This is a genomic window from Rhodanobacter sp. FW106-PBR-R2A-1-15, from assembly GCF_058789735.1.
The window spans coordinates 31,860-86,992 of the sequence record NZ_JBYTEM010000012.1; the positions used below are offsets into that span (position 1 = coordinate 31,860).

The window sequence follows — 55,133 nt, forward strand, 5'->3', positions numbered from 1 at the left end:
TCTCCCTCTGCGCAGCAGGGGGAGGTCGGGAGGGGGTGCTTTTGATCTCGCGATGAAGAGCGACCCCACCCCGGCCCTCCCCTGCAAGCAGGGGAGGGAGCAGAACACCGCGGCGGAATCACGCCGCGCGGCTGACCTGGGCGTGGGCCAGCGCACGCCGCTCGCGGCGCTCGGCCAGCCAGTCGGAGAAACGCTCCATATACAGGTAGATCACCGGCGTGGTGTACAGCGTGACCAGCTGCGACAGCAGCAGGCCGCCGACGATCGACACGCCCAGCGGTCGGCGCAGCTCGGCGCCGATGCCGTTGCCCAGCGCCAGCGGCAGCGCGCCGAGCATGGCCGCGGCGGTGGTCATCATGATCGGGCGGAAGCGCAGCAGGCAGGCGCGGCGGATCGCGTCGCGCGCATCGAGCCCAGTGCGGCGCGCCTCGATCGCGAAGTCGATCATCATGATCGCGTTCTTCTTCACGATGCCGATCAAGAGCACGATGCCGACGATGCCGTCCACCGACAGGCTCATGCCGCACAGGATCAGCGCGAGCAGCGCGCCGACGCCGGCCGGCGGCAGCGTGGAAATGATCGTCAGCGGGTGGATATAGCTCTCGTACAGCACGCCCAGCACGATGTAGATCACGATGATCGCGGCCAGCAGCAACAGCACCTCGTCGCCCAGCGAGGAGGCGAACTCGGCGGCCTTGCCGACGAACTCGCCGCGGATCTGCGGCGGAAAGTTCAGCTGCGCCTCGACCTGATGGATCGCCGCCACCGCGTCGGACAACGAGTAGCCCGGCGCCACGTTGAACGCCAGCGTCACCGCCGGCAGCTGCTGCTGGTGGCTGACCACCAGCGGCGCGCTGGTCATCTGCGCACTGACCAGCGAGGACAGCGGGATGCTGCCGCCGGCGCCGATCTCGAAGCCGATGTTGCCGGTGTTGCCGATGCCCGAGGGCGTGGCCGAGTTGCTCGACTTCAGCTGGCCGAAGCTGGTCGCGGTGCTGCCGGTGAGCGCGCCATTGCCGTTGCCGCGCACGGTGAGCTTGGTCAGCAGGTCGTCGCTGGTGCGGAACTCCGGCGCCACCTCCAGCACTACGCGGTACTGGTTGAGCTGGGTGAAGATGGTGGAGATCTGGCGCTGGCCGAAGGCGTCGTACAGGGTGTCGTCGATGGTCTGCACCGGCACGCCTAGGCGGCTGGCCTTCTCGCGGTCGATGGTGAGCTTGAGCGCGTTGCCGTTGTCGGCCAGGTTGTTGTCCACGTCGGCCAGCTCCGGCCGCTGGCGCATCGCCTGGGTCATCTGGTTGGCGTAGCCGGCCAGCTCCGACGACTTCACCGCGGACAGCGAGTACTGGTATTCGGTGGCGGCCACGCGGCTGTCCAGGGTCACGTCCTGCACCGGCTTCAGGTACAGCGCCACGCCGGGAATGCCGGCCACCGCGTGCTGCAGCCGCGGCAGCAGTTCGTCCAGGCCGTCGCGGTCGCCGCGGTCCTTCAGCACGATCGAGAGCTGGCCCTGGTTGAGCGTGGGGTTGATGGTGCCGGCGCCGATGAAGGCGGCCACGCCAGCCACCGCGGGATCCTTGCGCAGCGCCTCGGCAACTGCCTTGGTGCGGTCTTCCATCTGCGGAAAGGCGATATTGTCGTCGGCCTGCACCACGCCGGTGATCAGACCGGTGTCCTGCTCGGGCAGCAGGCCCTTGGGGATCACGATGTACAGGAACACGGTGAGTACCACCGCCGCGCCGGCGACCAGCATGGTCAGCCGCTGGTGATCGAGCACCCAGTCCAGCGAGCGCTCATACAGGCTGACCGTGCGCGACCACACCGTGCGCTTGCCGGCCGCGGCGTGGCGTTCGTGCGCGTCGTCGCCCTCCGGCAACTGGTCGGGCTTGAGCAGGTAGGCGCACATCATCGGCGTCAGCGTCAGCGACACCAGCATCGAGATGGTCACCGCGATGGTCAGCACCCAGGCGAACTCGTGGAACAGCCGACCGGTGACGCCGGGCATCAACAGCAGCGGCAGGAACACCGCCACCAGCGACACGGTCAGCGACAGCACGGTGAAGCCGATCTCCTTCGCGCCGACCTCGGCCGCCTCCTTGCCGTCCTTGCCCTGCTCGATGTAGCGCACGATGTTCTCGATCATCACGATCGCGTCGTCCACCACGAAGCCAGTGGCCACGGTCAGCGCCATCAGCGAGAGGTTGTCCAGCGACATGCCGGTGAACGCCATCACGCCGAACGTGCCCATCAGCGACAGCGGCACCGCCACCGACGGGATGATGGTGGCCCACAGCCGGCGCAGGAACACGAAGATCACGCCGATCACCAGGAACACGGTGAGGATCAGGGTGAACTCGACGTCGCGCACCGAGGCGCGGATGGTCACCGTGCGGTCGGCGAACACGTCCAGGTGCACGTCGGCCGGCAGCGCGCTGCGCAGCTCGGGCAGCACGCGGCGGATCTGCTCCACCGTCTGCACGATGTTGGCGCCGGGCTGGCGGCGCACGTCCAGCAGCACCGCCGGCTGGCCGTTGGCCCATGCGGCAAGCTGGTCGTTCTCCACGCCATCGACCACGTTCGCCACGTCGGACAGCCGCACCGGCGAGTTGTTCTTGTAGCTGATGATGGTGTTCTTGTACTCGGCCGCGTCGCTCAGCTGGTCGTTGGTGCCGATCGAGTAGCTCTGCGTCTTGCCGTTCAGCGTGCCCTTGGGTGCGTTGACGTTGGCCTGGGTCAGCGCGCTGCGCACGTCCTCCATGGTCAGGCCGAGGTTGGACAGCTGCGCCGGGTTCACCTGCACGCGCACCGCCGGGCGCACGTTGCCGGCGATCGAGACCAGGCCCACGCCCTGCACCTGCGACAGCTTCTGCGCGATGATCGAGTCGGCCAGGTCGTTCACCTCGCGCAGCTGGCGGCTGTCGGAGGTGAGCTTCAAGGTGAGGATCGGCGCGTCGGCCGGGTTCACCCGGTTGTACACCGGCGGGTACGGCAGATTGCCCGGCAGCGTGCCCTTGGCCTGGTTGATCGCCGCCTGCACGTCCTGCGCGGCGATGTCGATGTCGCGGTCCATCGAGAACTGCAGGATGATCGTGGACAGCCCGGCGGAGGAGTCCGAGCTCATCATGGTGAGCCCGGAGATCTGCCCCAGGTTGCGCTCCAGCGGGGTGGTGATCAGCGCCGCCATGGTGCTGGCGCTGGCGCCTGGGTACTGCGTGCTGACCACCAGGCTGGGCGCCTCGATCTCCGGCAAGGCGGACACCGGCAGCTGGCGGTAGCCGAGGATGCCGAGCAGCAGCACCGCCACCATCAGCAGCGAGGTGGCGATCGGGCGGCGAATGAAGAGGGTCGAGAATCCCATGGCTATCCGTGACGTGTTGGTGCGGTTTCAGCCGCGATCATGGCCGGGCACCGCCAGCCGTTCGCGGCCGCGGTGCATGCTGCCGGCCGGCGCACGGCCGCTCAGAGCTTGTGAAGAAAACCACATCCCGTGGTTTTCTTCGATCGCGAGTCCGGTACACGCCCGGACTCGCTCATATGAAACAGTCACTTGCGTGACTGTTTCATATCCGGCCATCGGGCAACCGCTCCTGCGTTGCCTCAACTCGGGTATCCATGCCCCCGCCATGCCCTCGCCGTGGCCGGCCTGAGCGGTTGAAAAAATCACAACCGCTCAGCCGCGGCGGCGACCGCCCCCCTTGGCGTTCTGCTTGGCCTTCTCCAGTTCGGCGGCGGTCGGTGCCGCCGGCACTTCACCCGGTTTCAGCGCATTGACCTTGCTGCCCGGCTTCAGCCGGAACTGGCCCTCGGTGACCACGCGGTCGCCGGCCTTGAGGCCGCTGCCGACCATCACGTGGCTGTCGCCCACCTCGCCGGCCACCGTCACCGCCTGCATCTTCACCGTGCTGTCGGCCTGTACCTGGTAGACGTAGTCGCCGTCCGGCCCACGCTGCACCGCCTGCGCGGGAATCACCAGGCCGCCGTCGACGGTGTTCACCAGCAGGCGCACGTTGACGAACTGGCCGGGCCACAATTCGTTGTTCGCATTCGGGAACTCCGACTTCAGGCGGAACGTGCCGGTGCTGGTGTCGATCTGGTTGTCGACCACCTTGAGCACGCCGCCATCGGCGATCGGGTGCGCGTCGGTGCGGTCCAGTGCGGTCACCTGCAGCGCGGCGCCGTCTTTCGCGGCGGCGCGGCGCACCATGTCGAGGTTCTGCTCAGGCAGGGTGAACATCACATTGATCGGGTGCAGCTGGGTCAGCGTGACGATCGCGCTGGAGGTGGTGACCACGTTGCCCGGGTCGACCGCGCGGATACCGGCGAGGCTGTCGATCGGCGACAGCACGCGGGTGTAGTTCAGCTGTACCTGGGTGTCGCGCACGTTGGCCGCATCGGCGGCGACGGCGGCTTCGTACTGGGCGGCGGTGTTGCGCAGGGTGTCCAGGTCCTGCTTGGAGATGTAGCCCTTGGCGGCCAGGTCCCGGCTGCGCGTCAGGTTGCTTTTCGCGGTGGCCGCCAGGGCCTGGTCCTGGCGCTGGCGCGCCACCGCCTGGTCGTAGGCGGCCTGGTAGATGCGCGGGTCGATCTGCGCCAGCAGCTGGCCCTTCTTCACCGGCTGGCCCTCGCTGAAATGCAGGCTGAGCAGCTGGCCGCCCACCTGCGGGTTCACGGTTACCGTGTTGAGCGCCTGCACCGTGCCCAGGGCGGTCAGGTAGACTGGCACGTTCTGCTTGACCACCGGCACCACGGTGACCGGCACCGGCGGCGTTTCGTCCTTGCCGTCCTTGCCGCCCTTGTTCTTGCTCGCCGCCTGCGTCGAGGCGGCGCCGGCGGGAGCGGGCTTGTGCAGCAGCCGGAAGCCCACCGCCGCCACCACGACCACCGCAACGACGATCAACGCGATCTTCCAAAAACGCGACATGTAAAACTCCTGGACTGGACGGTGCGGCCCACCGGCGCACGGCTGTGCAGCAAGCGATGGCGAAACGACGGATGCGCGCCGGGCCCTGCCGGCACGCATCAGGGTGAGCGAAGCATAGGGGCAGTTCAACGACCTTGGACAATGCCGGTTGACATGGGTGCGGCATGACCGATGGCAGGGGCAACGCCCGCCGCGCGGCCATCCGCAGGCCCCAGGGCGCCGCCGGCGGGGGCGCCACGGCCACCTGAAACTTGTCGCGCGCTTCGTTTATAATCGCTGCTTGTTGCCTGCCCGACCCCTATCGTGTCGGGCGGCAAGCGTGATTCGCGCCGCGGACCCACTCGCGGCGAGCCGCACCGGGGCGCACTTCCCGGCCGGCACGACAGCAACAGCCTATTCAGGCAGGCCGGGCAGCCATCGCGGCGTTCCGTCCTGCCCTCTGACAGGAGTACGTGCGTGAGCGGTTCCATGAGCAAATCCGACCAGAGCGTGTTGCGTCAGTTTTCGATCATGATCGGCGGCCTGGTCGTGCTGACCGTGGTGCTGATCCTCGCGGCGCTGGCGATCCACGACCACGAGCCGAAGGAAACCAACCCGAAACAGCCGGCCCGCGTCAGCGCGCGGCTCGCGCCGGACGGCGCCGTCTACGCCGGCAACACCGGTCGCGCCGCCATGCAGGTGGCCGCGGATGCCGCCGCCAAGGCCGCGGCTTCGCAGGTTGCCTATGGCGGCACCACCGACGGCAAGGCGATCTACGACCACCTGTGCACCAGCTGCCACGCCACCGGCGTCGCCGGCGCGCCGAAGACCGGCGACAAGGGCATGTGGGGTCCGCGTCTGGCGCAAGGCATCGACACCCTGGTCAAGCACGCGACCGACGGCTACCACGGCCCGGACGGCAACTTCATGCCACCCAAGGGCGGCAACCCGGCGCTCACCACCGAACAGGTGACCAACGCCGTGCACTGGCTGGCCGATCAGGCGAAGTAATTGGCCTGATCCAACAAGCTTTCTTCAAACGCCGCCTTCGGGCGGCGTTTTCGTTGGCCCCCTCTCCCCTCGGGAGAGGGCTGGGGAGAGGGTACGTGGCTCCGCCCGCGCTCCACCAAAGCAAAAACCAAAGCCGCCTCCGGGCGGCATTCTCGTTTTCCTCCCGCTTCGCAGGGAAGGGAGGCCAAGCTCACTCCAGGTGCGCCTCGACCCACTCCCGCGCGAACTCCCGCAATTCCGGGAAGAATGCTTCGAAGCGCTGCTGCAGTTGCGCCTCCCGCTGCTGCAGCACCGGCAGCGCCGAGGCCAGCGGGTTGGCGCGGCGCAGGCGCTGGCCGATGCCGCCCAGCGCTTCGCCCAGCATGGCGTCGTCGGTGTACGTTGCCGGCAGACCATGCGTCTCCATGTAGCCGCGGAAGCGCCGCAGCGCCGGCGGCAGCAGCGCGTCCTGCCGCCACAGCAGCGCGCGCAGCGCGGCGGAGTATTCCGCCAGCGGCTGCGCGCTCCACTGCGGGAAATCCCGCGCCAGGCAGTGGTCGAACCACATGTCCAGCAGGATGCCGGCGTAGCGGCGATACGGCGCGGGCAGCAGCGTCCGCGCGGCGAGTACTTCAGGGTGGGCGTCGGTATAAACGTCGATCGCGCGGTGTAGGCGGATGCCAACAATTACCCGCGGCGGCAACGGCGCCGCGTTCGCCGGGCCGTGCACGAAATCGCCCAGCAATCCGCCCAGCCGCAGGGCCTCGTCATCGCCGGCCAGCAGTGCGTGGGCCAGGTGGTTCATTCGCGGCGTCCGCGGCAGCCGGCGCGTCCGACGGTTATCATCACCTGCATGACTCCCACCGAGCTCTCCACCGCACCTGCCGGCTTTCCGGATATCGCCGCCAGTTTCACGCTCGACGGCCCGGCCGGCAAGCTGGAGGCGATCAGCGACGTCGCCGAAGCGGCCTGCGCGCGCCGCGGCGTGGCGGTGATCTGTCACCCGCTCACCATCGAGGGCGGCAGCATGCACAACAAGGTGGTGACGATGGTCGAGCGCGCGCTGCGCGAATCCGGGCTGGACACCGTGCGCTTCAACTTCCGCGGCGCCGGCGGTTCGCACGGCGAATACGACAAGGGCCAAGGCGAGGGCGAGGATCTGGCCGCGGTGGTCGCCTGGGTACGCCGCATGCGCCCGCACGACGCCTTGTGGCTGGCCGGCTTCTCGTTCGGCAGCTACGTGAGCATCGCCAACGCGGTGCGCCTGCACGCCGACGCGCTGGTCAGCGTCGCGCCGCCGGTCGGGCGCTGGCCATTCGACGTGATCGCCTTGCCGAGCTGCCCGTGGCTGATCGTGCAGGGCGAGGCCGACGAGATCGTCGAACCGCAGGCGGTATTCGACTGGGTCGAAACGCTGGCGCATCGGCCCGAGCTGGTGCGCATGCCCGAGACCAGCCACTTCTTCCACCGCCGGCTGATGGACCTGCGCGGCGCGATCAAGCATGCGGTGCAGGGCTGGCTGCCGCCGAAGCGGCATGCCTGACGCCGGCCACCCCTCCGAAGACCCGTCCGCTCGATGAGTGAAACCCCCTCGCCTGCGCCCAGTGCGCGCTATCTCGAAGGCGTCGCCGCGCACCGCTGGGAGTCCGACCCGACCCAGTTGGCGCTGTTGCCGGAATTCGACCGCATGCATGCGGCGCTGTGCATCGAACCGGCGAACGGCAATGGCCTGCTCGGCCGGCTGAAATCGCTGCTCGGCAACGAGCCGCCGGAGGCCGTGCCGGGCTTGTACCTGTGGGGCACGGTGGGCCGCGGCAAGACCTTCCTGATGGACCTGTTCGCTGCCAGCCTGCCGCACGGCGTGGCGCTGCGCCGGCACTTCCACCGCTTCATGGGCGAGGTGCACACGCACCTGCGCATGCTGGGCGAGCAGCAGAACCCGCTGGTCGAGGTGGCCGCCGGCCTCGCCGCGCGCTGCCGCGTGCTGTGCCTGGACGAGTTCCTGGTCAACGACATCGGCGATGCGATGATCCTCTCGGGCCTGCTCGACGCGCTGTTCGCGCGCGGCGTGAGCCTGGTCACCACCTCCAACACCGCGCCGGCCGACCTGTACCAGGGCGGCCTGCAGCGCGCGCGCTTCCTGCCCGCGATCGCGCTGATCGAACGGCACTGCCATGTGGTCGAGATGGCCTCCTCGCACGACTGGCGCCTGCGTGCGCTGACCCGCGCGCCGGTCTACCTCACCCCGCCCGGCGCCGAGGCACACCGCGCGCTGGAGCGCATCTTCGCCGGCCAGGCCCGCGGCAACGTGCAGGAGCACGGCAGCGCGCACATCAACGGCCGCGAGATTCCGTTCGTCAAGCGCGCCGACGACATCGCCTGGTTCGAGTTCGCCGCGCTGTGCGAAGGGCCACGCGCGGTAGCCGACTACATTGCGTTGGCCAGGGCAGTGCCGGCGGTGATCGTGGCCAACGTGCCGCAGTTCACCATCTACAGCGAGGACGCCGCCAAGCGCTTCGTGCAACTGGTGGACGAGTTCTATGACCGCCACGTCAAGCTGGTGCTGTCCGCCGCCGCGCCGATCACCGAGCTGTACGACGGCGAACGCCTGCGCGCCGAGTTCGGCCGCACCGAATCGCGGCTGATCGAGATGCAGAGCGAGGAATACCTCGCGCTGGAACACCGGCCCGAGTGATCGGCCATCGGCGCGTCGCTCCTTCGCCAGTGCCGCAGTAGCCCGCGGCGGCTGGCCCCACGTTGCCGCGGCTGGACCAGCGGCTGGCCCCGCTGCGCGAGCCGATCGACTGCCTCGGCGTGCCGCTCACCCTGCAGCCCGGCGTAGGCCTGCTCCGGGTTGGGGCGCGCGAGCTGTGCGGCGGGTAATGAACGCCGCGCATGCCGCGCTGGAGGCGCGCCTGGGCGCGACCGCGCGGTGGCATACGGTGCCGTTGGAGCTGCTGGAGCTGGCGTTCACCGAGGGCACCGCGATGCACCACAGCGACGCCACTCGCTGCCACCTGGCCGCGCTGCGCGAGGCCGGCGTGAGCATCGCCATCGACGACTTCGGCATCGGCTACAGCAACCTCGACGCATTGCGCCAGACGCCGGCCAGCTGCCTGAAGATCGACAAGTCGCTGGTGTGCGGACTCGACACCAGCCGGCACGACGCGGCGGTGGTGCGCTCGATGGTGGCGCTGGCCCACGAGCTGGGTTTCCGCGTGGTGATGGAAGGGGTGGAACCGGGCGCGTGCTGGCCGCCGTGCGCGACATGGCCTGCGACGAAGTATCGGGCTTCCGCATCGCCCGTCCGCTGCCTGCGGCGGACGTGGCCGGCTGGCTGGCCGGCATGCATCCGCTGCGCCAGCGCAGCCGGCGGATCACCTGCGCGACTGAAGCATCGCAGCCCCAGCCAGCGCCACGCGGTGCTCGCGCCGAGCGGGCATGGTGGCGGCGCGCTACCATCGGCTTTCCCCGCCCCGGAGACGCCCATGTACCGCACCGCCCTCGCCCTGGTCCTGGCCGCTGCCGCCATGGCACCATCGCACGCCGCCGACGCCTCCGCCGCACAGGCGTTGGCGCAGCAGGCACTGCCACAGACCATCGCATGGCGGCACGACATCCACCAGCATCCGGAACTTAGCAACCGCGAGGTACGCACCTCGGCGCTGGTCGCGCGGGAACTGAAGCGGCTGGGGCTGGAGGTACACACCGGCATCGCGCACACCGGCGTGGTCGGCCTGCTCAAAGGCGACCTGCCTGGGCCACGGCTGGCGCTCCGTGCCGACATGGACGCGCTGCCGGTGACCGAGGAAGTGAACCTGCCGTTCGCCTCGAAGGCGAAGGGCGAGTACCGCGGCAAGACCGTCGGGGTGATGCACGCCTGCGGCCACGACGCGCATACCGCGATGCTGCTGGGCATGGCGCAGGCACTGAGCGGCATGAAGCATCGGCTGCACGGCTCGGTGCTGTTCGTGTTCCAGCCAGCCGAGGAAGGCGCACCGGCCGGCGAGGAGGGTGGCGCCGCGCTGATGCTCAAGCAGGGCTTGCTGCGCGATTTCAAACCCGACGCGATGTTCGGCATGCACGTGGTCAGCGCACTCAACGTGGGCACGGTGGCGGTGCGGTCGGGGCCGACGATGGCCGGCTCGGACTGGTTCCGCCTGGTGGTGCACGGCCGCCAGACCCACGGCGCGATGCCGTGGAACGGGGTCGATCCGATCGTCACCGCCGCCGAGATCATCAGCACCGCGCAGACCATCGTCAGCCGCAAGCTGGACATCGGCACGCTGCCGGCGGTGCTCAGCTTCGGCATCGTCGACGGCGGCTCGCGCTACAACATCGTGCCGGACAAGGTGGAACTGCAAGGCACGCTGCGCACGTTCGACGCCGGCATGCGCCAGCAGGCGATCGACAACCTCAAGGGCATCGCCGAACACCTCGCCGCCGCGAATGGCGCCACCGTCGAGACGCAGATCCCGCTCGGCGAGAGCAACCCGGTGCTGGTCAACGACCCCGCGCTGGCCGCAAGGGTAAAAGCCAGCATCGCCACGGCGATCGGCGCTGAGCACGTGATCGAGGCGAAGCCGTGGATGGCCTCGGAGGACTTCGCCTACTTCGCACAGAAAGTGCCGAGCGTGTATTTCTTCGTCGGCGCCACGCCAGTCGGTCAGGATGCCTCGAAGGCGCCGGTCAACCACTCGCCGAAATTCTTCCTCGACGAGGATGCGCTGAAGATCGGCATGGCCTCGATGCTGCAGGCCAGCCTGGATTACCTCGACGCGCCGGCCTCCTGAGGAGCGGCGCGCCGCGCCGGCCCAGTCTGCCGTCGCGGCCTACAGCGCGACGTCGCGACCCGGATGTGCCCGCTGAAAGCGGCGGTGGTGGATCAGCAGGCCGCTGAAGTAGACGAGGTAGTAACCCACCAGCAGGCCGATCACCAGCATGGTCAGCGGGCTGGCGGCATAACCCATCGGCGGCATCGTGCCGGTCGGGACCGCCGCCGACTGCTGCATTGACGGCCACACCACCAGCATCCGCCAAGCCAGCCGCCCCAGCAGCAGCGCGGTGAGCAGCGCGCCGATCCACGGGTTCGGCACGTAGCAGTCGCCCTTGACCGGATCGGTCTCGAAGCGGGTCAGGCGCAGCCCGAGCAGGCCCAGCGCCCCGCCGAGCAACACGCCGCCGGCGAGGCCCTCGGCCAATGCCATGTGGTGGAACCCGCTGAGTGCGAGCATGCCGCCGAGGAATGCGAACAGCGCGACGCGCAAGATCATCCGCTTGCGCCGGATCGGCTGGCGGCCGAACTGCCGGCTGACGCGGCGCCATACGATCCAGGCGAGGATCGGCAGCATCACGAGGTAGTTGGTCAGGTGCGCGGGCATGGCGCAGTCCGGTGGATGGGTCGGTGGTCAGGATAGTGCGGCAGCCCTGCGCGGGCGACTGACAGGGCCGGGATTCGGGATTCGCAAAAGCACGAAAGCACCGCTTACTGGCGGCTTTTGCTCTGCCAAATCCCGAATCCCCAGTCCCGAATCCCGGCCCAACGGGCCCTACTTCGCCTTGCCCTGGTTCGCCACTGCGGCCATCTTCGCCGCGATCGCCTCGGCGTCGCCGAGGTAGTAGCGCTTGAGCGGCTTCAGTTCGTCGTCGAACTCGTACACCAGCGGCACGCCATTGGGGATGTTCAGCTCGACGATCGCCTGGTCGGAAATGCCGTCCAGGTACTTCACCAGCGCGCGCAGCGAATTGCCGTGCGCGGCCACCAGCACGCGCTGGCCGGACTTGATCGCCGGCGCCAGCACCTCGTGCCAGTACGGCAGCACGCGGGCCACGGTGTCCTTCAGGCATTCGGTGTCGGGGATGTCCTTCGGGTCGAGCTTCGCGTAGCGCGGGTCATGCACCGATTCGTTCGCGGCGCGCTCCAGCGGCGGCGGCGGGATGTCGTAGCTGCGGCGCCAGATCTTCACCTGGTCCTCGCCGTACTTCGCCGCGGTCTCGGCCTTGTTGAGGCCGGTGAGGCCGCCGTAGTGGCGCTCGTTGAGGCGCCAGTCGGTGAGCACCGGAATCCACATCAGGTCCATCGCGTCCTGCACGCCCCACAGCGTGCGCACCGCGCGCTTGAGCACCGAGGTGTGCGCCACGTCGAAGTGGTAGCCGTCCTCGCGCAGCAGGCGGCCGGCCTCGCGCGCCTCGGCCATGCCCTGCTCGGTGAGGTCGACGTCGGCCCAGCCGCTGAAGCGGTTGTCGAGGTTCCACTGCGATTGGCCGTGGCGGATCAGAACGAGCTTGTGCATGGAAGGAGGCGTCCAACGATGAGAGGCAAGCCTGCAATGGTGCCGGCCGCCCCCGGCAGCGTCAAATGCGCCCCCTGCCACAGGTCATGCGCAACCCTGCGCGCCGGCGGCGCATCCTAGCCTGGCCATTTCCCTGCAGGAGTAACGCCATGCGTCGATTCCCGACGATCCTCATCCTCGCCGCGCTCGCGCTGGGCCTCGGCCTGCCGCCGCAGGCCAGCGCACGCGACAACGACATCGACAAGGTCAACGGTTCAGTGCAGGTCGAGGCCGGCCAACAGGTCGGCGACGTCAGCACGGTCAACGGCGCGGTGCATATCGCCGGCGGCGCCAGCGTGCACGAGGCCAGCACCGTCAACGGCAAGGTCGAGCTGGGCGACAAGGCCCAGGCCACCAAGCTGGGCACGGTCAACGGCGCGATCAGCCTGGGCAGCGCCAGCCGGGTCAGCGGCGAGGTGAACGCGGTCAACGGCCGCATCCAGCTGGCCCGCGGCGCCGAGGTCGGCGGCCGGGTCGAGAACGTCAACGGCGCCATCGTGCTGGACAGCGCCCACGTCGCCGGCGGCATCGGCACGGTCAGCGGCGACATCACGGTGGGCGCGGACTCGCGCGTCGAGCGCGGCATCCTGGTCGACAAGCCGAACAACGGCTGGTTCCGCTGGGGCAGCGAGCGCAAGCCGGTGATCGTGATCGGCCCGCACGCGGTGGTGCAGGGCACGCTGGAATTCCGCCGCGAGGTGGTGCTGAAGGTCAGCGACAGCGCGCAGATCGGCCCGGTGAAGGGCGCCACGGCGGAGAAGTTCAGCGGGGCCACGCCATAAGGGCAGGCGCTCAGTAGGCAATCGGCACCAATGGCGCCGATCTTCGGCGTCGGTTGCCGCTTAGAAGCTGTAGACCAGGTTGCTGGTGGTCAGCGTGTCGGTCTTCTTGGTGCCCGGCAGCACGTCGCTGTTGTGGCGTATCTGGAAGCCGACCTTCAGCGCCAGCTTGCGGGTCATGCTGACCGCCACGCCGGCGTCGTTCTGCAGGTAGGTGTTCTTCGAACCGGCTTCCATCAGGAAGGTGTCCTCGAATGCCGTGTTCTCGGTGAGCTTGTACTTGTAGTTGGTCAGGCCGCGGGCAACCATCTCACTCTCGGTCGGCTGGCGCTCCTTCGTCACCACACCGCCGGTCACCACCTCGAGGTCGGCGGGACGGTAGCGCTTGTAGCCGGGGCCGATTTCGAACGACAGCTCGTTGCGCCCGTCCTTCAGCGCGATATAGCCGTAACCGAGCGAGACGATGCCCTGCCACAGGTTCGCGCCGAAATCATCGTGCTCATAGCGGGCGGCGCCGACGATGTAGCTGCGCGGGTCGAGCTTGAGACCAACCGAGGCGCCGCCGTCATAGCGGTTCGCGGTGGTGTTGAACTGCTTGAGAGTGTTGCCGTTGCTGTCCACGATGGTCTGCTGGCTCTTCGAGCGCAGCGCGTCGACGAAGAAACTGTTCTTCCACTGCTCGTTCTCCTGGCTGAGGCCGAGCTTGGCGTTGATGTTCTCCGAGCGCGAGTTGCCGGTGGAGGAGGCGAAGCCGAACTCGCCCGAACCGCTCCAGCCGCCGTTGTTGGCCGGATTGGTGTCGGCGTCCTGGGCCTGGGCAGTGAAGCTCGCGCAAGCAGCCAGCAGCAAGCCGGCAATCAAGGTCTTTTTCATCGGGGGTGATCCGTTTTTGTTAAACATTAGTAAGACCGCTACCTTATCGGGACGGCTTGAATTTGCAATGAACGGCGCCGCCGCGTCATCCGAGCGGCCTCAGCCGTTGGCCGGCAACGCGCCGGCCAGCGCCGTCTCGTAGACGCGCTGCCGAGGATCAGCGGCATTCGCATGTCGCAGCGTCCGCTCCGCTCCATCCCCAGCGCCATGCCGAGCCGGATCCACAGGCCGTAGCCACCGATCGCCAGTACCCGCAGCAGGATCCGGGCGTAACCCGACGGCTGCGCGCCGTTCATGCCGGTGGCAGGCAGAGCGTCCGGGGCAGTTCGCGGATGGGCGGCATGAGGCGTCCAAGGGGCGTCGACGGCAACGGATGCGGCGACTTGCGGCCGCCACAGGCCGCCGCCATGCTACACAAGGCCTCTTTCCCACGATATGCCGACGCCCATGGATCGCTACGAACGCATACTGACCCTGCACCGGCTGCTGAAGTCGGCGCACTACCCGATTGCGCTGTCGCGCCTGCTCGGCGAGCTGGAGTGCTCGCGCGCCACGCTGTACCGCGACGTGGCCTTCCTGCGCGACGCGCTGGGCGCGCCGGTGGAAAGCGCCGGCATCGACCAGGCCGCGTTCCGCTACGAAGCCGGCGAGGGCGAGAAGTTCGAACTACCCGGGTTGTGGCTGACCTCCGACGAGCTGGCCGCGCTGCTGGCGCTGAACGAGCTGATCGGTCGTTCCGGCCCCGGCGTGCTGGCCGGCGCGCTGGCGCCGTTCAAGTCGCGCATCGAGGGCCTGCTGTCCAGCCACGACAACGGCAAGACGCTGCCGATCGAGCGAATCCGGGTGATCCCGTGGGGCGAGCGCAAGCTCGACCAGCAGGTGTTCCGCATCGTCGCCGGCGCGGTGCTGGAGCGCCGGCAGCTACGCTTCCGCTACCGCGCGCGCACCACCAACGCAGACAGCCGGCGCACGGTGTCGCCGCAGCGGCTGACCCACTACCGCGACAACTGGTACCTCGACGTGTGGGACCACGACCGCCAGGCATTGCGCAGCTTCGCGGTCGACCGCATCGCCGACGCGCAGGCGCTGGACACGCCCGCCACCGACGTGGCCGACGCCGAGCTCAATGAATTGCTCGCTTCCAGCTACGGCATCTTCGCCGGCAAGCCGAAGGCGTGGGCGACGATCCGCTTCTCGCAACATGCCGCGCGCTGGGTCGCCGACGAGCACTGGCATTCGCAGCAGAAGGGCGAGTGGCTGCCGGATGGCCGCTACGAGCTGAAGCTGCCGTACTCCAACTCGAAGGAACTGCTGATGGACGTGCTCAAGTACGGCCCGGACGCGGAAATCGTGGCGCCGCTGTCGCTGCGCGAGGAGATGAAGATCCTGCTGCAACTGGCGCTGGGCGGTTACCAGCAGGCACCGCGTTGAAGGGCGAGCCGATGACCGCCGCCGATGCCGGCGGCAGCGCGCCGGCGGCACGCAAGCCGACCGTGGCGCTGGCGCTCGGCGCCGGCGGCGCGAAAGGGCTGGCGCACATCGGCGTGATCGAGGAAATCGAGGCGCAGGGCTACGCGATCGTGGCGATCGCCGGCAGCTCGATGGGCGCGCTGATCGGCGGCATCCACGCGGCGGGCAAGCTCGACGTGTATCGCGACTGGGTCTGCGCGCTGGCCAAGCTCGACGTGCTGCGGCTGGTCGACTGGACGTTCTCCGGCGGCGGCCTGATCAAGGGAGAGAAAATCATCGAGACCATGCGCGGGCTGGTCGGCGACGCGCAGATCGAGGAACTGCCGCTGGCGTTCACCGCGGTGGCCACCGACATCGAGCGTGGCCGCGAGGTGTGGCTGACCAGCGGTGGCCTGTTCGACGCGATCCGCGCCTCGTTCGCGATCCCCACCGTGTTCCGCCCACATCTCATCGACGGCCGCCGGCTGGTCGACGGCGCCCTGCTCAACCCAGTGCCGGTGACCCCGCTGATCCGCGAAACCGCCGACTACCTGATCGCGGTCAGCGTGGACGGCCCGGCAGTGGCCGCCACACCGCCGGAACCGCCGATCCAGGCGCACCCTGCGGAAGAAGGCTACCGCCAGCGCATCGGTGAGTTCATCAGCCGGATGATCCCGCGCGGCGAAAGCCGTCCGCGCGAGCCGGGCACGCTGGAGCTGCTGACCCAGGCGATGGACCTGATGCAGGCCAACCTGTCGCGTCTGCGCCTGGCCGCATATGCGCCCGACCTGCTGATCCAGCTGCCGCACAACATGGCACTGGCCTACGAGTTCTACCGTGCGCGCGAACTGATCGAACTGGGCCGCGCCGAGGCGCGCGCGGCGCTGGCGAACTGGCCGCGCGCCGGCACGCCGCAACGCCAGGCCTGAGCCCGTCGCTCCATAGCGCGGCCCTCAGCGCGGGCCGTGCGTGTGCAGCCAGTTTTCCAGGTAGTCGCGCAGCACGAGGGCGCCGTTGTGCTCCTCGTCGTGGGCGCTGTAGATCAGGGTGACCTGGTGCCGCGCCGAGCGCTCGGCCAGCGGTTGCCAGTACTCGGCCAGGTCGTCCAGCTCGGCGGCATAGCGGTGACGAAAGCCGTCCCACAGCGCCGGATCGTGGCCGAACCATTTGCGCAGCGCCGTGGACGGCGCCAGCTCCTTGGCCCACTGGTTCAGCGGCACCTCTTCCTTCTTCATGCCGCGCGGCCACAGCCGCTCCACCAGCACGCGATAACCGTCGGACTTGGCCGACGGCTCGTAGGCGCGTTTCACAGCGATGTTCATGGAGTGCTCCCGACGGTTGCTTTTCAGCATACGCCGCCGGGGGCACCACGGCGCTGGTGAACACGATCCTCAGGTGCGCTGCCCGCACTCACCACAGAACTGGTCGCCGGGAATCAGCCGTGCGCCGCAACCCTTGCAGACCGGCGCTGTGCGTGCAGCGGTAGCTTGTGGCCGATGCTGCTCCACCTTCTGCTTGAGCTGATTGAAGCCGCCGCGCAACCGGCTTTCCGCCGTGGAGGCCAGGCCCGCATTGAGCGAATCGTAGACCATGATGTAGCCAAACAGATAGACCAACGCGAACAGCGCTACCACTACGGCGAACACGATGCCTACCGACACGCTGGCCGCACCTAACCCCTGCATGCTGGACATCAACATGTATTCCAGGCCGGCGCCGTATCCATAGTCGCCGAAACCGTGGCTGTACATCGACATGCTGGCGCCGGCCGACACCGCCAGCAGGGCAAGCACGAAGATCGCCACCGGCGCCACGATCAGCCACAGCAGCACGAAGTGCAACAATGCGTCGAGCGGGCGCTTGAGTACGATGTCCACCGCACGCCCAAGCGAGCCCAGCACGCCCTCGCCACGCCACACCGCCACCAGCAGAAGCGGCATACCGATGGCCAGCACGCCATAGCAAAACAGCAGCACGATGGCGCCGGGCCCGGCCAGCAGAAAGGCAAACAGCGGCCCGATGCCAGGAATCCTGCCGAGCAGAGCCAACAGATACAGCGCCACGAACACCAACAGCAGACCAAGCGCCAGCAAAAGCAGCGCCAGGAGCACGTTCAGCGTGGCCCCCAGCCCGCCGAAGAAGGCGGCGGCAAAACCGCGTCCCGGCCGTCCATCGGCCTGATCCACCAGCAGCAGGCCGGCGCCGTTGATCCCGGCAAGATAGACCAGCAAGGCGATCAGCATCAGCAACACGCCCACGATGACGCCCATCTTGGCCGCCAGCGCGCCCGCGGCAACCGCCAGGCCCAGGCCGATCACCACGCCACCAGCCAGCATCGCCAGCGCCTGCCAGTTATGCAGCGCTTCGTAACAGCGCATCAACAGGCCAATGTTACCCGTCGCTTTCTCGGTCATCTTCGTTCCCCCTGAATATGGCTATTGGGCGGCGTCGGCGTACTGGCGCCGCATGTGCTCGGTCAGCCCACGACCAGCATGGGCATCTCATTGGTACCGACCTGTTTGCCGTTCATCGAGAGCGAGGAGCGCACCACGTAGCGCCCATCCTTGATGCCCTTGGGCAAGTTGAAGCTGAAGTTGGTCCGGTACTCGCCCGTGCCATTGATGTCGGATGCCTGCTTGGTCACGGTGGAGAGCTGCTTGCCGTCCGGCGAGAACAACGTGAGCGTCTCGGCCAGCTGCGGTTGCACATCGCGCGTGCCGTTCAGCACCACCACGGTGGACTGCATCTCCACCGGCGAGCCGGTTTTCACCGTGCCGGATGGTTGCATGGAGCTTGCGTAGGACGACACCGTATTCGTCGCCGGCAAGCTGCCATGCTGGCGGGTGTAATCCGCCTCCACCGACTGCGCATCGCGCACCTTGCGTGCGTGATAGTTGTAAGCCATACAGGCCAACGCGCCGATACCCGCACCCACTGCGGCCCCCACCAGGTGTCCCTTGCCGTTGCCGAACAGTGCGCCAGCCAGCGCACCAACGGTGCCGGCCAGCACCGGGTTGCACGCGCCGGCTTGCTGGCCTTCGGCGCTTGCGCTCGCGCCATCCCGACTCTGCGTGCCGCCGTTGCTCACTGGCATCTGGGCGCAACCAGCAACCAACGCCAGCCCAAGGCTGGCGCCGAACAAGCTAAACGATTTGGTGCAAGGCATACGCGTATTCATGGCGATTCTCCCTTCACTGGATGGAAATGCTGTTCATGGCTTTCTGTTGGGCTTGTTCGGCCTCACGCAGCAACTTGTTGGCTCGGGCATCGCCCGGCTTCACTTCCAACGCTGCCTTGGCATTGGCAACGGCGGCGCTGTAGTTCTGCTCGGCGAAGGCTTGCTCTCCCTTGTGCACCAGCTTCGCCGCGATGTCGCGCATCGACGGTCCGGCCGCTGGCGCAGGCATGGGCGCCTGCACCTTCTGCGTGGGCAGCGGCGCCGCAGACGGCGGCGCGGAAACCGGCTCAGCGGCTGTCGAGGCCGGGGCAGGCGCTGCAACCACTGGCGCCGCCATGGGCGGCAGCGCGGGCGCGGCCGCTGGCGCAGGCGCAGGCGTAGGCGGAGCCTCGGCAACCGGCGGCACGACAGGCGCCGATGATGTCGCGACGGGTTCAGCGGGAGTTCCCGGCACCGCGACACTGTGGGCCGCGGCGGGCTGGGCCGCCTGCTCCGACGCCGCGCCACCGGGACCCATGAGTTTCCATGCCACCACGGCACCGACACCCACCACCAGCACCACCGCCGCGGCGACGGCGTAGGTCTTGCTGCCACCGACGCGTACCGGGTTCGCCGCCGGCTTGCCAGCCCCGGGGGTGGCTGAGCGCACGGGAGACGTCGCAGCAGGTGAGGGCGCTACGCGGGACGTGACGACGGCCGGCGCAGGCGCCGCGGCGGGAACCGCGGCGGATACCGGAGCGGCTGCAGGCGCCAGTAAAGGCTCGACCTCGCGCGAAACGGGCTCCGCCTGCGCCAGCGGCTTGCCGCAGCTTTTGCAGAAGCGCGCGCCGGCGGGATGTGGGGCACCGCACTGCGGGCAAGCCATGCCCTTCAGTGCCACAACGGAAGGCGTGGGCGTGGGCGGGAGTGCGGGTGCGGGTGCGGGTGCCGGTGCCGGTGCGGGTGCTGAAGCAGCCGTTGCCGGCGCTCCGCAACCAGAACAGAAGCGTGCGCCGTTTCGATTGGTTCGATGGCACTGCGCGCACTCCCAGCCGGCGGCTGCCGGATTGGGTCCACCGGCCAGGTTGGCGCCGCAACCGCCACAGAATTTGCGGCCATCGGGATTGGCTAGCCCACAGGTCGGACACTGCATGAAGCGCTCTCCACAAGATGGATTCAATTCAAAGCAAGGGGCGACCGAGCCGCGCGGCGGTCTGGCGCCATGGCGGACAGGGGGCAAGAGATGGTGGCGTCAGGCAACGAGGATCCCGTGGCGAACGCCGCATGGCGGCGCACCGCGAATGCACGCCCTGCGGGTATGGCGTGGCGGATCGTGTCGTCATCCTTGAATCCCCTGTGATGCAGGCCCGTCGCGTCACGCAGCGCGCAGGCTTGGCTACCCGGCTAGCTTGCAGAAAAGTGCGGCGACAAACAAGACTGAATCCAGCATGACTATCCGCCTTGCGCTGCCTGCGCACCATCTCATCTCCGAACATTTCATGCCTACGAATACAACGCCGACCGTCGGCAACTCGATTTCCCCAATCCGTTCTACGCGGAAAACTGGTTCCTGGTCGCCGCCAACGTGATGCTGTCGGGTGGCGGAATCGACTTGTTGTTGCTCAGCCGCGACCTGCGCAGCGTGCTTCCGTTGCTCCTTGGTATCGGCCTGTTGGTGGCGGGCTTGAATCAAGGCCGACGTGTACTGATGCAACTGCGTTTTTCTTCGGCCGCAGCCGGCCCGCCAGGCTGGTCCCCGAGTTGACCACCGACGCCACCGGCCGCAATGGGGGTCGGACGAGTTGAAAGAGACGCTGCGCCAGAACGCACCGTCCTCTTCCGAGCCACAGGGACCGTTGAACAACCTGCTGCGCGCCGGCATCCGCAACCTGATTTTCGCAGCGCGCCCCGTGCAGTTCATCGCCCAGCGGCAATTTCAGACCGCCATTGCCATCGTGGTGACGCTGCTCTCCTTCCTGGTGGCCTGGTTGGGCTTCGGCAACGGCAAGGCGGGACTGAATGGGCCTGTTCTATTTCGGCTTCAGCGTGCTGCTGCTTCTGCACCCACTGGAAAGCGGCGTGGCTGCGCCAGCCAACGTAGGCATGCGCGGATTGATCGGACTGATCCTGGCGGTGATCTTCGTGCCGGTGCCGCTGCCCTTCGTCGCCTCCGGCCTGCCCAGCCTGGACTGGCTGTCGCTGAACGTGCAGACCCTGTTCCTGCTGCTGGCCGCGCTGTTTGGCGCAGACCTGTATTTCGTGGTGCTGATGCACCAGATGACCGGCCTGCCGCCCACCAACATGGCGCGCGAACAGACCAGCCTGTCGATGAACTGCCACCCCAAGCAACTGCTCGACGAGCTCGACCGCACCCTGCAGGACACCTGGGTGGAGCGCAGCCCCAACCGCCGCTACGCCAAGACCGTGCCGTTGATCGACAGCGGCGCCGATACCTTCGCCGCCGAACTGGTAGAGGAAACCCAGCCCATGTCCGGCACCGGCCAGAACAGGGTGGAGCCGGGCGCGGCCTTCGTCATGCCGCGTTACCGCTTCATCGCCTGGCTGGACGTGGTGGGCGTGGCACTGATTGCGCTGGGCGTGGCCTGGCTGCTGGTGTTCGGCGCAAAGCTCCGCCCCGAGGTCGGGGACGTCCACCTGTTCTCCCTGCTCACCCTCGGCCTGGCCATGCTGGTGGTGGGCCACTACTGCCTGCGCGCCGGCCATGTTTTGTGGGGGCGCTTCGACTTCGTTTCGCGACTGGTATGGGTGGAGATGCAAGGCAACTACCAGTCGGCGCAGATGAACTTCGGCAAGAATGCGCAGCGCTTCATCGTTGACCTGCGTGGCGCGCCCGACTACGCGCGCCAGCTGGCCTTGCATCGGGTGGGCTTCGCGCAGGAGCAGAGCGTGATCGTGGCACCCACTTCGCGCACCGACATGCAGAAAAGCGCGGTGCTGGCGCGATGAACAGGCTGGGCGGGCAAGCCGATGCCGCCTTGCCACAGGCGATGATGCAGGCGATGCAAGGTGCAACCACGTCGCCGACACCATCACCTGCCATGACCACGCCGCCATACGGCTCGGGCTGCCAGACGCCGGTGTACGTCGCCGACCGCTTCTGCGGCAACTGTGGCCACGCGCTTGCCGGCGCCGGCTGACCGGTACATTCATGCCGCAGCAAGACGCGGCACACGCCCGGCGGGCGCGGCTCAGTTCTCCTGCACCTCGGTCACCTTGCCGCGGCGCATCAGCCACGCCACGCCGCGCAGGTCGGCCAGGCCCACCCACAGCCGATCCAGCATGCCGTACTTGGACACGCCGGCGGTGCGCGGGCGGTGGCCGACCGGCACGCTCTGGCTCTGGAAACCGGCGCGCTTGACCAGCGCCGGCAGGTAGCGGTGCATGTGGTCGAAGTAGGGCAGGCGCAGGAACACCTCGCGCTCGAACAGCTTCAGGCCGCAGCCGGTATCCGGGGTGGCGTCCCTGAGCATGCGCGAGCGCACCGCGTTGGCGATCTTCGAGGAGATCCGCTTGTTGAAACTGTCGCGGCGGGTAGTGCGCCAGCCGGCGAACAGCCGCGTTTCGGCCGGAGCCGCGGCGCGCGCGGCGAGCAGCTTCGGGATGTCGGCCGGGTCGTTCTGGCCGTCGCCGTCCAGCGTGGCGATCCACGGCGAAGCCGCCGCACGCACGCCGTTCCACACTGCCGTGCTTTGTCCGCTACGGGTGACATGGTGCAGCACGCGCAGCTCCGGATGCAGCGCCTTCTGTGCGACGAGCACGGCGCGGCTGTCGTCGCTGGAGTCGTCGTCGACATAGACCACTTCGTAGTCGACCCGGCCGCGCAGTGCGGCGGCGATCTCGGCGAGCAGCGGCGGGATGTTGTCGCGTTCGTTGAACACGGGGACGACGACGGAGAGTTGCGGCATGGGGGAGCCTTTCGGAGACGGATACCGCGATGCGACGACAGGGACGCAGTTTAATCCAAGCGACGCGGAGGCCGCAGGCGAATGCTCCGCCTGTCTTCCCTCTCCCTCCGGTAGCGGGGTCGGGGGTGAGGGTACGGGCGGAGCGGGATGCTGCGCTTCGCCCGTACCCTCATCCGCCCTGACGGGCGCCTTCTCCCGCAGGGAGAAGGAAAAAACACGTCAGCGGATCTTGCCGAGGATGCCTTCCAGCTCGTCGTTGCTGTGGTAGTGGATCACCAGCTTGCCGTGGCCGCCGCGGCCCTGGGCCAGCTCGACCCGGGTGGCCAGGCGTTCGGCCAGTTCGCGTTCCAGCGCGGCGACGTTGGGGTCGCGCGCGGCCGGATGCTTGGCCTTGCCCTTGGGCGTGGTCTGCGCGCGGCGCGCGGCCTCCTCCAGTTCGCGCACCGACCAACCGAGGGTGGAGGCCTGGCGCGCCAACGGCACGGCGATGGACTCGTCCAGGGTCAGCAGACAGCGGGCGTGGCCCATCTCCAGCTTGCCGTCGTCGAGCAGGCGCCGGATCGGCTCGGCCATCTCGGTGAGCCGCAGCATGTTCGACACTGACGCCCGCGAACGGCCGACCGCGTCGGCGGCCTGCTGGTGGGTGAGCTCGAAGTCGTCGATCAGCCGCTTCAGCGCGTCGGCTTCCTCCAGCGGGGTGAGGTCCTGGCGCTGGATGTTCTCGATCAGCGCCATCGCCGGCACCGCTGCCTCCGGCACCGCCTTCACCAGCGCCGGCAGTTCGTCCAGCTGGGCGCGCTGCGCGGCACGCCAGCGGCGTTCGCCGGCGATCAGCTCGTAGCTGTTCTTGCCGATCTCGCGCACCACCACCGGCTGGATCAGGCCCTGCGCCTTGATCGAGGCGGCCAGCTCGTCCAGTGCCTCGTCGTTCCAGTGCCGCCGCGGCTGGTACTTGCCGGGCTGGATCTGCTGGATCGGCAGCACGCGCAATTCGCCTTCCTGCGTCAGCACCGACGGCGCGGCGTCACCGTCGCCGCCGAGCAGCGCGTCCAGCCCGCGCCCCAATCCACGTTTTTTTGCAGCTGCCATGCCTTAGTCCTGGTGGTTGGCGGCCGGCGCCTTGAGCGTCGGGCCGCTGTCGCCGTGCACGGGCGGTTCGATGTCGTCGACCGGGTCGACTGCGTGCGCGGCACCGCGCGGCAGCCCGCGCTCGCGCCGGATCACCTCGCCGGCCAGGCCGATGTAGGCGATCGCGCCGCGCGAGCTGCGGTCGTACAGGTGGATCGGCTGGCCGTGGCTGGGCGCCTCGGCCAGGCGCACGTTGCGCGGGATGATCGAGCGCAGCACCTTGTCACCGAAGTGCTGGGTGAGCTGGGCAGAGACCTCGTTGCCGAGGTTGTTGCGCACGTCGTACATGGTGCGCAGCAGGCCGTCGATCTCCAGCTGAGGGTTCAGCCGGTGGCGCACCGCCTTGATCGTGTCGAGCAGGCTGGACAGGCCTTCCAGCGCGAAGTATTCGCACTGCACCGGGATCAGCACGCCGTCGGCGGCGGTCAGCGCGTTCAGGGTGAGCAGGTTCAACGAGGGTGGGCAGTCGATCAGGATGGTGTGGTATTCCGCCGCAATCTTCGCCAGCACCTCCTTCAGCCGGTGCTCGCGCGCCAGCGCGTCCATCAGCTTCAGCTCGGCCGCGGTGAGGTCGCCGTTGCCCGGCAGCAGGTCGTAGTGCGCTTCGGTGGGCACGATCGCCGCGGCGATCTCCACTTCCTCCAGCAGCACCTCGCAGCCGCTGGCCTTGATGTCGCGCTTGTTCACGCCCGAGGCCATGGTGGCATTGCCCTGCGGATCGAAGTCGACCAGCAATACCCTGCGCTTCGCCGCAGCCAGCGCCGCAGCGAGATTGACGGCAGTGGTGGTCTTGCCGACGCCGCCCTTCTGGTTGGCGACAGCGATGATGCGGGCCATGGGTGAATAGCTACAGTTCGCGAAGGACGGCTAGATTAGCATTGCTGTCGCAGCTTGCCTCCCGGGGACTTCGGCCTCAGGCACCGATCCGCGCCCCGCTGACGGCATCGAACAGGTGCAGCCGTTCGACCGCCAGGCCCAGCGCCAGCAGGCCGCCCGGCTCGGGCAGGGCGCGCGGCGCCACCCGCGCGACCAGCGGCTGCTCGCCGTAGCGCAGGTTCAGGAACACCTCGTTGCCGACCGGTTCGAGCACCTCCAGCCGGGCATGCAGGGCGGCCGCGCCGGCCTCCAGCGGCTGCAGATGTTCGGGGCGGATGCCCAGCACCACCTCGCGCCCGCGCCACGGCAGCCACGCCGCCGCCTGTGGCGGTTCGCCCAGCGCGATGGGGCCGTGGGCGGTGGCCAGGGTCCAGCCGCCTTCGCAGTGCAGGGTGCCGCGCAGCTGGTTCATCGCCGGGCTGCCGACGAAGCCGGCCACGAACAGGTTCGCGGGCTTGTCGTACAGCGCCATCGGCGTGTCGATCTGCTGGATCACCCCGCCGTCCAGCACCACGATGCGCTGGCCCAGGGTCATCGCCTCGATCTGGTCGTGGGTGACGTAGACCATGGTGGCGCCGAGCTGGCGATGCAGCCGCGCGATCTCCACCCGCATCGACAGGCGCAGCTTGGCATCCAGGTTGGACAGCGGCTCGTCGAGCAGGAACACCTTGGGCTCGCGCACCAGCGCCCGGCCCAGCGCCACGCGCTGGCGCTGGCCGCCGGACAGCGCGGCCGGGCGTGCGGTCAGGCGTGCCTCCAGCTCCAGCGTCTGCGCCGCCGCCGCCACCCGGCGGTCGATCTCGACCTGCTTGTGGCCGCGCAGTTTCAAACCGAAACCGAGGTTCTCGGCCACCGTCATGTGCGGATACAGCGCGTAGTTCTGGAACACCATCGCGATATCGCGGTCCTTCGGCGCCACCGCGTTGACCACCCGGCCGTCGATGCTCAGCGTGCCGCCGCTGATCGACTCCAGCCCGGCGATCATGCGCAGCAGGGTGGTCTTGCCGCAGCCGGATGGGCCCACCAGCACCAGCAGCTCGCCGTCGGCGATCTCGAAGCTGGCGTCGGCCACGCCCACGTGGCCATTGGGGTAGACCTTGCGCAACTGGTCCAGACATACGGCAGCCATCGGCATCTCCGGTGCGGTTGGCCACGATGGCCGTCCCGCGCAGCATGCGCTGGTCTGCACTTCCGCGGGGCATTGGGCTATTCTGCCCGTGTAATCGTTTACATCAAGCCTTGCCCGAAGGATCGCCCATGCCCCGCCCCGGTTTTCGCTTCCCCGACGGCTTCCACTGGGGCGCCGCCACTTCCGCCTACCAGATCGAGGGCTCGCCGCTGGCCGACGGTGCCGGCCCCAGCATCTGGCAGCGCTTCGCGCACACGCCGGGGATGATGGCGAACGGCGACACCGGCGACGTCGCCTGCGACCACTACCGCCGCTATCGTGAAGACGTGCAGCTGATGAAGGCGCTGGGTCTGCAGGGCTACCGCTTCAGCATCAACTGGGCGCGCGTGCTGCCCGAAGGCACCGGCCGGGTCAATCCGAAAGGGCTGGATTTCTACTCGCGGCTGGTCGACGCATTGCTGGAGCAAGGCATCGCGCCGAACGCCACGCTGTTCCACTGGGACCTGCCGGCGGCGCTGGACGATCGCGGCGGCTGGCTCAACCGCGACAGCGCGCACTGGTTCGCCGAGTACGCCGAGGTGATGTTCAAGGCCCTGGACGACCGCGTGCCGCGCTGGTCCACGCTCAACGAACCCTGGGTGGTCACCGACGGCGGCTACCTGCACGGCGCGCTGGCGCCGGGCCATCGCAGCAAGTACGAGGCGCCGATCGCCGCGCACAACCTGATGCGCGCCAGCGGCGCCGGCATCCAGGCGTATCGCGCGCATGGAAAGAATGAGATCGGCGTGGTATTCAACATCGAGCCGAAGTACCCGCACTCGGACCGCGCCGAGGATCTGGCCGCCACCCGCCGCGCGCACGCCTACATGAACCAGCAGTTCGCCGACCCGGCGCTGCTGGGCAGCTACCCGCCCGAGCTGAAGGAGATCTTCGGCGACGCCTGGCCGGACTTCCCTGCCGACGATTTCAAACTGACGAAGCAGAAGGTCGACTTCGTCGGCATCAACTACTACACCCGCGCCGTGGTGAAGCACGACGCGAACCAGTACCCGCTGCAAGCCGCGCCGGTGCGCCAGCCCAACAAGACCTACACCGAGACCGGCTGGGAAGTGTTCGAGCAGGGCCTCACTGACACGCTGACCTGGTTCAGGGATCGCTACGGCGACATCCCGCTGTACATCACCGAAAACGGTTCTGCGTTCTACGATCCGCCGGTAGTCGAGGCCGAGGTGCTGCACGACCCGCTACGCACCAACTACCTGCGCAGGCACCTCAAGGCGCTGCACAAGGCGATCGAGGTGGGGGTGAACCTGAAGGGCTACTACGCCTGGTCGCTGCTGGACAACCTGGAGTGGTCGCTGGGTTTCTCCAAGCGCTTCGGCCTGTACCACGTCGACTTCGCCACCCAGCAGCGCACGCCCAAGGCCACCGCGAAGCTGTATGCGCAGGTGATCGCAAGCAACGGCAGCGTGCTGGACGACTGAACGATCGCAAAGCTCCACCGCCCTGCTTTCGCTTCCCCTGCACAGCAGGGGAAGCTGCCCGGAGGGCCGATGGGGTGCTCTTGCTTTTCGTTGTAGAACCGCGCGGCTGCGCCCCCTTCCGCCTTCGGCACCTTCCCCCGCAAGCAGGGGAAGGGACATCGCTCACGCGGCGCGGCCGAGCTGCAGCAGGTGGCGCTCAGCCGGCAGCCCCGGCACCACCAGCTCATGCGTGCTGCGCACCACGAAGCCGGCCGGGATGCCCGGCAGTTCCTCGTCCGGCCGCTTGCCCTTCATCGCCAGCCAGACCCCGTCCGGCGCCAGCAGGTGGCCGCCCCAGCCAAGCATGTCGGCGAGGCTGGCGAACGCGCGCGCGGTGATGCAGTCGAACTGCCCTTCCACGTCTTCCACCCGCGATTGCAGCGCGCGCACGCCGTCCAGCTTCAGCGCGCGGATCGCCTCGCGCAGGAAGCGCACCTTCTTGCCGTTGGAATCGACCAGCAGGACCTTCCGTCCCGGCGCGGCAATCGCCAGCACGATGCCGGGCAGGCCGGGGCCGGTGCCGAGGTCGGCCAGGGTCCGGCCCTGCACGTACGGCAGGATCGCCAGCGAATCGAGCAGATGGCGGGTGACCATCTCCGCCGGGTCGCGCACCGCGGTGAGGTTGTAGGCCGCGTTCCAGCGCTCCAGCAAGGCCTGGTAGTCGAGCAGCCGCGACACCGCGTCGGCCGGCAGCGACAGGCCCAGCGCGGCGATGCCTTGTTCGAGTCGGGCCTGCAAGGCGTCGCGGGTGGTCATCGTGGCTGGCTCGGGAACGTGGGGGCGCAAAGTATCCGCGCGCCGCACGACCTTGCCAATGGCGCCAAAAAGAAGACCCGCCGAAGCGGGTCGAAGGCTTGCAAATCCCCTGCGGCGCGGGCGCTCTTGGTCGCCCTGGCGCGGTTCACCACTCAGGCCACGTCGAGCTCGACCCGGGTCACCATCATGCCGCGCTCGCGCAGCGCGCTGTTCAAGGACTGCTTCACTTTTGCGCCGAGGTCGTGGCGGTCCGCGTCCGGCTCGCGGCGCAGGGCTTCCTGCGCACCGCGGCGGATCAGCTGGTCGACCTGCTCGAACACCGGGTCGGCGCGCTCCGGCTCCAGCACCTGCCAGTACACCGTGCCGCGCACGTCCCGTGCGCCGGCCACCGGCTCCTCGAAGTGCAGGGTCTGTCCGGCAAGGTTGATCTTGTGCCCGACCCGATCCAGCAGCGGCAGCACCAGGTGCGTACCGGTCCCCAGCACCCGCACCAGCTTGCCGCGGCGATACAGGCTGTAGACCTGATCCGCCGGCACGTGCCTGACCGCACTGGCAGCCAGCACGGCGGGAATCACGAGCAACAAGGTCAGTAAAGTCATCATGGCGTGGAGAAACAATAGTTTGCCAACAGTTTCTTCATGGTCTCGGCAAGTTGAGGATACAGCCGCCTGACCCGGCGAAGATTAACCTTCATTTAACGACACAGGCAAATCTTTAACAACAGGCATGAACCCATGACTTGGCGACGCCATTCACAGAATCGGGAGATTCCTCCGGAGCCATGCCCAAATCGTGCCAACGAGCCGACTGCTGCGCCGCCACAACACGCGTTCCACAAGCCACCGGCGGCGCTACCGGTGATCCATCTGCGATGCAAACCTCGAACGCCCAAAAACTGCGGCGGCGCAGCAAAAAAATTCTGCTTTACAAGCACTTTACAAGGCGTCATGAAAACGTTTACGTTGGCGTCGCACTGCGGTTCTTGTCCTTCTCAGCGGACCCATCCAGGATGTCGGCAGCCACTATCAAAGATGTAGCGCGCGAGGCCAAGGTTTCCGTGGCCTCGGTGTCGCGTGCACTGAATGGGGGCGGCGGAGTGACTGCCGAGACCAGCCAGCGCATCCATGAAGCCGCGGAGCGTCTGCACTACGTGCCGCATGCCGCGGCGCGCATGCTGATCACCCGCCGCACCAACACGGTCGGCGCGCTGCTGCCGGACCTGCATGGCGAGTTCTTTTCCGAGCTGATCCGCGGCATCGACCTGGCCGCCCGGGCGCGCGGCCTGCACCTGCTGGTGTCCAGCTCTCACGATGGGGCCGAGGACGCCGCTACCGCGTTGCGCGCCATGCAGGGCCGCGTCGATGGCCTGCTGATCCTGTCCAACCACGTCGACGCCGCCTTCCTGCGCAGCAACCTGCCCACCGGCTTGCCGGCCGTGCTGCTCAACAGTGCCGTGAAGAGCCCGTCGTACGGCGTGCTCAACATCGACAACTACGGCGGTGCCTACGCGATGGTGCAGCACCTGCTCGACGCCGGCCACGCCGGGGTCACCTTCATCACCGGCCCGGCCGACAATTTCGACGCGCAGCAGCGCGAACTCGGTTACCGCGCCGCGATGGCCGAGCACGCGCCGCACGCGGCGCTGGACATCCTGGCCGGCGACTTCAGCGAAGAGGCCGGCTACCGTGCCGGACGCCAGCTGCTGGCACGAACGCCGCGGCCGCATGCCGTGTTCGCCGCCAACGACATGATGGCGGTCGGCTGCCTGTCCGCGTTCAAGGAGGCCGGTGTGGACGTGCCGCGCGATACCGCGCTGGCCGGCTTCGACGACATCCCGATTGCGCGCTACGTCACCCCGTCGCTTTGCACGGTGCGCGTACGCATCGCCGACCTGGGCCGCAGCGCGCTCGAACAACTGGCGGCGCAGCTGGAGGACCCCAGGCACGCCACGCCATCCAGTCACACGCTCGCCTGCGAGATCGTCACCCGTGCCAGCTGCGGCGGCGGGCGACCCGCGGCGTCCCAAGACGCTTCATAGAACGCTGTTTTCAATTCGGGGAATCCGGTCATCCGGTATGGGAGGGAAAGCATGAACACACCAAAGCAACTCAGAAAGAAGCTGCTCGCAAGCCTGATCAACGCCACGGTAATCGCGGTGGCCAGTGCACCGATGGTCTCGTGGGCGCAGACTTCCGACGCCAACCTGCGCGGCAAGGCCGCGGCCAGCGCCACGATCACCGCGCGCAACGTCGCTACCGGCACCACCCGGCGCACCACCGCCGGCGCGGACGGCGGCTACACGCTGGTCGGCCTGCCGCCTGGCACCTACCAGGTGGACGCCGGGGCGGGCACCGCACGCACGGTCACCCTCACGGTCGCCTCGACCGCCACGCTGGACCTGACCGCGGCGGCGCCGGGCGCGTCGGCCGCGAATGCGACCACGCTTTCCGGCGTCACGGTCAGCGCGGCCACCCTGACGGAAGTGAAGACCTCCGAAGTCGGCGCGACGATCTCGCTGCAGCAGATCAACACCATCCCGCAGGCCTCGCGCAACTTCCTGGAGTTCGCCGACACCGTGCCCGGCATGGTGTTCAGCCTCGACTCCGCGGGCCATACCTCGCTGCGCGGCGGCGCGCAGAACAACAGCTCGGTCAACGTCTACATCGACGGCGTGGGCCAGAAGAGCTACGTCAAGGAAGGCGGCGTCAGCGGCCAGTTCGCCAGTCAGGGCAACCCGTTCCCGCAGCTGGCGATCGGCGAGTACAAGGTGATCACCTCGAACTACAAGGCCGAGTACGACCAGATCTCCAGCGCCGCGGTCACCGCCGACACCAAGTCCGGCACCAACGAGTTCCACGGCGAGGTGTTCGGCACCTACACCAGGGACTCGCTGCGCGCGCGTACTCCTTCGGAGAACGATGCGGGCAGGAAGACCTCGTCGCACGAGAAGGAATACGGCTTCGCCATCGGCGGCCCGATCATCCAGGACCAGATGCATTTCTTCTTCACCTACGAGGCGAAGAAGTTCGACACGCCGATCACGGTGACCCCGGGCGTCACCAACACGGCCGCGTTCCTGCCGGCCGGCGCCTCCGCGCAGCTGGGCCCGGCCGACCTGCCGTTCAACGAGGATCTCTATTTCGGCAAGATCGACTGGGAGCCGACCGACCGCGACCGCTTCGAGCTGAGCGCGCAGCTGCGCAAGGAAGGCCAGTACGACAACATCGGCAACCAGAGCGCCGCATCCGCCGGCATCGACGTGATCAACCGCGACACGCGCTTCGCGGCGCGCTGGCAGCACAGCGGCGATGCGTACTTCAACGAGCTCCTGTTCACCCACGAGAACGCCTACAACAACCCGACCCCGCTGCGCTTCGCCGACGGCGCGGCCTACACCTGGGCGCCGCAGCAGGACGCCACCATCCTGATCACCGGCTCGGCCAACGCGCTGGCGACGCAGAAGAAGGGCCAGAAGGGTCCCGCGATCCAGGACGACCTGACCTTCAACGACTTCCAGTGGCATGGCGACCACGTCATCAAGCTGGGCGTGAAGTACAAGAAGGTGGACCTGAACGCGCAGGATGCCGGCAACAGCAACCCGCAGTTCACCTACAACGTGGATCCGACCGGCACCGCGGCGACACCGTACAAGGTGTTCTTCCCGAACCCGGTACCCGGCCTGAGCCCGGTGGCCAAATCGAGCGACAAGCAGTTCGGCACCTATATCCAGGACGACTGGGCGGTCAACGACAAGCTCACGCTGAACCTCGGCGTGCGCTGGGACTACGAGAAGAACCCGTCCTACCTCAACTACGTCACGCCGGCCAACGTACTGGCCGCGCTCAACGGCCCGAATCCCGATCCGAGCGCACCGGCCGGGCAGACCTATGCCCAGGCCCTTGCGCTGGGTGGCGTGAACATCAACGACTACATCAGCACCGGCCACAACCGCAAGGCGTACAAGGGCGAGATCCAGCCGCGGCTGGGCTTCTCCTACGACCTCGACGCCGACCAGCAGCACGTGATCTTCGGCGGCGCCGGCCGCGCCTACGACCGCGACCTGTACGACTACCTGCAGCTGGAGCAGACCAAGTCCGCGTTGCCGCAGCTCACCGTGTACTTCCAGGACCCGGCCACCGGGCTCTGCCACAACAACAGTTCGCCCTGCTTCGCCTGGGATCCGAAGTACCAGAACAACCTCGCCGCGCTGCAGGCGCTGGTTGCCTCCAGCAACACCGGGCAGGAAGTGGACGCGATCAACAACCACCTGAAGGCGCCGTATTCCGACCAGTTCAGCCTCGGCATGCGCAACCGGATCGGCGACTGGAACACCAGCGCCGCGATCACGCGCATCCTCAGCCACGACGGCTTTGCCTTCACCCTGGGCAACCGCTACCCGGACGGCGCGTTCTTCAAGAACGGCAGCCAGCCCTGGGGCAACGGCGTACCGGGTTTCGGGGGCCTGATCATCGGCAACAACGGCATCGCGACGCGCACCACCCAGCTGCTGCTGTCGGCCGACAAGCCGTACACGAAGGAAACCGGCTGGGGCGCCACCTTCGCCTACACCTACACGCGGGCGAAGCAGAACCGCGACATCAACGAACACTACTCGTTCGACGAGGCGACCATCCAGCAGTACCCGTTCGTCGTTTCCAACGCCGCCGCCAGGCACCGCTTCGTCGCCACCGGCGTGGTCGATATTCCGTGGGGCATCACCCTGTCGGCCAAGCTGACCCTGGCCACGCCGATCCCGTTCAACGACATCGCCTGCTACGGCGTGACCTATCCAAACGGCAGCGGCTGCATTCCGAAGGCGGCCACGCCGGGAGGCAACGGCAAGTTCCTGGTCGGCGGCAAGGTGTTCGGTTATCGCGACATCGACTTCCAGGCGACCAAGGACTTCGATCTCGGCCATGGCCTCAAGCTCTACGGCCGCTTCGACGTGCTCAACGTCTTCAACTTCAGGAACTACACGGACATCCTGGTCAACTGGGGCTCCGGCGGCGTAGCAAACCCGAACCCCGCGATGTACAACCCGACCGGCAACATCACCTTCGTGCCGCGCACGCTGAAGCTCACGGTCGGCATGAAGTTCTGACGCCCATCCGATGGCATCGAGGCGACCATAGAGGCAGCACCGCAAAGCCCGCTCCCCTCGCGGGCTTTGCTTTTTCCACCTTACCCCGGCACAGGTTCTCATGACCGACCCGCGCATCAGGAACATCGTCATCGTCGGCGGCGGCACCGCCGGCTGGATGGCCGCCGCCGCCTTCGCCAAGGTGCTCGACACCGGCTGCTCGATCCGCCTGGTGGAGTCGGAGGAGATCGGCACGGTCGGCGTGGGCGAGGGCACCGTGCCGCACCTCAAGCTGTTCAACAACCTGCTCGGCATCGACGACGTCGAGTTCGTGCGCAACACCCAGGGCACGTTCAAGCTCGGCGTGCAGTTCAACGACTGGGGCCGGCTCGGCGACAGCTACGTGCACGGCTTCGGCACGATCGGCCACGACGTCGGCCTGCTGCCGTTCCACCAGTACTGGATCAAGGCGCGCCAGGCGGGCAAGGCGGACGAGATCGGCGCGTATTCGCTGAACACGGTGGCCGCGCCGCGCGGCCGCTTCATGCCGTCGGCCAGCGACGCGCCGCCGGGCTCGCCGCTGGCCAACGTCGCCTACGCCTACCACTTCGACGCCGGTCGCTACGCGCGCTTCCTGCGCGGCTACGCCGAGCAGCGCGGCGTGCGCCGCACCGAAGGCAAGGTGGCGCAGACCGTGCTGCGGGCAGACGACGGCTTCGTCGAGGCGATCGTGCTGGAAAACGGCGAGCGCATCGAGGGCGAGCTGTTCATCGACTGCTCCGGCTTCCGCGGCCTGCTGATCGAGCAGGCGCTGCACACCGGCTACCTCGATTTCAGCCACTGGCTGCCGTGCGACCGCGCGCTGGCGGTGGCCTGCGAGAAGGTCGGCCCGCCGACGCCGTACACCCGCGCGTCGGCACGACCGGCGGGCTGGCAGTGGCGCATCCCGCTGCAGCACCGCACCGGCAACGGCTACGTGTATTCCAGCGCCCACATCAGCGACGACGAGGCCGCCGCCACCCTGCTCGGCCACCTCGACGGCGTGCCGATGGGCGAGCCGCGGCTGCTGCGCTTCACCACCGGCGTGCGCCGGCAGGCCTGGAACCGCAACGTGGTTGCGCTGGGCCTGGCCGGCGGTTTCCTGGAGCCGCTGGAATCGACCAGCATCTACATGATCCAGTCCGGCATCGCGCGCCTGCTCAACCTGCTGCCGCGGCGCGATTTCAGCCCGCTGCTGATCGAACGCTACAACGCGCAGTCGCGCTTCGAGTATGAGCACATCCGCGATTTCCTGATCCTGCACTACCACGCCACCGAACGCGACGACACGCCGTTCTGGAACCAGTGCCGCACGATGTCGATCCCCCCGCAGCTGGCGGACAACATCCGCTTGTTCCGCGACAGCGGCCGCTTCTTCCGCGACGGCGAGGAGATGTTCGCGACCCCGAGCTGGGTGCAGGTGATGCTGGGCCAGCGCATCGCGCCGCAGAGCTACCACCCGCTGGTCGACCAGATGCCCGACGCGGAGCTGGCCGGGTTCATGGCCAGCGTGAGCCACGTGGTCGCCAGCTGCGTCGAGGTGATGCCGGCGCACCAGGCCTTCATCGATCGCTGCTGCACGGCGCCGGCCATGGTCGCCTGAGATACCCCACTCGGCGCCCCTGGATCGCACCGGGGGCCGCACCCGACACTCCCCCGCAAGAGAGAGCGTTTCAGCATGTCGAAATCCTTCCGTATCCTGCGCGCGATTGCCCTTACCGCCCTGCTGGCATTCGGCGCCGGCTGGCAGACACCCGCCACCGCGCGGCAACCAAACCTCGGCTACGCCGACCTGCCGGCCCGGCAACAGGCGCTGGTCGACGATCTCCAGCGGCGCAGCTTCGACTGGTTCTGGCAGAGCGGCAACCCGCAGAACGGGCTGCTGCCCGACTCCTGGCCGGGCCAGTCGTTCTCCTCGATCGCCGCGGTGGGTTTCGGGCTGACCGCCTACGGCATCGGCGTGGAGCGCCACTACATCACGCGCGAGCAGGCAGTCGAACGCACCCTGAAGACGCTGCGCTTTTTCGCCGATGCGCCGCAGAACGGCAGCGAGGACGACGCCAGCGGCTACCACGGCTTCTTCTACCACTTCCTCGACATGCACAGCGGCAAGCGCTTCGCGCGCTGGACCGAGCTGTCCAGTGTGGATACCACCCTGCTACTCGGCGGCGTGCTGTTCGCGCAGTCGTACTACGACCGCGACACGCCGCAGGAAGCCGAGATCCGCCAGCTCGCCGACACCATCTACCGCCGCGTCGACTGGCCGTGGATGCAGCCGCGCAAGCCGCTGATCAGCATGGGCTGGACGCCGGGCGGCCAGTTCATCCCGTCCGACTGGAAGGGCTACAACGAGGGCATGCTGGTCTACCTCCTCGCGCTCGGCTCGCCGACCCACCCGGTCCGGCCGGAGGCGTGGACGGCATGGCTGTCCACCAACCACCTGACCTGGGGCCGCTTCCAGGGCCAGACCTTCCTCAACTTCGCGCCGATGTTCGGCCACCAGTACAGCCAGAGCTGGATCGACTTCCGCGGCATCCGCGATGCCTGGAGCCGCGAGCACGATCTCGACTACTTCGAGAACAGTCGCCGCGCCACCTACGCGCAGCGCAGCTACGCGATCGCCAACCCGGGCCACTGGACCGGCTACGGCGCCAACGTATGGGGCCTCACCGCCAGCAACGGGCCCGGCGGCCTGGTCGTGAAGAGCGCCGAGGGCGAGCGCACGTTCCATGGCTATACCGCGCGCGGCGTCGGACTCGACGACATCTCCGACGATGGCACCATCGCGCCGACCGCGGCGGCCGGTTCGATCGCGTTCGCACCGGAGCTCGTGATCCCCGCGCTGGCGACCATGCAGCAGCGCTACGGCAAGTACATCTACAACCAGTACGGCTTCGTCGACGCCTTCAACCTCAGCTTCCACACGCCCACCACGCTGCGCACCGGCAAACTGGTGCCCGGCGTGGGCTGGGTCGATACCCTGCAGCTGGGCATCGACCAGGGCCCGATCGTGCTGATGATCGAGAACTGGCGCAACGGCTTCGTATGGAAGGTGATGAAGAAGAATCCGTACATCCGCAAGGGACTCGAGCGCGCCGGCTTCGAGGGCGGTTGGCTCGGCGCGGGGGCGGCGGAAAAATGAAGCCGGGCGCGCGCGCGCCACGATCATGGCGCGGCCTGTGGCTGGCCGCGATCGCCGCGGGCGGCGTCCTGCTGGGCAGCTGCGCACCGGCGCCGCCGGGAACGCAGCTCACCTTCTGGACGATCGGCCGCGAGGGCGAGGCGATCATCAAGCTGCTGCCGGCGTTCGAGCGCGCGCACCCGGGCATCCACGTGAAGGTGCAGCAGCTGCCGATGACCGCGGCGCACCAGAAACTGCTCACCGCGTTCGCCGGCGGTTCCACGCCAGACCTGAGCCAGCTCGGCAACACCTGGCTGCCCGAGCTGGCCGCGCTCGACGCACTGGAACCGCTGCAGGCACGGGTGGACCACTCGACCGTGATCCAGCCACACGACTACTTCGCCAGCATCTGGGGCACCAACGTGATCGACGGCACGTTGTACGGCGTGCCGTGGTACGTCGACACGCGACTGCTGTTCTATCGCAAGGATCTGCTCGAGGCCGCCGGCTTCGACGCGCCGCCGCGCAGCTGGGCCGAGTGGCGGCGCCAGCTCGCCGCGCTGAGCGACCCGGCGCGGCATCGCTACGGCATCCTGCTGCCGACCAACGAGTACGAGCAGCTGATGTCGCTGGCGCTGCAGCAGAGCGAACCGCTGCTGCGCGACGGCGACCGCTACGGCAACTTCGAGAGCGCCGGCTTCAAGCGCGCGCTCTCCTTCTACGTCGACACGTTCCGGCTGAAGCAGGCGCCGCCGATCAGCAACGTCGAGGCCGGCAACCCGTGGACGGAATTCGGCCGCGGCGTGTACGCGTTCTACCTGTCCGGGCCGTGGAACATCGGCGAGTTCCGCTCGCGCCTGCCCGCATCGCAGCAGGGCGACTGGGCCACCGCGCCGCTGCCCGGTCCCGACGGCGCCGGCATCGGCGCGGCCGGCGGCTCCAGCCTGGTGATCTTCCGCACGTCGAAGCACAAGGACGCCGCCTGGCAGCTGATCGAGTACCTGTCGCAGCCGGCGGTGCAGCAACGCTTCTACGAACTGCTCGGCGACCTGCCGCCGCGGCGCAGTTCGTGGCAGGGCGCAGCGCTGCGCGAGGATCCGAAGCTGCGCGCATTCCGCGAGCAGCTGGAACACGTGAAGCCGACCCCGCCGGTGCCGGAGTGGGAGCGCATCGTCAACGAGATGCAGCTGGTCGCCGCCGAGGCGGTCGCCGGCCGGCTGACGATCGACCAGGCCGCCGCCGAGATCGACCGGCGCACCGACGCCATCCTGGCCAAGCGCCGCTGGGTGCTCGACCACGCACGCGGGCGAGCGCGATGAATTCGCCGCGCAGCGCCTGGCTGTTCCTCGCCCCGGCACTCGTCGTGCTCGGCGTGTTCTTCCTGCTGCCGGTGCTGGCCGCGCTGGTGCTCAGCCTCACCGACTACGACCTCTACGCGCTGGCCGACATCCGCAACCTGCGCTTTGTCGGCCTCGGCAACTATTGGGAGCTGCTGCACCGGCCGCTGTTCTGGTCCGCGCTGGGCCACACGCTGTACTTCGTGGCGGCAGGCGTGCCGTTGTCGATGGGCGCCTCGCTGGGCGCGGCGATGCTGCTGAACTCGCCGCTGGCGCGCTGCAAGCCGCTGCTGCGCACCGCGCTGTTCGCGCCGGTGGTGACTACGGTGGTGGCGGTGGCGGTGATCTGGCGCTACCTGTTCAACACCAGGTACGGCATGGCGAACTACGTGCTCGGCCTGGTCGGCATTCAGCCGGTGGACTGGCTGGGCGACCCGCACTGGGCGATGCCGACGATCATCGCGTTCGCGGTGTGGAAGAACTTCGGCTACAACATGATCATCTTCCTGGCCGGGCTGCAGGCGATCCCGCCGGAGCTGTACGAGGCCGCGCGCATCGACGGCGCCTCAAGCTGGCGGCAGTTCCGCCACATCACCCTGCCGATGCTGAAACCCACCATGCTGATGGTCGCCATCCTCACCGTGTCGGGCTATTTCCAGCTGTTCGCCGAACCCTACGTGATGACCGAGGGCGGCCCGCTGCAGAGCACGGTGAGCGTGCTGTACCTGATGTACGACGAGGGCTTCAAGTGGTGGAACCTCGGCTCTGCCTCGGCGGTGGCGTTCCTGCTGTTCCTGGTCATGTTCGCGGTGACCGCGCTGATGCTGAGGCTGTCGCGGCGTGGAGAGGAAACGTGAACCCGCGGCTAGCGAAGGCGCTGGTCAACGGCCTGCTGATCGGCATGGCGGCGGTGGCGCTGTTCCCGCTGCTGTGGATGCTGTCGGTGTCGTTCATGGCGCCGGGCGAGGCCAGCGCGCTGCCGCCGCCGCTGTTGCCGAAGCATCCGAGCGGGACGAATTACCGCGAGCTGTTCGTGCGCGCCGGCATGGGCCGCTACCTGCTCAACAGCGTGCTGGTGGCTGGCGCGATCACCGCGCTGTCGCTGGTCTTCAACCTGATGGCCGGCTACGCGTTCGCCAAGCTGCGCTTCGCCGGGCGCGAGCGGCTGTTCCAGGCGCTGCTTGGCGCGCTGGTGATCCCCGCCCAGGTGGCGATGCTGCCGCTGTTCCTGCTGCTGAAGTACCTCGGCCTGGTCAACAGCTACGCCGGCGTGATCGCGCCCGCGCTGGCCAGCGTGTTCGGCATCTTCCTGGTGCGCCAGTACGCGCGCGACATCCCCGACGAACTGCTGGAGGCGGCGCGCATCGACGGCGCCGGCGAGTGGCGCATCTTTGCGCGGATCGTGCTGCCGCTGTTGAAGCCGATCATCGTGACGCTGGCGATCTTCAGCTTCCTCGCCGCGTGGAACGACTTCATGTGGCCGCTGATCGTGCTGACCGGGCAGGAGCACTACACGCTGCCGATCGGGCTGGCCTCGCTGGCACGCGAGCACGCGCAGGACAGCGAGCTGATGATGGCCGGCTCGGTGGTCACCGTGCTGCCGGTGCTGGCGCTGTTCCTGGCGCTGCAGCGCCATTACCTGCAGGGGCTGCTGCTGGGCAGCGTGAAGGGCTGAACCTGCTTCCATGAAGCAATGCGCTCCTTGCGTTTGCCTCCTCTCCCTCCGGGAGAGGATTGAGGTGAGGGTTCGCTCTCGCATCGTGGCCGATGCGAAGCGCTCCTCGATGAAAACGCAGAGCTCGAGTGCTCATATGCTGCCTTCAACAAAGCGGGCTTCGCCCAAACAGCGCTGGACACGGGGACCCTCACCCCAACCCTCTCCCGGAGGGAGAGGGGGCAATCGCGAGAGGCGCGTTGCTTTATTAGAACTTGCCGGCGCGGAAGTCGGCGATCGCCTGGTGGATCTGCTCGGGCGTGTTCATCACGAACGGGCCGTAGCGGGTGACCTGTTCGTTCAGCGGCTGCCCGGCGACCACCAGCAGGCGCGAGGGCTGGTCGCCGCCGGCCAGCTGCAGCTGCTCGCCCTCGGACAGCACGCCCAGCTCGCTGCGCTGCAACTGCTCGCCGCCGACCAGGGCCGACTCGCCGTCGAACACGTAGGCGAAGCCATGATGCCCGACCGGCAGCTCCAGGGTGTACTTCGCGCCCGGCTGCAGGCCGACGTCCAGGTAGACCGGCGCGGTGACGATGCCCTCGACCGGGCCGGTGGCGCCAGCCAGCGTGCCGGCGATCACCTTCACCTCGACGCCCTCGGCCGGGCGCACCACGGGAATCCGCTCGGGGCCGATGTCCTGGTAGCGCGGCGCAATCATCTTGTCCTTCGCCGGCAGGTTCACCCACAGCTGGAAGCCCCACATCAGGCCGTTTTCCTGCTGCGGCATCTCCGAGTGCAGGATGCCGCGGCCGGCGGTCATCCACTGCACGCTGCCCGGGGTGAGGTCGCCGCGGTTGCCGTGGTTGTCGCCGTGCCGCATGTGCCCGGCCAGCATGTAGGTGACCGTCTCGAAGCCGCGATGCGGATGCTCGGGGAAGCCGGCGATGTAGTCGTTGGCGCTATCGGAGCGGAACTCGTCCAGCATCAGGAACGGATCGATCATATCCAGTCCCGGCTGGCCGATGATCCGCTTCAGCTTCACGCCGGCGCCGTCGGACGTGTCCATGCCGCGGAAGCGGCGGGTAATGTGGCGATCGCTCATGGCGGGTCTCCGGTGAATGCAATGGCACCAAGATGATCGCGCGGAGCATGTTATCCAAGCGCCACGGCGGGAACGGATCGTTCCGCCGACACGACATTCCGCAAGGGCGAAGGGCGAAGGGCGAAGGGCGAGGGAAGAGACGTGGGGAATGAGAGAAGGCCGGCACCGCCTTAGCTCTCACTCGCTCCCGCCTCAATGCACCCAGTGTCCGCTGCGCTGGCGCGGCGGGTTGCCGTCATCGCCGGCGGCGGGCTGCTGCTGGCGCACCATCGCTTCGACTTCCGCCTCGGTGGCCGGCTTGGCCAGCCAGTACTGGTTCACTGCGCCGAGCACGCCCGGCAGCTGGGCCAGGCATTCGTCGTATTCGTCATCGCTCAGCTTCTCGAACTCGGCGTCGGCGCTGAGAATGCCCTCGTCCACCGCCAGCGCCATCACCGGGCCGAGCAGTTCCATCAGCTGCGGGTCTTCGCCCAGCCGGCCTTCCCACAGCCCGGCGCGCAGGTCGATGCCGCGGCTGAAGCCTTCGCACCAGCCGGCGGCGGACAGCATCGGGCCGCCTTCCATCTCGACCTCGCCGAGGATCGGCTCGTAGGCGTCGACCTCGAGTTCGGCGATGATCGAATCGTTGAGCTTGGCCAGCAGCGCCAGCACCCGGTTGCCTTCGTCCTCGTCGGTGAACGGCTCGTGCAGCACCTCGGGCAGCCATTCGTCCGGCAGCACCAGCAGCGGGCCGACCGCCAGCGCCGAAAGCAGGCCGTGCACGCCGTCCAGCAACAGGTCGCCTTCGCCGGTGTGCGCGCGCAGGTAGCGGTCCAGCTCGTCCAGTTCGTTGTCGTCCAGCGAGCTGGGCCATTCGGTCTTCGAGGTCATTTCGGTCAGATATCCAGTTCCAGCGTCACCGGCGTGTGGTCGGAGGGGCGTTCCCAGCGGCGCGGCTCGCGGTCGATCGCCGCCGCGGTGGCGGCGGATTTCAGGGCTTCGCCGATCAGGATCAGGTCGATGCGCAGGCCCATGTTGCGGCGGAACGCGGCCTGCCGGTAGTCCCACCAGCTGTAGTGCCCGGCGTCGGACTGGAACAGCCGGAAGCTGTCGTGCAGGCCGAGCCCGGTGATCGCCTTCAGCGCGTCGCGCTCCGGCGGCGAGCACAGGATGTCCTCACCCCAGGCGACCGGATCGTAGACGTCGCGATCGTCCGGGCAGATGTTGAAGTCGCCCAGCACCACCAGCTTCGGGTGGCGTTCCAGCTCACTCGCCAGGAATTCACGCACCTTGGCCAGCCAATCCAGCTTGTACGCGTACTTCTCGTCGCCGACCGCCTTGCCGTTGACCACGTACAGGTCGACCACGCGCAGATCGCCGATGGTGGCGGCCAGGATGCGCCGCTGCGGATCGTCCAGGCCGGGGATGTCGGTGACCACGTCGGTGAGCTCGTCGCGGGCCAGGATGGCCACGCCGTTGTAGGTCTTCTGCCCCGAATACACCGCGCGATAGCCGGCCGCGGCCAGCTCGTCGCGCGGGAATTTCGCGTCCTCCAGCTTGGTTTCCTGCAGCGCCACCACGTCCGGCTGCGCCTCGGCCAGCCACTGGGTCAGCTGCGGCAGGCGCACCTTCAGCGAATTGACGTTCCACGAGGCGATCTTCATGGCGGCATTGTACGGGAAGCGCCGGCGGCCCCCTGCGGCGCGGGGGTGTGGCCGGGCGGCGGCACAAAGATGAACGGAAGCTGCGAAAAACCCCCGGAAGCGCGGATTCCAGTGTATGCTGCCCGAGCAAGAATCCGGGGAAACTCCTATTTTTGCTCCTATTGCGGCCGTGCCTTAGCGTATCGGACCGCAGACACATCCATGCTTCAAAGGTAAAGTTACATGTCGGATCGTCAGAGCGGTACAGTCAAGTGGTTCAACGACGCCAAGGGTTTTGGCTTCATCACCCCGGAAAGCGGTGATGACCTGTTCGTGCATTTCCGCGCGATCCAGGGCACGGGCTTCAAGTCCCTGCAGGAAGGTCAGCGCGTCACGTTCATCGTCACCAAGGGCCAGAAGGGCCTGCAGGCTGAGGAAGTGCAGGCGGCCTGAAGTCCACGGACTTCAACGCCTCGAAAAAGCCCGCTTCGGCGGGCTTTTTTGTGCCCGTGCAGGAGCCCGCTCGCGGGCGATGCTTTGAAAGCCGGGATTCGGGATTCGGGATTCGCAAGAGCAAAAGCATCGCCGCGAGCGGGCTCCTACGCGGGATGTCGGTCAGCCCAGCCCATGGTTGCGCAGCAGCGCCTCCGGCTCGGGCTTGCGTCCGCGGAACGCGACGAAGCTCTCCAGCGCCGGGCGGCTGGCGCCGACGGCGAGGAACTCGCGGCGGAAGCGCTCGCCGGTGGCGCGGTCGATCACGCTGCCACGTTCGCCCGCACGCTCCTCGAACGCGCCGAACGCGTCGGCGCTGAGCAGCTCGGCCCACAGGTAGCTGTAGTAGCCGGCCGCGTAGCCGCCGGCGAAGATGTGGCTGAACGCGTGCGGGAAGCGCTGCCATGCCGGCGGGTGCAGCACCGCGACCTGCTTGCGCACCTCCTCCAGCACCGCCAGCGCGCGCGCGCCCTGGGCCGGGTCATACTCCAGGTGCAGCAGGAAATCGAACAGCGCGAATTCCAGCTGGCGCACCAGGAACAGGCCGGCGTGGAAGTGCCGCGCGGCCAGCATGCGTTCGAACAGCTCGTCCGGCAGCCGCTCGCCGGTCTGCCAGTGGCGCGCGAACAGGTCCAGCGCCTGGCGGTTCCAGCCGAAGTTCTCCATGAACTGGCTGGGCAGCTCCACTGCGTCCCACTCGACGCCATCGATGCCGCCGATCGAGGGCAGCGCGATCTCGGTGAGCAGGTGGTGCAGGCCGTGGCCGAATTCGTGGAACAGGGTCAGCACGTCGTCGTGGGTGAGCAGGGCCGGCTTGCCCTCGGTGGGCGGCGCGAAGTTGCAGGTGAGGAAGGCCACCGGCAACTGCCGCTGTTCGCCGTCGTCGAAGCGGGCGCGGCAGACGTCCATCCACGCGCCGCCGCGCTTGCCATTGCGTGCGTAGAGATCCACGTAGGCGCCGGCGAACACGCGGCCGCTCGCATCGCGTACGTCGTAGTAGCGCACTTCCGGATGCCACACGTCGATGCCCTCGCGCGGAGCGAGAGTGATGCCGTAGAGCTTCCCGGCGAGGCCGAACAGGCCGTCGATCACTGCCGGCAGCGGGAAGTACGGCTTCAGCTGTTCCTCGTCCAGCGCGTAGTCGCGCTGGCGCAGCTTCTCCGACGCGTAGCCGACGTCCCACGATTCGAGGTTGTCGAGCTTCAGCTCAGTACTGGCGAATTCGCGCAGCCGGGCCAGTTCGCGCTGCGCCACCGGCTTCGCGCGCGCCGCCAGGTCGTGCAGGAATTCCATCACCTCGGTCGGCGAGGCGGCCATCTTGGTCGCCAGCGACTCCTCCGCCGCGTTGGCGAAGCCGAGCAGCTGCGCGGCCTCGTGGCGCAACGCCATGATCCGCTCGATGCGCGCGCTGTTGTCGAACTTGCCCGCGTTCGGGCCCTGGTCGGAGGCGCGCGTCTGGTAGGCCCAATACACCCGCTCGCGCAGGCCGCGGTTGTCGGCATAGGTCAGCACCGCCTGCACGCTGGGCTGTTTCAGGGTGACCAGATAGCCGTCCAGACCCTGGTCCGCGGCGTACTGGCGCAGTACCGCGCGGCCGGATTCGGGGATGCCGGCGAGGTCGCGTTCGTCGGTGACGTGCTCGTGCCACGCCTCGCTGGCGTCGAGCACGGCGTTCGAGAATTCGGTGGAAAGCTTGCTCAGCTCCACCCCGATCGCGCGGAAGCGCGAACGCGCCGGTTCCTCCAGCGCCACGCCGGACAGCTTGAAGTCGCGCAGCGCATGTTCGACCAGCGCGCGCTCGGGCCGCGGCAACGCGGCGAAATCCGCCGCCTCGGCCAGCGCCTTCACCGCGGCGTACAGGTCGCGGTTCTGACCCAGCTCGATCGCGTGCTCGGTGAGCTTTTCCTCGGCCGGCCCGTAGACCTTGCGCAGTGCCTCGCTGTCGGCCACCGCGTGCAGATGCGACACCGGCGCCCAGGCCTGCGCCAGACGCTGCTCCAGCCGCTCCTGGGTCAGCATCACGTGGCCGAAGTCGTGCGGCGCGCCAGGTGCGGTCAGCGCGTCGATGCCGGCACGGTAGTCGGCGAGGATGGTGTCGACCGCCGGTTCGACGTGTTCGGGGCGGATCTGCGAGAACGCCGGCAGCGGGTCGGCGGCGAGCAGCGGGTTGTGGTCACTCATGGGCGCTCCTTGGCAGGCCGCCAGCGTGGCGAGCGCGCCGGCCGAAATCAAGCACGGCGGCGCGGTGCCGCTAGAATGGGCCGATGAATCCTCTGCGCAGTTTCAAGGGCATCGTGCCCCGCCTCGGCCAGCGCGTCCGCGTCGACCCCGCCGCCAGCGTGATCGGCGACGTGGTGCTGGGCGACGATGCCTCGATCTGGCCCGGCGCGGTGCTGCGCGGCGACGTCAACCATATCCGCGTCGGCGCGAAGACCAGCATCCAGGACGGCGCCATCGTGCACGTCGCCCACGCCGGCCCATACGGGCCCGGCTACCCGTGCCTGATCGGCGAGGGCGTCACCGTCGGCCACGCCGCGGTGGTGCACGCCTGCACGATCGGCGACTACTGCCTGATCGGCATGCACGCCAGCGTGCTGGACGGCGCGGTGGTGATGAAGCACGGCTTCGTCGGTGCCGGTGCGCTGGTGCCGCCGGGCAAGGTGGTCGGCGAGGGCGAGCTGTGGCTGGGCAACCCGGCGAGGTTCGTGCGCCGGCTCGGCGAGCGCGAGATCGAGCAGCTGCACTACTCGGCCGACCACTACGTGCGGCTGAAGGACGCCTACCTGGCGTCCGCCTGACCGGGTATCACAGTGCACCGCGCGCCGCGTTCGCCTGGCGGATGCGCTCGGCTTCGGTTTCGTGCTGCCGCCGCTCGATGTTGCGTGCGGCGGAGAGCTTGCCGCCGAGCAGCGCCAGGGTGAAGTTGTTGCGGTCGAACTCGCGCAGCAGGTCGATCTCACGGCGCGCCTCGTCCAGGCCCTTCTGGTTGATGGTGCGCTCGATCTCCTCGGCGGCACGCGGGAACGATTCGCGCAGGGCCTCGTTGGCGGTGCGGTTGTCCGGTTCCAGCTGCAGCACGCTCAGGTAGAACTCGAACGCATTGCTGCCGGCCGGCGCGACCAGGCGTCCATCATGCATCGCGTCGCGGGCCAGGCCGAGCAAAATCGTGCTGCCGCTTTGCGCCCCGTCGCCCGGGGCGTCTGCCGGGTCGGCGGACGATGGAATAGCGGCGTCCGACGCGACGTTCGCGCTCGCCCGGCCGTAGCGGAAAATGCCGGCGGCCGCGGCCAGCAAGGCGAGACAGACCAGGGCAAGCATGTAGCGGTGCAATGCGGCGGAGGGGAAACGGAGCATGACACCTGCTGCGCAAACGATGGCCGCGCACTGGAGCCGTCGCCACCGACGCGCTCCCGGCGGTCCGGCCATCATCGCCGGGCCGTGTTGCAACCGTGTGGCGGCCCGCCTCAACGCACCGACGTGGTCACCTCCAGCCGCGCCGGCCAGGCCAGCGCATGGCGGCGGTCGGCACCGCCGCCGGCCCGGCAGAGCTTGTGAAGAAAACCACATCCTGTGGTTTTCTTCGATCGCGAGTCCGGTACACGCCCGGACTCGCTCACATGAAACAGTCACTGGCGTGACTGTTTCATGTTCGGCCATCGGGCAACCGCTCCTGCGTTGCCTCAACTCGGGCATCGGGCAACCGCTCCCTGCGTTGCCTCAACTCGGGCATCCATGCCCTCGCCATGCCCTCGCCGTGGCCGACCTGAGAGGTTGAAAAAATCACAACCTCTCAGGCGAATGCGCTCACGCGCCCTGCTGGCGTAGCGACTGGTACACCGGCTCGGTGTCCGGGCGCTGGCCATGCCACAGCTCGAACGCGTCGGCGGCGGTTTCCACCAGCATGCCGAGGCCGTCGAAGGCATGGCGCGCGCCGGCGGTTTTCGCCCAGGCCAGGAAGCTGGCGGCGGCCGGACCGTAGGACAGGTCATAGCACAGCGCGCGCGCGCCGATCAGCGAGAACGGCAGCTGCAGCGCCACACCGAGCACGCCGGCCGAGGTGGCGTTGACGATCAGGTCGTAGCTGCCGATGCTGGCCAGGTCTTCCCAGTAGCGCGTGTGCGCCCGCGTCGGATCGCCGATCGCGTCGGCCAGCACGTCGGCCGCCCCCGGCGAGCGGTTGACGATGGTCAGCGTCGCCACCCCGGCGTCCAGCAGGCTCCACGCCACGCCATGCGCGGCGCCGCCGGCGCCCAGCAGCAGCGCAGTGTGGCCGCGCAGGTCCACCTCGTGACGCTCGGCGAGGTCGCGCACCAGGCCATCGCCATCGGTGTTGTGTGCGGCCAGCCGGCCGTCGGCCAGCGGAGTCAGCACGTTGGCGCTGCCGGCGCGGGTGGCTGCCGCGCTGCGCTCGTCCGCCAGCGCGAAGGCGGCGGCCTTGTGCGGCAGGGTGACGTTGGCGCCGCGGCCGCCGTCGGCGAAGAACGCTCGCAGCGCCGCGGCAAACCCGGCCGGTTCCACGTCGATCGCGCGGTACGCAAGCTCGATGCCGAACTGCTGCGCGAATGCCTGGTGGATCGGCGGCGACAGCGAGTGACCAATCGGATGGCCGAACACGGCGAACTGGGTGGCTGGCATGAGGACTCCCGGCGGGTGGTTGCGCTCCATTCTACGTGGGCCGTCGCGCGGAAGGTCGCAACCGGTGAGATGGCGACGCGCCAGCCTGCACCCATTCCTCCCGACGAGACCACCGCCATGCGCACGCCAGCCCTGCCTTCCATCCGCCACCAGCGCCTGCTCGGCGCCACCCTGCTGTGGCTGCTCGCCGGCGGCGTGTTGCTGCTGAGTACGCTGGTGCCGGCGTACACCGAGGCGCTCGGCTGGACGCCGGCGTTCTGGCTGCTCGGCGCGCCGCTGGTCGTGCTGCTGGTGCTGGAGCCTTCGCTGTCGCGGCAGCTGCTGGCGCTGTGCCGGCCGCGGCGGCGCATGGTCCGTAGCGCGGTCTGGCATTAGGAGCGCCCCACCCCGACCCTCCCCCGCGTTGCAGGGGAGGGAGCGAATCAACGTCAGTCGGCGGTGTCGCCCCGGCGCTTGCGCTCCATCCGGCGCAGGAACTCCCGCATGACGCGCAGGTACAGCTCCTCGCCGAGGTAGGCATCCTCGACGCCGGCGTCGATCGACGGGTTGTCGTTCACCTCGATCACCACCGGCCGGTTGCCGACCTGCTTCAGGTCCACGCCGTACAGGCCGTCGCCGATCGGCTGGGTCGCCTTCAGCGCCAGCTTGACCACCGCAGCCGGCGCCTCCTTCAGCGCGATGGTCTCGAAGCCGCCGGATTTCGCCGTGCCCTTGGCGCCGTGGTTGTAGATCTGCCAGTGGCCGCGCGACATGTAGTACTTGCAGGCGTAGATCGGTTCGCGGTTGAGCACGCCGATGCGCCAGTCGAATTCGGTGTAGACGTATTCCTGCGCCAGCAGCAGCGCGCTGTGCTGGAACAGTCCGCTGGCCGCGTGCGCCAGCGCCTCCTCGTCCTCGACCTTGACCACGCCGCGCGAGAACGAGCCGTCCGGGATCTTCAGCACCAGCGGGAAGCCGAGCCGGGCCACCACTTCCTTCATGCCCTTGCTGTCGTCGCGGTAGAGAATTTCCGTACGAGGGACCGCCAGCTTGCGCGAGACCATCAGGTCGTTCAGGTAGATCTTGTTGGTGCAGCGCAGGATCGAGCTGGGGTCGTCGATCACCACCATGCCTTCCTTCTCGGCGCGGTGGGCGAAGCGGTAGGTGTGGTTGTCGGACGCGGTGGTCTCGCGGATGAACAGGCCGTCGTATTCAGCCAGCCGCTGGTAGTCGTTCTTGCCGATCGGGTCGACCTCGATGCCGAGTTCCCTGCCGGCGGCCACGAACGCCTTCAGCGCCTTCTTGTTCGACGGCGGCATCTGCTCCTTCGGGTCGACCAGCATCGCCAGGTCGTAGCGGTACTGGCGGCGCGCGCGCGGCTTGCGCCACAACTTGCGCGAGAAGCGGTCGAGCTCCTCGGCGAACGCGTCCTCCTGGGTGTCGACCAGGATGTGCAGGCCGACCGGCTTGATCGAGCTGACCTGCCACACGCGGTCGCGCTCGAACTCGATGCGCAGCAGTGGGCAGGGGAACATTTCGAACACCTGCCGGGCCAGGTCCTGCAGCGCCGGGTAGGCGGTCCCGCCGAAGTAGACCAGGGTGCCGAAGTCGGTGGTGTCGCGGCCGCCGGCCGGCAGGAAGTGGGTGAGCTTCTGGTTGAGGTCGTCGATGTCCAGGCCGTACAGCGAGCGCCGGCGCAGGTCGTTCACCGTGCGCACCGACGGCATCACCTTGTGCCCGCGCGCCTCGGCCAGCAGCGAGACGTAATAGCCGGTGCCGAGGTACTTGTAGCTGCGGCACAGGTTGATCACGTGAGTGCGTTCGTCGTCGCCGCCGACCGGCGTGCGCAGGTAGTCCATCGCGCTCATCACGTCGACCGACGGGTAGTACGAACTCCAGTCCGAAGCTTTTTCGACAACGACGACCAGACGGGTCATGGCACCACTCGGGCGATACGGCGATGACGGGCGCCGCGCGCTAGCGTGACGGCTCTTGCAAAGCGCGCAGTTTGCGCACCGCGCCGGCCAGGCACAAGGGCGGTGCTGAAGCGGGGGTAAACCGCTGCCGCGCGCCGCCGGCTGCGGCTGCTACAGTCCGCGCGTGCCGACCCTGCCGCCACCGCTTCCACAGCCACCCCGCAACGCACCAGCCGGCGCCGCCGGTGTGCGCGTGCGGCGGTCGGTCACGACCGACCTCGACGCGCTGGTCGCGCTGGAACTGCGCAGCTTCGACGGCGACCGGCTGAGCCGCGCGCAATATCGCCGGCACCTGGACAGCGACTCCGCCTTGGTGCTGGTGGCCAGCGCCAATCACCACCTGCTCCTCGGCAGCGCCGTGCTGTTCTTCCGCAAGGGCAGCCGCATGGCGCGGCTGTACTCGCTGGCCACCGCGCCGGAAGCGCGCGGCCGGGGCGTCGGCACCGCGCTGCTGGCCGCGGTGGTCGACGCCGCGCGGCGCCGCGGCTCGCGCGCATTGAAACTGGAAGTACGCACCGACAACGCCGCCGCGATCCGCTTGTACGAACGCCACGGCTTCCGCCGCAGCGGCCGCTACGCGCACTACTACGAAGACGGCGCCGATGCCTGGCGCTATGAGCAGACGCTCGGCTGACCCACGCGACGGTGTGCCAGATCGGCCATACGCAGCCTGATGTACATCAGGTCGCGCATGGCTCGTCGCCGTCACAATGGGGGGAACGCCGGCGTCGTGGCTGGCCGGGACCGCGGCAATCGCACCGCGGTTTCCCGCGCGCCACGCGCGCCCGGCAAGCGGCAGCTGCCGACCGCTCCGGACCCACGCGCTCGTCCGGCGCCGATGGCGCGGCCGCTCCCGCAACGGAATCCCGATGGCCGCCACCGCGCAAGCACAACCGAACATTGCCCTGGTCAAATACTGGGGCAAACGCGACACGAGCTTGAACCTGCCGGCCACCGGCTCCTTGTCGGTCACCCTGGACGCGCTGTGGACGCGCACCCGGGTCGAGTTCGATGCGTCGCTGCGGCATGACGAGCTGCGCCTGAACGGGGTGGAAGACCCGGCAACGCTGGCCCGGGCCAGCGCCTGCCTGGATCTGCTGCGGCGGCGCGCCGGCACCGCGCAGCGCGCGCGGATCGACACGCGCAACAATTTTCCCACCGCGGCGGGACTGGCTTCCTCGGCATCCGGCTTCGCGGCGCTGGTGGTGGCGGCCGATGCCGCACTCGGCCTCGCGCTGGACCGCCAGACTCTGTCCTTGCTGGCCCGGCAGGGTTCGGGTTCGGCGGCGCGCTCGCTGTTCGGCGGGTTCGTCAGCATGGCCGCCGGCCAGCGCGCCGACGGCGCGGACGCGGTCGCGCAACCCCTGCTCGACGCCGCCGCATGGCCGCTGGCGGTGGTCGTCGCGGTGACCTCGGATCGCCGCAAGCACGTCGGCTCGGGCACTGGCATGGAGCGCAGCCGCCGCACGTCGCCGTTCTACCTGGCGTGGGTGGACGGCGCGGCGGCGGACCTGGCGGCCGCGCAGCGCGCGGTACAGGCGCGCGACTTCGCCGCGCTGGCCGAGCTGAGCGAGCACAACTGCCTGAAGATGCATGCGGTGATGCAGTCCAGCCGGCCGCCGCTGCTGTACTGGAACGGCGCCACCGTCGACTGCATGCAGCGTATTCGCGCCTTGCGCGAGGACGCGGGCGAGCAGGTCTTCTTCACGGTCGATGCCGGCGCCCAGGTGAAGGCCGTCTGCACGCCGGACGCGATGCCCCGGATCGCCGCCGCGCTGGCCGAGCTGCCCGGCGTCACACAGCTGCTGAGCAGCCGGCTGGGCGAAGGTGCACGGCGGCTCGACGACAGCGAGGCGCCCTGATGCGCGTGCTGGCTTCGGCGCCGGGCAAGCTGGTGATCGCCGGTGAATACGCGGTGCTGGAGGGCGCTCCCGCGCTGGTCCTGGCGATCGATCGCCGGGCACGCGTGGTGCTGGAAGACACCGACGGCAGCGGTTACGAGATCACGGCGCCCGGGCTCGGCATCGATGCCGCGCACGGCCGGCTGGATGCGGCCGGACGGATCATCTGGCCGGCGCTGGATGCGGCGGCGAGCGCATCGCTGCGGCTGGTCGGCGCCATTCTGGAAACGCTCGGTGCGGAGGACCGGCCGCCGCCGTTCCGCGCCAGCCTGGACACCCGCGCGTTCCACGCCGGCGGCGATGGCCGGCGGAAGCTCGGCCTGGGTTCCAGCGCGGCGCTGACGGTGGCGCTGGCCAGTGCGATCCGTGCGCTGGGCCGGCGCGCTGCGCCGTCCCTCGACACGCTGCTCGCGGCGCACCGCCGGGCGCAGGGCGGCCACGGCAGCGGGCTGGACGTCGCCGCCAGCCTGACCGGCGGCCTGCTGCTCTATCGGCTGCACGACGGGCAGCCACGGATCGCGCCGGCGACATGGCCGCACGGACTGGAGTGGTGCTGCGTGTGGTCCGGCCGGCCGGCCTCGACCGGCGTCTTCCTGCAGCGGCTGGCCGCCTGGCGCGCGCAGGCGCCGGCGCGCCACGCCGCGGCGATGCGCGAGCTCGGCGACTGCGCCACGGCGGCCGCCGGTGCGGCCAGCGCCGCCGCGCTGCTCGAGGCGGTGTCCGCTTGCGCCCAGGCGCTGGATCGCCTGGGCGCGGCCAGCGGCCTGGACATTTTCAGCCCCGAGCACCGCGCACTGGCCACGCTGGCAGCGCGCCTGGGGGTTGCCTACAAGACCTGCGGCGCCGGCGGCGGCGACATCGGCATCGCGCTGGCCACCGACGCCGCGCGCCTGCAAGCCTTCCGGCAGGCCGCCAGCGCCGCCGGCTTTCCCGTGCTCGAGCTACGCCCGGCCGTTGCCGCCAGCGTGCAGGTGCACTGATTCAACCGACCTATCCAGGAAAACCCACGTGGACTCGATACCCGCAACCGGGCAGGCCGACTCGCCTGCCGCAACCCAGGCCGACGACACGCCGCGCGATCACGCGACGAGTGCGCCCGACCATCCCGCCCGCCTGCCCGGCTTCCATCGGCTGGCGGTGACCGAGCGGCTGCAGCTGCTGCGCAGCCGCGGGCTGCTGACGCAGGCCGACCACCGCGCGCTGACCAGCGGCGCGCAGCGGCTGGAGCCGGCGCAGGCCGACAAGATGATCGAGAACGTCATCGGCGTGATGGGGCTGCCGGTGGGGCTGGGCCTGAATTTCCTGATCAACGGCAAGGACTACGTGGTGCCGCTGGTGGTCGAGGAGCCGTCGATCGTGGCCGCGCTGAGCGCCGCCGCCAAACTGGTGCGCGGCAGCGGCGGCTTCACCACCGCGAGCACCCGCCCCTTGCTGATCGGCCAGGTCCAGCTGACCGGCCTGGCCCACTCGGGCAAGGCGCGCACGGCCTTGCTGCAGCGGCGTGACGAGATCATCAACCTGGCCAACAGCCTGCACCCGAACATGGTCGCACGCGGCGGCGGCGTGGCGGACGTCGAGGTACTGATCCACGCCGCGCCGGACGGCGGCCCCGACATGGTGGTGCTGCACCTGCTGGTCGACACCTGCGATGCGATGGGCGCCAACCTGGTCAACACCATGTGCGAGGGCGTGGCCCCGCTGGCGGAGGCGATCACCGGCGGCAAGACCTGCCTGCGCATCCTGTCCAACCTGACCGACCGCGCGCTGGTGCGCGCCAGCGCGGTGATCCCGACGCATGCGCTGGCGGGCAAGGGCCACGATGGCGGGCAGGTGCGCGACGGCATCATCCTGGCCAACGATCTGGCCCGGGTCGACCCGTACCGCGCCGCGACCCACAACAAGGGCATCATGAACGGCGTGGACGCGGTGGCGCTGGCCACCGGCAACGACTGGCGCGCACTGGAGGCGGCGGTGCACGCCTATGCCGCGCGCGGCCAGGGTTATCGCGCGCTGACCCGCTGGTCGCGCAACGCGCAGGGCGACCTGGTCGGCAGCATCGAGTTGCCGCTCAAGGTCGGCACCGTGGGTGGTTCGCTGCAGGCGAACCCGATGGTGGCGATCAACCACCGCCTGCTGGGTTCGCCCGGCGCGCGCGAGCTCGCCGAGGTGATGGCGGCCGTCGGCCTGGCGCAGAACTTCTCCGCCCTGCGTGCGCTGGTCACCGACGGTATCCAGCAGGGCCACATGACCCTGCACGCGCGCAGCGTGGCGCTGGCAGCCGGCGCCACGCCGGAGATGTTCGAGCAGGTGGTGGAACGCCTGCTGGCCGACGGCGAAATCAAGCTGTGGAAGGCGCAACTGATCGTGGCCGAGCTGGGCGGGCAGGCGGCGCCGGGGCAAGCGGCCCGCGGCAACCGGCGGACCGGTACGCAGGAATGGGCGGCCGGCCACGGCAAGGTGATCCTGCTCGGCGAACATGCCGTGGTGTACGGTCGCCACGCGATCGCCGCGCCATTGCCGCTGGCGATCCGCGCGCACGTGGAGGACGCGCGCGACGGCACCACGCTGCTGATCCCGCGCTGGGGCGTCGAGCAGCGACTGCAGCAGCCGGCGCGGCCGGGTTCCTTCCTGCAGTCCCTGACCTTGCTGCTGGAGCGCCTCGGCCTGGCTCGGCGCGCGCTGCGCATCCAGGTGGTGCCGGAGATGCCCCGAGCGATGGGCCTGGGCGGCTCGGCGGCGCTGGCGGTGGCGGTGATCCGCACACTCGATCGGCACTGCGCGCTGGGTCTCGACGACGCCAGCGTCTGCGCGCTCGCCTTCGAGTGCGAGAAGATCGCCCACGGCACGCCCTCGGGCATCGACAATACGGTCGCCACCCACGGCCAGGCGCTGCTGTACCGGCGTGGCGAGCCGGCGACGATCCGCCCGCTCGCGCTGAAACAGCCGCTGCCACTGGTGATCGGCCTGAGCGGCAGCGAGAGCCTGACCGCCCGGATGGTGGCGCGCGTACGCCAGGCGTGGCTGCAGCATCCGGCGCGGTACGAGCGCATCTTCGACGAAATCGACGTGCTGACCCGGCACGCGCTCGACGCGCTGGAAGCGCACGACCTGGGCGAGCTCGGCGAACTGATGAACATCTGCCAGGGCCAGCTGAACGCGCTGCAGGTGTCCAGCCGCGAGATCGAGGAACTGGTCCAGCTGGCGCGCGAGCACGGCGCCGCGGGCGCCAAGTTGACCGGCGGCGGTGGTGGCGGCGCGGTAATTGCGCTGTGCCCCGATGGCGGTGCGCGCGTGGCCCGGGCGATGCGCGACGCCGGCTACCAGGCGCTGGAGGTGTCCTTTGGCTGACGCGTCGCTACGCCACCCCACGGTCTCCTCCGAAGCCGAGCAGCTGATCCTGGTCGACGCCGACGATCGCACGGTCGGCTACGCCAGCAAGGCGGCCGCCCACGATGGTCGCGGCCAGCGCCATCGCGCCTTCTCGCTGTTCATCTTCAACGGGCACGGCGAGCTGCTGTTGCAGCAGCGCAGCCGCGGCAAACGACTGTGGCCCGGTTACTGGGCCAACAGCTGCTGCAGCCACCCGCGCCGGGGCGAAAGCATGGAGCAGGCCACCGAACGGCGCCTGCAGCAGGAGTTGGGCATGCGCTGTCCGCTGCGCTACCTGTTCAAGTTCGAATACCAGGCCGATTACCGCGGGCTCGGCGCCGAACATGAATTGTGCTGGGTCTACGCCGGCACCTGCACGCAGCCGGTGCGCGCCAATGCCACGGAGGTCGAGGCCTGGCGCTTCGTGGCGCCGGCCGCACTCGATCGCGAGATCGCCCGCGACCCGGAGCGCTTCACGCCGTGGCTGAAGCTCGAATGGGCGCAACTGCGCCGCGATCCGGCGCTGTCGGCCTGCCTCAGCCCCCCAGCGGGTGGCTGATTTTTTCCGCGGTCGCGGCATCCGGCCGCGCCACCAGCGCACCGGTGCGCATCAGGCTCACTGCGTAGTGCCCGCCATCGACCAGCGGCAGGAACGCACCGCTGCCGTAGACGGTGTCGATCTCCGGCACCCAGCGCGGGTACTGCTTTTGCAGGTTGAGCAGGTCGAACGCGCCGGCTTCGCCGAAGCCGATCACCGTGCGCGGTGCCGCGGCTTCCTGCGCGGGATCATCGTAGCGGCCGGACAGCCGGTCGAGCCGGTACAGCGGCGGTACGCCGGCCAGCAGGGCCGGCAGTTTCCACTTCAGCACGATCGCCTCGACGCGCCAGGCGTCGCCGGCCAGCCGCAGCTGGCGCATGCTGCCGTCGGGCCAGCTGAGGGTGAGCGCCCAGCGTTGCGGCGACAGGATGCGCGCGTCGATCTCGACCACCGGCGCTTCTTCGCCGAGC

50 protein-coding genes and 2 pseudogenes (1 of these 52 only partly in view) are annotated in these 55,133 nt (G+C 68.7%); 27 read left to right on the plus strand and 25 right to left on the minus strand.

The genetic code is table 11. The features are described from left to right. Positions 1-118: 118 nt before the first annotated feature. Together AC3WTD_RS08295 and AC3WTD_RS08300 are read right to left on the minus strand one after the other, a co-directional pair. Positions 119-3,358: an efflux RND transporter permease subunit gene (locus AC3WTD_RS08295; protein WP_027491695.1), complete on the minus strand. Its 3,240-nt coding sequence runs from the start codon at positions 3,356-3,358 to the stop codon at positions 119-121. Between the two features lie 312 nt (positions 3,359-3,670). After that, a complete protein-coding gene (locus AC3WTD_RS08300; protein ID WP_027491451.1) occupies positions 3,671-4,921 on the minus strand; it encodes an efflux RND transporter periplasmic adaptor subunit in 1,251 nt (416 codons plus the stop codon). A gap of 468 nt (positions 4,922-5,389) precedes the next feature. Here AC3WTD_RS08300 and AC3WTD_RS08305 point away from each other — a divergent pair, with 468 nt between their 5' ends. Further along, positions 5,390-5,911: a c-type cytochrome gene (locus AC3WTD_RS08305; protein WP_027491450.1), complete on the plus strand. Its 522-nt coding sequence runs from the start codon at positions 5,390-5,392 to the stop codon at positions 5,909-5,911. 190 nt (positions 5,912-6,101) lie between these two features. On the opposite strand, the gene AC3WTD_RS08310 is transcribed toward AC3WTD_RS08305, so the two are convergent. Next, positions 6,102-6,695: an acyl carrier protein phosphodiesterase gene (locus AC3WTD_RS08310; protein WP_027491449.1), complete on the minus strand. Its 594-nt coding sequence runs from the start codon at positions 6,693-6,695 to the stop codon at positions 6,102-6,104. A 48-nt stretch (positions 6,696-6,743) separates the two neighbouring features. Here AC3WTD_RS08310 and AC3WTD_RS08315 point away from each other — a divergent pair, with 48 nt between their 5' ends. The 5 genes and pseudogenes from AC3WTD_RS08315 to AC3WTD_RS08335 all read left to right on the plus strand — a co-directional run bounded on the left by AC3WTD_RS08315 (position 6,744) and on the right by AC3WTD_RS08335 (position 10,683). After that, a complete protein-coding gene (locus AC3WTD_RS08315; RefSeq protein ID WP_027491448.1) occupies positions 6,744-7,433 on the plus strand; it encodes an alpha/beta hydrolase in 690 nt (229 codons plus the stop codon). Between the two features lie 33 nt (positions 7,434-7,466). Further along, positions 7,467-8,585 carry a cell division protein ZapE gene (gene zapE / locus AC3WTD_RS08320; protein WP_492613514.1) on the plus strand — a complete coding sequence of 373 codons (1,119 nt, stop codon included), beginning with the start codon at positions 7,467-7,469 and terminating at the stop codon, positions 8,583-8,585. Positions 8,586-8,647: 62 nt separating this feature from the next. After that, a complete protein-coding gene (locus tag AC3WTD_RS08325) occupies positions 8,648-8,773 on the plus strand; it encodes a hypothetical protein (RefSeq protein ID WP_492613515.1) in 126 nt (41 codons plus the stop codon). Positions 8,774-8,877: 104 nt separating this feature from the next. After that, positions 8,878-9,069, plus strand: a pseudogene (locus AC3WTD_RS08330) (EAL domain-containing protein); the annotation flags it as partial. Positions 9,070-9,378: 309 nt separating this feature from the next. After that, complete coding sequence (locus AC3WTD_RS08335) at positions 9,379-10,683, plus strand: amidohydrolase (protein WP_027491446.1); 1,305 nt, start codon at positions 9,379-9,381, stop codon at positions 10,681-10,683. A 39-nt stretch (positions 10,684-10,722) separates the two neighbouring features. Here AC3WTD_RS08335 and AC3WTD_RS08340 read toward each other — a convergent pair whose 3' ends face one another. Both AC3WTD_RS08340 and gpmA read right to left on the minus strand, forming a co-directional pair. Continuing rightward, entirely contained in the window at positions 10,723-11,271 is a 549-nt protein-coding gene (locus tag AC3WTD_RS08340) for a CcdC protein domain-containing protein (protein WP_027491445.1), read from the minus strand. Between the two features lie 168 nt (positions 11,272-11,439). Further along, entirely contained in the window at positions 11,440-12,183 is a 744-nt protein-coding gene (gpmA, locus tag AC3WTD_RS08345; protein ID WP_027491444.1) for a 2,3-diphosphoglycerate-dependent phosphoglycerate mutase, read from the minus strand. A gap of 149 nt (positions 12,184-12,332) precedes the next feature. Here gpmA and AC3WTD_RS08350 point away from each other — a divergent pair, with 149 nt between their 5' ends. Beyond that, entirely contained in the window at positions 12,333-13,004 is a 672-nt protein-coding gene (locus AC3WTD_RS08350) for a DUF4097 family beta strand repeat-containing protein (protein ID WP_492613516.1), read from the plus strand. 60 nt (positions 13,005-13,064) lie between these two features. On the opposite strand, the gene AC3WTD_RS08355 is transcribed toward AC3WTD_RS08350, so the two are convergent. After that, positions 13,065-13,874, minus strand: a complete 810-nt coding sequence (locus tag AC3WTD_RS08355; protein WP_027491442.1) for a DUF481 domain-containing protein — start codon at positions 13,872-13,874, stop codon at positions 13,065-13,067. Between the two features lie 447 nt (positions 13,875-14,321). Here AC3WTD_RS08355 and AC3WTD_RS08360 point away from each other — a divergent pair, with 447 nt between their 5' ends. Continuing rightward, positions 14,322-15,305: a helix-turn-helix transcriptional regulator gene (locus tag AC3WTD_RS08360; RefSeq protein ID WP_027491440.1), complete on the plus strand. Its 984-nt coding sequence runs from the start codon at positions 14,322-14,324 to the stop codon at positions 15,303-15,305. Positions 15,306-15,316: 11 nt separating this feature from the next. Then, positions 15,317-16,252, plus strand: a complete 936-nt coding sequence (locus AC3WTD_RS08365; protein WP_027491439.1) for a patatin-like phospholipase family protein — start codon at positions 15,317-15,319, stop codon at positions 16,250-16,252. Positions 16,253-16,276: 24 nt separating this feature from the next. Here the strand turns inward: AC3WTD_RS08365 and AC3WTD_RS08370 are convergent, their stop codons facing one another. The 5 genes and pseudogenes from AC3WTD_RS08370 to AC3WTD_RS08390 form a co-directional block, all read right to left on the minus strand. Beyond that, positions 16,277-16,645: a DUF488 domain-containing protein gene (locus AC3WTD_RS08370; RefSeq protein WP_027491438.1), complete on the minus strand. Its 369-nt coding sequence runs from the start codon at positions 16,643-16,645 to the stop codon at positions 16,277-16,279. Between the two features lie 69 nt (positions 16,646-16,714). Beyond that, positions 16,715-17,737 carry a zinc ribbon domain-containing protein gene (locus AC3WTD_RS08375; RefSeq protein ID WP_051257474.1) on the minus strand — a complete coding sequence of 341 codons (1,023 nt, stop codon included), beginning with the start codon at positions 17,735-17,737 and terminating at the stop codon, positions 16,715-16,717. A 62-nt stretch (positions 17,738-17,799) separates the two neighbouring features. Further along, the gene (locus tag AC3WTD_RS08380) at positions 17,800-18,501 is read right to left on the minus strand and encodes a hypothetical protein (protein WP_492613517.1); all 702 of its coding nucleotides are present in this window, start codon (positions 18,499-18,501) and stop codon (positions 17,800-17,802) included. 13 nt (positions 18,502-18,514) lie between these two features. After that, the gene (locus AC3WTD_RS08385) at positions 18,515-19,150 is read right to left on the minus strand and encodes a hypothetical protein (protein ID WP_492613540.1); all 636 of its coding nucleotides are present in this window, start codon (positions 19,148-19,150) and stop codon (positions 18,515-18,517) included. A gap of 150 nt (positions 19,151-19,300) precedes the next feature. Continuing rightward, positions 19,301-19,633, minus strand: a pseudogene (locus AC3WTD_RS08390) (double zinc ribbon domain-containing protein); the annotation flags it as partial. An 866-nt stretch (positions 19,634-20,499) separates the two neighbouring features. On the opposite strand from AC3WTD_RS08390, the gene AC3WTD_RS08395 reads away from it, so the two are divergent. Next, positions 20,500-21,447, plus strand: coding sequence for a hypothetical protein (locus tag AC3WTD_RS08395; protein ID WP_492613518.1), 948 nt, complete (start codon positions 20,500-20,502; stop codon positions 21,445-21,447). Next, complete coding sequence (locus tag AC3WTD_RS08400; protein ID WP_027491433.1) at positions 21,444-21,638, plus strand: hypothetical protein; 195 nt, start codon at positions 21,444-21,446, stop codon at positions 21,636-21,638. The genes AC3WTD_RS08395 and AC3WTD_RS08400 overlap by 4 nt, the downstream gene beginning before the upstream one ends. Before the next feature lie 51 nt (positions 21,639-21,689). On the opposite strand, the gene AC3WTD_RS08405 is transcribed toward AC3WTD_RS08400, so the two are convergent. The 4 genes from AC3WTD_RS08405 to AC3WTD_RS08420 form a co-directional block, all read right to left on the minus strand. After that, complete coding sequence (locus AC3WTD_RS08405) at positions 21,690-22,406, minus strand: glycosyltransferase family 2 protein (RefSeq protein ID WP_235642475.1); 717 nt, start codon at positions 22,404-22,406, stop codon at positions 21,690-21,692. Positions 22,407-22,625: 219 nt separating this feature from the next. After that, on the minus strand, positions 22,626-23,495 hold the full coding sequence (locus AC3WTD_RS08410; RefSeq protein ID WP_492613519.1) for a ParB/RepB/Spo0J family partition protein: 870 nt from the start codon (positions 23,493-23,495) through the stop codon (positions 22,626-22,628). Positions 23,496-23,498: 3 nt separating this feature from the next. Further along, on the minus strand, positions 23,499-24,371 hold the full coding sequence (locus AC3WTD_RS08415) for a ParA family protein (protein WP_027491480.1): 873 nt from the start codon (positions 24,369-24,371) through the stop codon (positions 23,499-23,501). 76 nt (positions 24,372-24,447) lie between these two features. After that, positions 24,448-25,539, minus strand: coding sequence for an ABC transporter ATP-binding protein (locus AC3WTD_RS08420; RefSeq protein ID WP_027491479.1), 1,092 nt, complete (start codon positions 25,537-25,539; stop codon positions 24,448-24,450). A 128-nt stretch (positions 25,540-25,667) separates the two neighbouring features. Here AC3WTD_RS08420 and AC3WTD_RS08425 point away from each other — a divergent pair, with 128 nt between their 5' ends. Continuing rightward, the gene (locus tag AC3WTD_RS08425) at positions 25,668-27,023 is read left to right on the plus strand and encodes a GH1 family beta-glucosidase (RefSeq protein WP_492613520.1); all 1,356 of its coding nucleotides are present in this window, start codon (positions 25,668-25,670) and stop codon (positions 27,021-27,023) included. Between the two features lie 162 nt (positions 27,024-27,185). Here AC3WTD_RS08425 and rsmG read toward each other — a convergent pair whose 3' ends face one another. Both rsmG and AC3WTD_RS08435 read right to left on the minus strand, forming a co-directional pair. Continuing rightward, positions 27,186-27,818, minus strand: a complete 633-nt coding sequence (rsmG, locus tag AC3WTD_RS08430) for a 16S rRNA (guanine(527)-N(7))-methyltransferase RsmG (RefSeq protein WP_027491477.1) — start codon at positions 27,816-27,818, stop codon at positions 27,186-27,188. 152 nt (positions 27,819-27,970) lie between these two features. After that, the gene (locus tag AC3WTD_RS08435; RefSeq protein ID WP_027491476.1) at positions 27,971-28,420 is read right to left on the minus strand and encodes an SPFH domain-containing protein; all 450 of its coding nucleotides are present in this window, start codon (positions 28,418-28,420) and stop codon (positions 27,971-27,973) included. Between the two features lie 407 nt (positions 28,421-28,827). On the opposite strand from AC3WTD_RS08435, the gene AC3WTD_RS08440 reads away from it, so the two are divergent. From AC3WTD_RS08440 to AC3WTD_RS08470, 7 genes are all read left to right on the plus strand, one after another. Then, positions 28,828-29,856 (plus strand): LacI family DNA-binding transcriptional regulator, encoded by a 1,029-nt coding sequence (locus AC3WTD_RS08440; RefSeq protein ID WP_492613521.1) that lies wholly within the window; start codon positions 28,828-28,830, stop codon positions 29,854-29,856. Between the two features lie 51 nt (positions 29,857-29,907). Next, positions 29,908-32,919, plus strand: a complete 3,012-nt coding sequence (locus tag AC3WTD_RS08445) for a TonB-dependent receptor (protein WP_492613522.1) — start codon at positions 29,908-29,910, stop codon at positions 32,917-32,919. Between the two features lie 100 nt (positions 32,920-33,019). Then, positions 33,020-34,540: a tryptophan halogenase family protein gene (locus AC3WTD_RS08450; protein ID WP_235642474.1), complete on the plus strand. Its 1,521-nt coding sequence runs from the start codon at positions 33,020-33,022 to the stop codon at positions 34,538-34,540. 75 nt (positions 34,541-34,615) lie between these two features. Continuing rightward, positions 34,616-36,079, plus strand: a complete 1,464-nt coding sequence (locus AC3WTD_RS08455; RefSeq protein WP_492613523.1) for a glucoamylase family protein — start codon at positions 34,616-34,618, stop codon at positions 36,077-36,079. Continuing rightward, the gene (locus AC3WTD_RS08460; protein ID WP_492613524.1) at positions 36,076-37,377 is read left to right on the plus strand and encodes a sugar ABC transporter substrate-binding protein; all 1,302 of its coding nucleotides are present in this window, start codon (positions 36,076-36,078) and stop codon (positions 37,375-37,377) included. The genes AC3WTD_RS08455 and AC3WTD_RS08460 overlap by 4 nt, the downstream gene beginning before the upstream one ends. Further along, positions 37,374-38,252 carry a carbohydrate ABC transporter permease gene (locus AC3WTD_RS08465; RefSeq protein WP_027493625.1) on the plus strand — a complete coding sequence of 293 codons (879 nt, stop codon included), beginning with the start codon at positions 37,374-37,376 and terminating at the stop codon, positions 38,250-38,252. Before AC3WTD_RS08460 ends, AC3WTD_RS08465 begins: the two co-directional genes overlap by 4 nt. A gap of 44 nt (positions 38,253-38,296) precedes the next feature. Further along, the gene (locus AC3WTD_RS08470) at positions 38,297-39,070 is read left to right on the plus strand and encodes a carbohydrate ABC transporter permease (RefSeq protein WP_492613538.1); all 774 of its coding nucleotides are present in this window, start codon (positions 38,297-38,299) and stop codon (positions 39,068-39,070) included. Positions 39,071-39,317: 247 nt separating this feature from the next. Here the strand turns inward: AC3WTD_RS08470 and AC3WTD_RS08475 are convergent, their stop codons facing one another. The 3 genes from AC3WTD_RS08475 to xth form a co-directional block, all read right to left on the minus strand. Further along, positions 39,318-40,151: a pirin family protein gene (locus AC3WTD_RS08475; protein WP_492613525.1), complete on the minus strand. Its 834-nt coding sequence runs from the start codon at positions 40,149-40,151 to the stop codon at positions 39,318-39,320. A 192-nt stretch (positions 40,152-40,343) separates the two neighbouring features. After that, positions 40,344-41,021, minus strand: a complete 678-nt coding sequence (locus tag AC3WTD_RS08480; protein ID WP_235642472.1) for a YecA/YgfB family protein — start codon at positions 41,019-41,021, stop codon at positions 40,344-40,346. Positions 41,022-41,026: 5 nt separating this feature from the next. Then, complete coding sequence (xth, locus tag AC3WTD_RS08485) at positions 41,027-41,794, minus strand: exodeoxyribonuclease III (protein ID WP_027493622.1); 768 nt, start codon at positions 41,792-41,794, stop codon at positions 41,027-41,029. 222 nt (positions 41,795-42,016) lie between these two features. Between xth and AC3WTD_RS08490 the strand changes: the two genes are divergently transcribed. Beyond that, positions 42,017-42,226, plus strand: a complete 210-nt coding sequence (locus tag AC3WTD_RS08490) for a cold-shock protein (RefSeq protein WP_008438719.1) — start codon at positions 42,017-42,019, stop codon at positions 42,224-42,226. Positions 42,227-42,388: 162 nt separating this feature from the next. On the opposite strand, the gene AC3WTD_RS08495 is transcribed toward AC3WTD_RS08490, so the two are convergent. Further along, the gene (locus tag AC3WTD_RS08495; RefSeq protein WP_492613526.1) at positions 42,389-44,446 is read right to left on the minus strand and encodes a M3 family metallopeptidase; all 2,058 of its coding nucleotides are present in this window, start codon (positions 44,444-44,446) and stop codon (positions 42,389-42,391) included. A gap of 83 nt (positions 44,447-44,529) precedes the next feature. Between AC3WTD_RS08495 and AC3WTD_RS08500 the strand changes: the two genes are divergently transcribed. Continuing rightward, positions 44,530-45,063: a gamma carbonic anhydrase family protein gene (locus AC3WTD_RS08500; RefSeq protein ID WP_492613527.1), complete on the plus strand. Its 534-nt coding sequence runs from the start codon at positions 44,530-44,532 to the stop codon at positions 45,061-45,063. A 7-nt stretch (positions 45,064-45,070) separates the two neighbouring features. On the opposite strand, the gene AC3WTD_RS08505 is transcribed toward AC3WTD_RS08500, so the two are convergent. Beyond that, the gene (locus AC3WTD_RS08505) at positions 45,071-45,619 is read right to left on the minus strand and encodes an energy transducer TonB (protein WP_492613528.1); all 549 of its coding nucleotides are present in this window, start codon (positions 45,617-45,619) and stop codon (positions 45,071-45,073) included. A gap of 450 nt (positions 45,620-46,069) precedes the next feature. Further along, complete coding sequence (gene aroE, locus AC3WTD_RS08510) at positions 46,070-46,900, minus strand: shikimate dehydrogenase (RefSeq protein ID WP_492613529.1); 831 nt, start codon at positions 46,898-46,900, stop codon at positions 46,070-46,072. A gap of 117 nt (positions 46,901-47,017) precedes the next feature. Here aroE and AC3WTD_RS08515 point away from each other — a divergent pair, with 117 nt between their 5' ends. After that, a complete protein-coding gene (locus tag AC3WTD_RS08515; RefSeq protein ID WP_492613530.1) occupies positions 47,018-47,275 on the plus strand; it encodes a hypothetical protein in 258 nt (85 codons plus the stop codon). Between the two features lie 53 nt (positions 47,276-47,328). On the opposite strand, the gene AC3WTD_RS08520 is transcribed toward AC3WTD_RS08515, so the two are convergent. After that, complete coding sequence (locus AC3WTD_RS08520; RefSeq protein WP_492613531.1) at positions 47,329-48,816, minus strand: RimK family ATP-grasp domain-containing protein; 1,488 nt, start codon at positions 48,814-48,816, stop codon at positions 47,329-47,331. Positions 48,817-48,979: 163 nt separating this feature from the next. On the opposite strand from AC3WTD_RS08520, the gene AC3WTD_RS08525 reads away from it, so the two are divergent. The 5 genes from AC3WTD_RS08525 (at position 48,980) to idi (ending at position 54,684) form a co-directional block, all read left to right on the plus strand. Then, positions 48,980-49,489: a GNAT family N-acetyltransferase gene (locus AC3WTD_RS08525; protein ID WP_027493615.1), complete on the plus strand. Its 510-nt coding sequence runs from the start codon at positions 48,980-48,982 to the stop codon at positions 49,487-49,489. 235 nt (positions 49,490-49,724) lie between these two features. Then, entirely contained in the window at positions 49,725-50,717 is a 993-nt protein-coding gene (gene mvaD, locus AC3WTD_RS08530) for a diphosphomevalonate decarboxylase (RefSeq protein WP_492613532.1), read from the plus strand. After that, entirely contained in the window at positions 50,717-51,736 is a 1,020-nt protein-coding gene (locus AC3WTD_RS08535) for a mevalonate kinase family protein (RefSeq protein WP_027493613.1), read from the plus strand. Before mvaD ends, AC3WTD_RS08535 begins: the two co-directional genes overlap by 1 nt. A 28-nt stretch (positions 51,737-51,764) precedes the next feature. Beyond that, positions 51,765-54,104 carry a hydroxymethylglutaryl-CoA reductase, degradative gene (locus AC3WTD_RS08540; RefSeq protein ID WP_492613533.1) on the plus strand — a complete coding sequence of 780 codons (2,340 nt, stop codon included), beginning with the start codon at positions 51,765-51,767 and terminating at the stop codon, positions 54,102-54,104. Continuing rightward, the gene (idi, locus tag AC3WTD_RS08545) at positions 54,097-54,684 is read left to right on the plus strand and encodes an isopentenyl-diphosphate Delta-isomerase (RefSeq protein WP_027493611.1); all 588 of its coding nucleotides are present in this window, start codon (positions 54,097-54,099) and stop codon (positions 54,682-54,684) included. The genes AC3WTD_RS08540 and idi overlap by 8 nt, the downstream gene beginning before the upstream one ends. Here idi and AC3WTD_RS08550 read toward each other — a convergent pair. Continuing rightward, positions 54,662-55,133, minus strand: partial view of a hypothetical protein gene (locus AC3WTD_RS08550; RefSeq protein ID WP_492613539.1) — the 3' portion only. The gene runs 218 nt beyond the window's last position; only the last 472 of its 690 coding nucleotides appear in the window; its start codon lies beyond the right edge, outside the window — the gene reads right to left on this strand; it ends in the stop codon at positions 54,662-54,664. The genes idi and AC3WTD_RS08550 overlap by 23 nt on opposite strands.

What these genes read in the sequence shown, in the direction of transcription:
- AC3WTD_RS08295 (WP_027491695.1), bottom strand. Translation starts at nt 3,358, where the DNA reads ATGGGATTCTCGACCCTCTTCATTCGCCGCCCGATCGCCACCTCGCTG.
- AC3WTD_RS08300 (WP_027491451.1), bottom strand. Translation starts at nt 4,921, where the DNA reads ATGTCGCGTTTTTGGAAGATCGCGTTGATCGTCGTTGCGGTGGTCGTG.
- AC3WTD_RS08305 (WP_027491450.1), top strand. Translation starts at nt 5,390, where the DNA reads ATGAGCAAATCCGACCAGAGCGTGTTGCGTCAGTTTTCGATCATGATC.
- AC3WTD_RS08310 (WP_027491449.1), bottom strand. Translation starts at nt 6,695, where the DNA reads ATGAACCACCTGGCCCACGCACTGCTGGCCGGCGATGACGAGGCCCTG.
- AC3WTD_RS08315 (WP_027491448.1), top strand. Translation starts at nt 6,744, where the DNA reads ATGACTCCCACCGAGCTCTCCACCGCACCTGCCGGCTTTCCGGATATC.
- zapE (WP_492613514.1), top strand. Translation starts at nt 7,467, where the DNA reads ATGAGTGAAACCCCCTCGCCTGCGCCCAGTGCGCGCTATCTCGAAGGC.
- AC3WTD_RS08335 (WP_027491446.1), top strand. Translation starts at nt 9,379, where the DNA reads ATGTACCGCACCGCCCTCGCCCTGGTCCTGGCCGCTGCCGCCATGGCA.
- AC3WTD_RS08340 (WP_027491445.1), bottom strand. Translation starts at nt 11,271, where the DNA reads ATGCCCGCGCACCTGACCAACTACCTCGTGATGCTGCCGATCCTCGCC.
- gpmA (WP_027491444.1), bottom strand. Translation starts at nt 12,183, where the DNA reads ATGCACAAGCTCGTTCTGATCCGCCACGGCCAATCGCAGTGGAACCTC.
- AC3WTD_RS08350 (WP_492613516.1), top strand. Translation starts at nt 12,333, where the DNA reads ATGCGTCGATTCCCGACGATCCTCATCCTCGCCGCGCTCGCGCTGGGC.
- AC3WTD_RS08355 (WP_027491442.1), bottom strand. Translation starts at nt 13,874, where the DNA reads ATGAAAAAGACCTTGATTGCCGGCTTGCTGCTGGCTGCTTGCGCGAGC.
- AC3WTD_RS08360 (WP_027491440.1), top strand. Translation starts at nt 14,322, where the DNA reads ATGGATCGCTACGAACGCATACTGACCCTGCACCGGCTGCTGAAGTCG.
- AC3WTD_RS08365 (WP_027491439.1), top strand. Translation starts at nt 15,317, where the DNA reads ATGACCGCCGCCGATGCCGGCGGCAGCGCGCCGGCGGCACGCAAGCCG.
- AC3WTD_RS08370 (WP_027491438.1), bottom strand. Translation starts at nt 16,645, where the DNA reads ATGAACATCGCTGTGAAACGCGCCTACGAGCCGTCGGCCAAGTCCGAC.
- AC3WTD_RS08375 (WP_051257474.1), bottom strand. Translation starts at nt 17,737, where the DNA reads ATGACCGAGAAAGCGACGGGTAACATTGGCCTGTTGATGCGCTGTTAC.
- AC3WTD_RS08380 (WP_492613517.1), bottom strand. Translation starts at nt 18,501, where the DNA reads ATGAATACGCGTATGCCTTGCACCAAATCGTTTAGCTTGTTCGGCGCC.
- AC3WTD_RS08395 (WP_492613518.1), top strand. Translation starts at nt 20,500, where the DNA reads ATGGGCCTGTTCTATTTCGGCTTCAGCGTGCTGCTGCTTCTGCACCCA.
- AC3WTD_RS08400 (WP_027491433.1), top strand. Translation starts at nt 21,444, where the DNA reads ATGAACAGGCTGGGCGGGCAAGCCGATGCCGCCTTGCCACAGGCGATG.
- AC3WTD_RS08405 (WP_235642475.1), bottom strand. Translation starts at nt 22,406, where the DNA reads ATGCCGCAACTCTCCGTCGTCGTCCCCGTGTTCAACGAACGCGACAAC.
- AC3WTD_RS08410 (WP_492613519.1), bottom strand. Translation starts at nt 23,495, where the DNA reads ATGGCAGCTGCAAAAAAACGTGGATTGGGGCGCGGGCTGGACGCGCTG.
- AC3WTD_RS08415 (WP_027491480.1), bottom strand. Translation starts at nt 24,371, where the DNA reads ATGGCCCGCATCATCGCTGTCGCCAACCAGAAGGGCGGCGTCGGCAAG.
- AC3WTD_RS08420 (WP_027491479.1), bottom strand. Translation starts at nt 25,539, where the DNA reads ATGGCTGCCGTATGTCTGGACCAGTTGCGCAAGGTCTACCCCAATGGC.
- AC3WTD_RS08425 (WP_492613520.1), top strand. Translation starts at nt 25,668, where the DNA reads ATGCCCCGCCCCGGTTTTCGCTTCCCCGACGGCTTCCACTGGGGCGCC.
- rsmG (WP_027491477.1), bottom strand. Translation starts at nt 27,818, where the DNA reads ATGACCACCCGCGACGCCTTGCAGGCCCGACTCGAACAAGGCATCGCC.
- AC3WTD_RS08435 (WP_027491476.1), bottom strand. Translation starts at nt 28,420, where the DNA reads ATGATGACTTTACTGACCTTGTTGCTCGTGATTCCCGCCGTGCTGGCT.
- AC3WTD_RS08440 (WP_492613521.1), top strand. Translation starts at nt 28,828, where the DNA reads ATGTCGGCAGCCACTATCAAAGATGTAGCGCGCGAGGCCAAGGTTTCC.
- AC3WTD_RS08445 (WP_492613522.1), top strand. Translation starts at nt 29,908, where the DNA reads ATGAACACACCAAAGCAACTCAGAAAGAAGCTGCTCGCAAGCCTGATC.
- AC3WTD_RS08450 (WP_235642474.1), top strand. Translation starts at nt 33,020, where the DNA reads ATGACCGACCCGCGCATCAGGAACATCGTCATCGTCGGCGGCGGCACC.
- AC3WTD_RS08455 (WP_492613523.1), top strand. Translation starts at nt 34,616, where the DNA reads ATGTCGAAATCCTTCCGTATCCTGCGCGCGATTGCCCTTACCGCCCTG.
- AC3WTD_RS08460 (WP_492613524.1), top strand. Translation starts at nt 36,076, where the DNA reads ATGAAGCCGGGCGCGCGCGCGCCACGATCATGGCGCGGCCTGTGGCTG.
- AC3WTD_RS08465 (WP_027493625.1), top strand. Translation starts at nt 37,374, where the DNA reads ATGAATTCGCCGCGCAGCGCCTGGCTGTTCCTCGCCCCGGCACTCGTC.
- AC3WTD_RS08470 (WP_492613538.1), top strand. Translation starts at nt 38,297, where the DNA reads ATGGCGGCGGTGGCGCTGTTCCCGCTGCTGTGGATGCTGTCGGTGTCG.
- AC3WTD_RS08475 (WP_492613525.1), bottom strand. Translation starts at nt 40,151, where the DNA reads ATGAGCGATCGCCACATTACCCGCCGCTTCCGCGGCATGGACACGTCC.
- AC3WTD_RS08480 (WP_235642472.1), bottom strand. Translation starts at nt 41,021, where the DNA reads ATGACCTCGAAGACCGAATGGCCCAGCTCGCTGGACGACAACGAACTG.
- xth (WP_027493622.1), bottom strand. Translation starts at nt 41,794, where the DNA reads ATGAAGATCGCCTCGTGGAACGTCAATTCGCTGAAGGTGCGCCTGCCG.
- AC3WTD_RS08490 (WP_008438719.1), top strand. Translation starts at nt 42,017, where the DNA reads ATGTCGGATCGTCAGAGCGGTACAGTCAAGTGGTTCAACGACGCCAAG.
- AC3WTD_RS08495 (WP_492613526.1), bottom strand. Translation starts at nt 44,446, where the DNA reads ATGAGTGACCACAACCCGCTGCTCGCCGCCGACCCGCTGCCGGCGTTC.
- AC3WTD_RS08500 (WP_492613527.1), top strand. Translation starts at nt 44,530, where the DNA reads ATGAATCCTCTGCGCAGTTTCAAGGGCATCGTGCCCCGCCTCGGCCAG.
- AC3WTD_RS08505 (WP_492613528.1), bottom strand. Translation starts at nt 45,619, where the DNA reads ATGCTCCGTTTCCCCTCCGCCGCATTGCACCGCTACATGCTTGCCCTG.
- aroE (WP_492613529.1), bottom strand. Translation starts at nt 46,900, where the DNA reads ATGCCAGCCACCCAGTTCGCCGTGTTCGGCCATCCGATTGGTCACTCG.
- AC3WTD_RS08515 (WP_492613530.1), top strand. Translation starts at nt 47,018, where the DNA reads ATGCGCACGCCAGCCCTGCCTTCCATCCGCCACCAGCGCCTGCTCGGC.
- AC3WTD_RS08520 (WP_492613531.1), bottom strand. Translation starts at nt 48,816, where the DNA reads ATGACCCGTCTGGTCGTCGTTGTCGAAAAAGCTTCGGACTGGAGTTCG.
- mvaD (WP_492613532.1), top strand. Translation starts at nt 49,725, where the DNA reads ATGGCCGCCACCGCGCAAGCACAACCGAACATTGCCCTGGTCAAATAC.
- AC3WTD_RS08535 (WP_027493613.1), top strand. Translation starts at nt 50,717, where the DNA reads ATGCGCGTGCTGGCTTCGGCGCCGGGCAAGCTGGTGATCGCCGGTGAA.